The sequence below is a fragment of the Thermomonas flagellata genome (genome assembly GCF_022419185.1).
GTDB lineage: Bacteria > Pseudomonadota > Gammaproteobacteria > Xanthomonadales > Xanthomonadaceae > Thermomonas > Thermomonas flagellata.
The window spans coordinates 168656-225705 of the sequence record NZ_JAJOZK010000003.1; the positions used below are offsets into that span (position 1 = coordinate 168656).

General features: G+C 72.4%; 47 protein-coding genes and 3 tRNA genes (2 of these 50 running past the window's edge). 15 read left to right on the top strand and 35 right to left on the bottom strand.

The genetic code is table 11. The features are described from left to right. From trxA to ML340_RS04330, 3 genes are all read left to right on the top strand, one after another. Positions 1–223 carry the end of a thioredoxin gene (gene trxA, locus ML340_RS04320; protein WP_240097017.1) on the top strand. Its footprint begins 641 nt before the window's first position, so 223 of the gene's 864 nt are visible here — the last part of the coding sequence; the start codon falls outside the window, past its left edge; it ends in the stop codon at positions 221–223. Positions 224–334: 111 nt separating this feature from the next. Next, positions 335–2320, top strand: coding sequence for a bifunctional serine/threonine-protein kinase/formylglycine-generating enzyme family protein (locus tag ML340_RS04325; protein ID WP_240097019.1), 1986 nt, complete (start codon positions 335–337; stop codon positions 2318–2320). Positions 2321–2372: 52 nt separating this feature from the next. Then, entirely contained in the window at positions 2373–3053 is a 681-nt protein-coding gene (locus ML340_RS04330; protein ID WP_240097021.1) for a DUF502 domain-containing protein, read from the top strand. Between the two features lie 12 nt (positions 3054–3065). On the opposite strand, the gene ML340_RS04335 is transcribed toward ML340_RS04330, so the two are convergent. After that, the gene (locus tag ML340_RS04335; RefSeq protein WP_240097022.1) at positions 3066–4376 is read right to left on the bottom strand and encodes a DEAD/DEAH box helicase; all 1311 of its coding nucleotides are present in this window, start codon (positions 4374–4376) and stop codon (positions 3066–3068) included. A 381-nt stretch (positions 4377–4757) separates the two neighbouring features. On the opposite strand from ML340_RS04335, the gene ML340_RS04340 reads away from it, so the two are divergent. From ML340_RS04340 to ML340_RS04350, 3 genes are read left to right on the top strand one after another with little or no spacing between them, the layout of a single operon-like run. Beyond that, positions 4758–6404 carry a FecR family protein gene (locus ML340_RS04340; RefSeq protein WP_240097023.1) on the top strand — a complete coding sequence of 549 codons (1647 nt, stop codon included), beginning with the start codon at positions 4758–4760 and terminating at the stop codon, positions 6402–6404. A 10-nt stretch (positions 6405–6414) separates the two neighbouring features. Next, positions 6415–8064, top strand: a complete 1650-nt coding sequence (locus ML340_RS04345) for a CHASE2 domain-containing protein (RefSeq protein WP_240097025.1) — start codon at positions 6415–6417, stop codon at positions 8062–8064. 22 nt (positions 8065–8086) lie between these two features. After that, a complete protein-coding gene (locus ML340_RS04350; RefSeq protein WP_240097027.1) occupies positions 8087–8434 on the top strand; it encodes a hypothetical protein in 348 nt (115 codons plus the stop codon). 4 nt (positions 8435–8438) lie between these two features. Here the strand turns inward: ML340_RS04350 and ML340_RS04355 are convergent, their stop codons facing one another. Both ML340_RS04355 and ML340_RS04360 read right to left on the bottom strand, forming a co-directional pair. Continuing rightward, complete coding sequence (locus ML340_RS04355) at positions 8439–9176, bottom strand: sulfite exporter TauE/SafE family protein (RefSeq protein WP_240097029.1); 738 nt, start codon at positions 9174–9176, stop codon at positions 8439–8441. Next, a complete protein-coding gene (locus tag ML340_RS04360) occupies positions 9176–10549 on the bottom strand; it encodes an MBL fold metallo-hydrolase RNA specificity domain-containing protein (RefSeq protein ID WP_240097031.1) in 1374 nt (457 codons plus the stop codon). Before ML340_RS04360 ends, ML340_RS04355 begins: the two co-directional genes overlap by 1 nt. Before the next feature lie 145 nt (positions 10550–10694). Between ML340_RS04360 and ML340_RS04365 the strand changes: the two genes are divergently transcribed. Both ML340_RS04365 and dxs read left to right on the top strand, forming a co-directional pair. After that, positions 10695–12785, top strand: a complete 2091-nt coding sequence (locus ML340_RS04365; RefSeq protein ID WP_240097033.1) for a M13 family metallopeptidase — start codon at positions 10695–10697, stop codon at positions 12783–12785. A 90-nt stretch (positions 12786–12875) separates the two neighbouring features. Beyond that, positions 12876–14786, top strand: a complete 1911-nt coding sequence (dxs, locus tag ML340_RS04370) for a 1-deoxy-D-xylulose-5-phosphate synthase (RefSeq protein ID WP_240097035.1) — start codon at positions 12876–12878, stop codon at positions 14784–14786. Positions 14787–14799: 13 nt separating this feature from the next. Here dxs and ML340_RS04375 read toward each other — a convergent pair whose 3' ends face one another. The 12 genes from ML340_RS04375 to uvrB form a co-directional block, all read right to left on the bottom strand. Continuing rightward, positions 14800–15885 carry a TraB/GumN family protein gene (locus ML340_RS04375; RefSeq protein WP_240097037.1) on the bottom strand — a complete coding sequence of 362 codons (1086 nt, stop codon included), beginning with the start codon at positions 15883–15885 and terminating at the stop codon, positions 14800–14802. Between the two features lie 130 nt (positions 15886–16015). Beyond that, positions 16016–16092, bottom strand: a tRNA-Pro gene (locus ML340_RS04380). A 50-nt stretch (positions 16093–16142) separates the two neighbouring features. After that, a complete protein-coding gene (locus ML340_RS04385; RefSeq protein ID WP_240097039.1) occupies positions 16143–16499 on the bottom strand; it encodes a MerR family transcriptional regulator in 357 nt (118 codons plus the stop codon). Beyond that, on the bottom strand, positions 16492–16794 hold the full coding sequence (locus ML340_RS04390; RefSeq protein ID WP_240097041.1) for an integration host factor subunit alpha: 303 nt from the start codon (positions 16792–16794) through the stop codon (positions 16492–16494). The genes ML340_RS04385 and ML340_RS04390 overlap by 8 nt, the downstream gene beginning before the upstream one ends. A gap of 16 nt (positions 16795–16810) precedes the next feature. Beyond that, positions 16811–19186, bottom strand: a complete 2376-nt coding sequence (gene pheT / locus ML340_RS04395; protein WP_240097043.1) for a phenylalanine--tRNA ligase subunit beta — start codon at positions 19184–19186, stop codon at positions 16811–16813. Positions 19187–19196: 10 nt separating this feature from the next. After that, positions 19197–20207, bottom strand: coding sequence for a phenylalanine--tRNA ligase subunit alpha (locus ML340_RS04400; protein WP_240097045.1), 1011 nt, complete (start codon positions 20205–20207; stop codon positions 19197–19199). 133 nt (positions 20208–20340) lie between these two features. Next, entirely contained in the window at positions 20341–20700 is a 360-nt protein-coding gene (gene rplT / locus ML340_RS04405) for a 50S ribosomal protein L20 (RefSeq protein ID WP_240097047.1), read from the bottom strand. A 13-nt stretch (positions 20701–20713) separates the two neighbouring features. After that, positions 20714–20911 carry a 50S ribosomal protein L35 gene (rpmI, locus tag ML340_RS04410; RefSeq protein WP_027083463.1) on the bottom strand — a complete coding sequence of 66 codons (198 nt, stop codon included), beginning with the start codon at positions 20909–20911 and terminating at the stop codon, positions 20714–20716. 288 nt (positions 20912–21199) lie between these two features. Beyond that, positions 21200–21724, bottom strand: coding sequence for a translation initiation factor IF-3 (gene infC, locus ML340_RS04415; protein ID WP_240097214.1), 525 nt, complete (start codon positions 21722–21724; stop codon positions 21200–21202). Between the two features lie 91 nt (positions 21725–21815). Further along, positions 21816–23720: a threonine--tRNA ligase gene (gene thrS, locus ML340_RS04420; protein WP_240097049.1), complete on the bottom strand. Its 1905-nt coding sequence runs from the start codon at positions 23718–23720 to the stop codon at positions 21816–21818. A 240-nt stretch (positions 23721–23960) separates the two neighbouring features. Further along, positions 23961–24035, bottom strand: a tRNA-Val gene (locus tag ML340_RS04425). A gap of 67 nt (positions 24036–24102) precedes the next feature. Then, the gene (uvrB, locus tag ML340_RS04430) at positions 24103–26154 is read right to left on the bottom strand and encodes an excinuclease ABC subunit UvrB (protein WP_240097051.1); all 2052 of its coding nucleotides are present in this window, start codon (positions 26152–26154) and stop codon (positions 24103–24105) included. Positions 26155–26315: 161 nt separating this feature from the next. On the opposite strand from uvrB, the gene ML340_RS04435 reads away from it, so the two are divergent. Further along, positions 26316–26864: a GspH/FimT family pseudopilin gene (locus tag ML340_RS04435; protein WP_240097053.1), complete on the top strand. Its 549-nt coding sequence runs from the start codon at positions 26316–26318 to the stop codon at positions 26862–26864. 68 nt (positions 26865–26932) lie between these two features. Beyond that, positions 26933–27009, top strand: a tRNA-Asn gene (locus ML340_RS04440). A gap of 73 nt (positions 27010–27082) precedes the next feature. Here the strand turns inward: ML340_RS04440 and recD are convergent. The 9 genes from recD to ML340_RS04485 form a co-directional block, all read right to left on the bottom strand. Continuing rightward, positions 27083–28972 (bottom strand): exodeoxyribonuclease V subunit alpha, encoded by a 1890-nt coding sequence (gene recD, locus ML340_RS04445; RefSeq protein WP_240097055.1) that lies wholly within the window; start codon positions 28970–28972, stop codon positions 27083–27085. Then, complete coding sequence (locus tag ML340_RS04450; RefSeq protein WP_240097057.1) at positions 28969–32568, bottom strand: UvrD-helicase domain-containing protein; 3600 nt, start codon at positions 32566–32568, stop codon at positions 28969–28971. Before ML340_RS04450 ends, recD begins: the two co-directional genes overlap by 4 nt. 17 nt (positions 32569–32585) lie before the next feature. Beyond that, the gene (gene recC / locus ML340_RS04455; protein WP_240097059.1) at positions 32586–36302 is read right to left on the bottom strand and encodes an exodeoxyribonuclease V subunit gamma; all 3717 of its coding nucleotides are present in this window, start codon (positions 36300–36302) and stop codon (positions 32586–32588) included. A 135-nt stretch (positions 36303–36437) separates the two neighbouring features. Then, positions 36438–36854, bottom strand: coding sequence for a type IV pilin protein (locus ML340_RS04460; protein ID WP_275672603.1), 417 nt, complete (start codon positions 36852–36854; stop codon positions 36438–36440). A gap of 2 nt (positions 36855–36856) precedes the next feature. Beyond that, complete coding sequence (locus ML340_RS04465; protein ID WP_240097061.1) at positions 36857–40546, bottom strand: PilC/PilY family type IV pilus protein; 3690 nt, start codon at positions 40544–40546, stop codon at positions 36857–36859. 5 nt (positions 40547–40551) lie between these two features. Next, positions 40552–41106, bottom strand: coding sequence for a pilus assembly PilX family protein (locus ML340_RS04470; RefSeq protein WP_240097071.1), 555 nt, complete (start codon positions 41104–41106; stop codon positions 40552–40554). Next, positions 41103–41987 carry a PilW family protein gene (locus tag ML340_RS04475; protein ID WP_240097073.1) on the bottom strand — a complete coding sequence of 295 codons (885 nt, stop codon included), beginning with the start codon at positions 41985–41987 and terminating at the stop codon, positions 41103–41105. The genes ML340_RS04470 and ML340_RS04475 overlap by 4 nt, the downstream gene beginning before the upstream one ends. Then, entirely contained in the window at positions 41984–42451 is a 468-nt protein-coding gene (pilV, locus tag ML340_RS04480; RefSeq protein WP_240097075.1) for a type IV pilus modification protein PilV, read from the bottom strand. The genes ML340_RS04475 and pilV overlap by 4 nt, the downstream gene beginning before the upstream one ends. Further along, positions 42448–42990, bottom strand: coding sequence for a GspH/FimT family pseudopilin (locus tag ML340_RS04485; protein ID WP_240097077.1), 543 nt, complete (start codon positions 42988–42990; stop codon positions 42448–42450). Before ML340_RS04485 ends, pilV begins: the two co-directional genes overlap by 4 nt. A 129-nt stretch (positions 42991–43119) precedes the next feature. Here ML340_RS04485 and ML340_RS04490 point away from each other — a divergent pair, with 129 nt between their 5' ends. Next, the gene (locus ML340_RS04490; protein ID WP_240097079.1) at positions 43120–44148 is read left to right on the top strand and encodes a sensor histidine kinase; all 1029 of its coding nucleotides are present in this window, start codon (positions 43120–43122) and stop codon (positions 44146–44148) included. A gap of 13 nt (positions 44149–44161) precedes the next feature. On the opposite strand, the gene ppnN is transcribed toward ML340_RS04490, so the two are convergent. The 5 genes from ppnN to grxD all read right to left on the bottom strand — a co-directional run bounded on the left by ppnN (position 44162) and on the right by grxD (position 50785). Continuing rightward, positions 44162–45580 carry a nucleotide 5'-monophosphate nucleosidase PpnN gene (gene ppnN / locus ML340_RS04495; protein ID WP_240097081.1) on the bottom strand — a complete coding sequence of 473 codons (1419 nt, stop codon included), beginning with the start codon at positions 45578–45580 and terminating at the stop codon, positions 44162–44164. A 108-nt stretch (positions 45581–45688) separates the two neighbouring features. Then, positions 45689–48904: a TonB-dependent receptor gene (locus ML340_RS04500; RefSeq protein WP_240097083.1), complete on the bottom strand. Its 3216-nt coding sequence runs from the start codon at positions 48902–48904 to the stop codon at positions 45689–45691. A gap of 221 nt (positions 48905–49125) precedes the next feature. After that, positions 49126–49722: a YhgN family NAAT transporter gene (locus ML340_RS04505; RefSeq protein ID WP_240097085.1), complete on the bottom strand. Its 597-nt coding sequence runs from the start codon at positions 49720–49722 to the stop codon at positions 49126–49128. Then, entirely contained in the window at positions 49719–50432 is a 714-nt protein-coding gene (locus tag ML340_RS04510; protein WP_240097218.1) for an SDR family oxidoreductase, read from the bottom strand. The genes ML340_RS04505 and ML340_RS04510 overlap by 4 nt, the downstream gene beginning before the upstream one ends. Before the next feature lie 23 nt (positions 50433–50455). Next, complete coding sequence (gene grxD, locus ML340_RS04515; protein WP_240097087.1) at positions 50456–50785, bottom strand: Grx4 family monothiol glutaredoxin; 330 nt, start codon at positions 50783–50785, stop codon at positions 50456–50458. 126 nt (positions 50786–50911) lie between these two features. Between grxD and ML340_RS04520 the strand changes: the two genes are divergently transcribed. Continuing rightward, complete coding sequence (locus tag ML340_RS04520) at positions 50912–51490, top strand: superoxide dismutase (RefSeq protein WP_240097089.1); 579 nt, start codon at positions 50912–50914, stop codon at positions 51488–51490. Between the two features lie 54 nt (positions 51491–51544). On the opposite strand, the gene ML340_RS04525 is transcribed toward ML340_RS04520, so the two are convergent. Both ML340_RS04525 and purE read right to left on the bottom strand, forming a co-directional pair. Then, the gene (locus ML340_RS04525; protein ID WP_240097091.1) at positions 51545–52711 is read right to left on the bottom strand and encodes a 5-(carboxyamino)imidazole ribonucleotide synthase; all 1167 of its coding nucleotides are present in this window, start codon (positions 52709–52711) and stop codon (positions 51545–51547) included. After that, positions 52708–53214, bottom strand: coding sequence for a 5-(carboxyamino)imidazole ribonucleotide mutase (gene purE, locus ML340_RS04530; RefSeq protein ID WP_240097220.1), 507 nt, complete (start codon positions 53212–53214; stop codon positions 52708–52710). The genes ML340_RS04525 and purE overlap by 4 nt, the downstream gene beginning before the upstream one ends. A gap of 75 nt (positions 53215–53289) precedes the next feature. Here purE and ML340_RS04535 point away from each other — a divergent pair, with 75 nt between their 5' ends. The 3 genes from ML340_RS04535 to ML340_RS04545 all read left to right on the top strand — a co-directional run bounded on the left by ML340_RS04535 (position 53290) and on the right by ML340_RS04545 (position 54885). Further along, positions 53290–53559 (top strand): Trm112 family protein, encoded by a 270-nt coding sequence (locus tag ML340_RS04535; protein ID WP_240097093.1) that lies wholly within the window; start codon positions 53290–53292, stop codon positions 53557–53559. Beyond that, complete coding sequence (gene nadC / locus ML340_RS04540; protein ID WP_240097095.1) at positions 53556–54425, top strand: carboxylating nicotinate-nucleotide diphosphorylase; 870 nt, start codon at positions 53556–53558, stop codon at positions 54423–54425. The genes ML340_RS04535 and nadC overlap by 4 nt, the downstream gene beginning before the upstream one ends. 112 nt (positions 54426–54537) lie before the next feature. Beyond that, a complete protein-coding gene (locus ML340_RS04545) occupies positions 54538–54885 on the top strand; it encodes a DUF3301 domain-containing protein (RefSeq protein ID WP_240097097.1) in 348 nt (115 codons plus the stop codon). Positions 54886–54903: 18 nt separating this feature from the next. Here ML340_RS04545 and ML340_RS04550 read toward each other — a convergent pair whose 3' ends face one another. The 4 genes from ML340_RS04550 to ML340_RS04565 all read right to left on the bottom strand — a co-directional run. Further along, positions 54904–55398, bottom strand: a complete 495-nt coding sequence (locus tag ML340_RS04550) for a ClpXP protease specificity-enhancing factor (protein ID WP_338064409.1) — start codon at positions 55396–55398, stop codon at positions 54904–54906. 7 nt (positions 55399–55405) lie between these two features. Then, on the bottom strand, positions 55406–56041 hold the full coding sequence (locus ML340_RS04555; protein WP_240097099.1) for a glutathione S-transferase N-terminal domain-containing protein: 636 nt from the start codon (positions 56039–56041) through the stop codon (positions 55406–55408). Between the two features lie 106 nt (positions 56042–56147). After that, on the bottom strand, positions 56148–56912 hold the full coding sequence (locus tag ML340_RS04560; RefSeq protein WP_240097101.1) for a cytochrome c1: 765 nt from the start codon (positions 56910–56912) through the stop codon (positions 56148–56150). After that, a protein-coding gene (locus tag ML340_RS04565) for a cytochrome b (protein WP_240097103.1) crosses the window boundary here: on the bottom strand, positions 56905–57050 show its final stretch. 1126 nt of this gene lie beyond the right edge of the window; only the last 146 of its 1272 coding nucleotides appear in the window; the start codon falls outside the window, past its right edge — the gene reads right to left on this strand; it ends in the stop codon at positions 56905–56907. Before ML340_RS04565 ends, ML340_RS04560 begins: the two co-directional genes overlap by 8 nt.

Sequence of the window (57050 nt, forward strand, 5' to 3'; positions counted from 1 at the left end):
CGACCCCGGCGACCTGCGCGCGCGCCACCTGCTCGGCGTGCGCCGGCTGGTCGAGGGCGATGCCGAGGCCGGCCTCGCGCAGTTCCTGGAGATGCTGCGGCGCGACCGCGCCTACGGCGACGGGCTGGCGCGCAAGTCGCTGCTGGATGCGTTCCGGATCGTGGACGACGAAGACGTGGTCGGCCGCGCCCGCCGCCAGATGTCCGCGCTGCTGCTGGTCTGACCCGCCGCCGGCGGGCGGACCGCGGTCGCAGTTCCGCGCGCGCCCGGCTGCACGCGCCGGCGGGGCCGGCGTATGCTCCGGCCGTCCTGGCTTCCGACGCCGCCGCACCGCATGTCCGCCCCCGATCCTGCCGGTTTCCCCGAGGTCGAAGGCTACCGCCTGCTGCGGGTGATCGGCGCCGGCGGCATGTCCACCGTGTACCTGGCCGAGCAGTTGGCGCTCGGGCGCAAGGTCGCGCTCAAGGTGATGCTGCCGGAGGTGCTGGCCGACGAGGTCAGCCGCGCGCGCTTCGAGCACGAGGCGCGCACGATCGCGCGCCTGCAGCACCCGCACATCGTCGGCATCTTCGAGGTCGGGCGCACCGCCGACGGGCTGCCGTTCTACGCCATGCCCTACCTGCCGCGCGGGCACCTCGGCCAGCGCGACCTGCGCGGCGACCAGCCGAAGGTGGCCGCGATCCTGCGCGCCCTGCTCGACGCGCTCGACCATGCCCACGTGCACAACGTGGTGCACCGCGACGTCAAGGCCGAAAACGTGCTGTTCGACGAGGCCGACCGCCCGCTGCTGGCGGACTTCGGGATCGCGCTGCGGCGCGGCACCAATCCGCGCCTGACCACCGCCGGACTGGCGGTCGGCAGCACCGCCTACATGCCGCCGGAACAGGCGCGCGGGCAGCCGGTGGACCGCCGCGCCGACCTCTACAGCCTCGGCGTGCTGGCCTGGGAGATGCTGACCGGGCGCCTGCCCTACCAGGCCGGGGACGCGCTGGCGATGGCGCTCAAGCACGTGCAGGAGCCGGTGCCGCGGCTGCCGCCCCCGCTGCGCCACTGGCAGGACTTCTTCGACGCGGCGCTGGCCAAGCAGCCGCAGGACCGCCCGCCCAGCGCGCGCGCGATGCGCGAACAGCTGGACGCCCTCGCGCAGCGCGCCGGGCCCCGCTTCACCCCGGTGCCGCTGCCACCGCCTGCGGCCGAGGCCACCAGCGCGGCCCCGCGCTGGCGGCGACGCGCACCGTGGCTGGCCCTCGCCGCGGCGGCCGTGCTCGCGCTCGGCTATGCCGGCTGGCGCATCGGGCCGGGGCGGACGCCCGCGGCGCCCTCGGCTCCCGCGCCGGCTCCCGCGCAGCCTGCCACCGCGCAGGCGCCGACGCTGCCGACGCCGACCGCGCCGCCCGGCGGCGCCGTGCTCGGGCTGGCGGATCCGCCGCCGCTCGGCGAGGGCGCCGCGTTCGTCGCCAATGCCGAGCAGCAGATCGCGCAGGGCCGCCTGCTGGCCCCTGCCAACGGCAATGCCTGGGACAGCTGGGACGCGGCCTGGCGGGTGGCCGCCACCCATCCGCAGGTGCAGGTGTTGACCGCGCGCCTGTTCGACGCCCTGGCCGCCGCCGCGACTGCCGCCCTGCGCGAGGGCGACCCCGCGCAGGCGCGCCCGCTGTTCGAGCGCGCGCGCCAGCTCGATGCCCGCCGCGGCGGTGACGGCAGCGCCCTGGCACTGCTGCGCCAGCGCCTGCGCGCCGCGTTCGACCAGCGCTGGCAGGCCACCGCCGCGCGCGATCCGGCCGCCGCCGCGCGCCTGCTGGCCGACAGCGCTTGGCTGATCGACGATGCCGCACAGCGGCGCGCGCTGCAGGCGAAATTGGCCGCACTGCCGGCCGTTGCGGCACCTGCGGCGGCCGCTGCTCCAGCGGCGCCCGCCGCCCCCCGCCCGGTCGATCTGGTCACCGTGACCCGCGCCGACTACGCCCGCTTCGCCGAGCAGACCGGGCGCGCGCCCGCGGACTGCGGCCGCGCCGGTCTGTTCGGCGGCCGCCGCACCTGGCAGAACGCCGGCGGCCGCCGCGCGCGCGAGGACGCGCCGGTCACCTGCGTGTCGGCCGCCGACGCGCTGGCCTATCTGGAGTGGCGCAACGCGCAGGGCAACGGCCGCTTCCGCCTGCCCAGCATGGGCGAACTGCGCAGCCAGCCGGACGCGGTGGCCTGGAGCACCCTGTGCGGCGACGCCGCCTGCAGCACCCGCATGGCCAGCGGCCGTCCGCAGCCGCTGGACGCCGCGCGCGGCCAGCCGGAAGTCGGCATCCGCCTGGTGCGGGTGCGCTGAACGCCTGCCGGCACGGCGCGCGGAGGCCGGCCGCACGGCCTACAATCCACGCATGGCTGCCTCCCCCACGCCTCCGCCCGCGCTCGGGCACCGCCTGCAGCGCCTGTTCCTGACCGGACTGCTGACCCTGCTGCCGCTATGGCTGACCTGGGTCGTGCTGCGCTTCGTGTTCACCCTGCTCGGCGATCTCAGCAAACCGGTCGTGAGCCCGGCCCTGCAGGGCCTGGCCGCCGCCAACCCGCGTGCGTTCGGCTGGCTGGTGCAGCCGTGGGTGCTCGGCGCGATCGCGCTGGTGGCGACCGTGCTGCTGATCCTGGCGGTCGGCTGGCTGACCCGGCGCGTGGTCGGCCAGCGCCTGCTCGGCTGGTTCGAGGCCCTGATCGCGCGCATCCCGCTCGCCAGCACCGTCTACGGCAGCGCGCGCAAGCTGCTGGACATCCTGCAGACCAAGCCGGACGGCACCCAGCGGGTGGTGCTGATCGACTTCCCGCATCCGGACATGAAGACCCTGGGCTTCGTCACCCGGGTGATCCGCGAGCAGGGCAGCGGGCGCGAGCTGGCGGCGGTGTACGTGCCGACCACGCCGAACCCGACCTCCGGCTACCTGGAGATCGTGCCGGTGGAGCAGCTGACCCCGACCGACTGGAACGTCGACCAGGCGATGAGCTTCATCATCAGCGGCGGCGCGGTCGCGCCGGACAGCATCCCGTTCGCGCCGCCGCGCCGCGACTGACCCGCGGCCGCCTCAGCCGCGGCGACCGCCGGTTTCCGGCCGACGGCTGCGGCCGTCCCCCCGCGGCGCCGGCTTCGCCCCGGCGTGCGCATGCGCGCTGCGCGGCTTGGCGTGCGGGCGGCGGTTGCGGCCCGGGCGCGGCGCGCGCGCCGCGTCGGCGAACGGCTTGGCGTCGGTGCGGATGGCGCGGCTGGGCTCGAAGCCCGGCACCACCTGTATCGTGATCTCGCGGCCCAGCAGCTTCTGGATCTGGCGCAGCAGCCCGGCTTCGTCCGGCGACACCAGCGAGATCGCCTCGCCGCGGGCGCCGTTGCGGCCGGTGCGGCCGATGCGGTGGACGTAGTCCTCGGCCACCATCGGCAGGTCGTGGTTGATCACCAGCGGCAGCTGCGGGATGTCCAGCCCGCGCGCGGCCACGTCGGTGGCGACCAGGATCCGGGTCTTGCCGCTCTTGAATTCCGACAGCGCCTTCTGGCGCGCGGCCTGGCTCTTGTTGCCGTGGATCGCCAGCGCCGGCAGCCCGGCCTTCTCCAGCTGCTCGGCCAGGCGGTTGCAGCCGTGCTTGGTCTTGCCGAACACCAGCACCTGCTCGGCGTGGCGGCGCGCCAGGATGTCGATCAGCAGCTCGCGCTTCCTCGCTGCGTCCACCGGATGCGCGTGGTGGGCGATGGTCTCGACCACGGTGTTCTGCGCGGCCACCTGCACCTGCTTGGGGTCCTGCATGAACTCCAGCGCCAGCGCCTTGATGCGCGGCTCGAAGGTGGCCGAGAACAGCAGCGTCTGCCGCTGCGCCGGCACGTGCTTCATCACCCGCTTGATCGAGGGCAAAAAGCCCATGTCCAGCATGCGGTCGGCCTCGTCCAGGACCAGCATGCGCACGTCGCCGAGCTTGCAGGTGCCGCGCTCGAGGTGGTCGATCAGGCGCCCGGGGCAGGCCACCAGCACGTCCACGCCGCGCCGGAACGCCTCCACCTGCGGCTGCATGCCCACCCCGCCGAACAGCGCGGTGACGTTGAGGCGCAGGTGCTTGGCGTAGGCGCGCAGGTTGTCGGTGATCTGCACCGCCAGCTCGCGGGTGGGGGTCAGCACCAGCACCCGCGGCCGGCGCAGGCCTTCGGGCTTGGGCAGCTCGGCCAGCATCTGCAGCAGCGGCAGGCCGAACGCGGCGGTCTTGCCGGTCCCGGTCTGGGCACCGCCCAGCACGTCGTGTCCGGCCAGCACCAGCGGGATCGCCTGGGCCTGGATCGGGGTCGGGGTGGCATAGCCCTGTTCGGCCAGCGCGCGCAGCAACGCAGGCGCTAGGCCGAGGGATTCGAACGTCATGCAAAGCTCCTTGGGGACGGTCACGCCAGGGGCGTGCGGGATCCGTGCGCTTCCCTGCTGCCGCGCGGGGGATCGTGGGGGCACGGGCCGGGGCTCCGGACCGTGGCTGCGCGTCGGTGGGCGTCGGGGGTGGTGCGCCGCGGCGAGGCGGCAGGACCGGGAACAACGGTCGCTCGTGCGCAGGCGGCCATCATACGCGAGCGCGGCGCCTACGGCCGGCAGACGCGTCTGACGCATCGCGTCCATTCATGTCGCGATCGGCAGCCAGCCAGACACGCGGTCTGCATCCCCCGCGCCACCGCCCCGGATGCATGCGAACGCCGGGATTGGCACGTAAAATGCGAACTGCGTCAGGAATTTCGCCCCGACCGCCCCGCACGGATGCCGCCCCACGCCCCTGCCCCCTCACGCCCCCGACTGCAGCGCCTGACGGCCCTGCTGCTGGGCCTGGCCCTGCTGCTGGCGATGCTCGCCGCGCCTGCCGCCGACTGGAGCTACCGGGTCCGGCCCGGCGACACCGTGTGGGATCTCGCGCGCCGTTACCTGCGCGCCGACATCCCCTGGCAGCAGCTGCAGGCGCACAACCGGATCGCCGATCCGGCGCGGCTGGCGCCCGGCAGCGTGCTGCGCATCCCGGTCGAATGGCTGAAGCTGCAGCCGGCGCCGGCGACCGTGCTGGGAGTGCGCGGGCAGGCCAGCTTCGAGCGCCCAGGACGACCGCCGCAGCCGGTGGTGGCGGGCATGCAGGTCGGCATGGGCCTGTTGCTGCGCACCGGGGCCGGGGCCAGCCTGACCCTGCGCTTCGCCGACGGCAGCGAGCTGCTGCTGCAGGAGAACAGCGCGCTGGCGCTGGACCGGCTGGGTGCCTATGGCCGCAGCGGAATGGTCGACACCCGCCTGCGCCTGCTGCAGGGACGCGTCTCCAACCAGGTCAACAAGCTGCGCCGTGGATCGAGCTTCTCGATCCAGACTCCGGCCCTGACCTCGAGCGTGCGCGGCACCCGGTTCCGGGTCGCGCAGGACGCCGCCGGCGCACGCACCGAGGTCAGCGAGGGCCTTGTGCAGGCGCAGGATGCGCGCGACCGGGTACAGCTGCAGGCCGGCCAGGGCGTGGCCAGCCGCGGCCCGCGCTCGCCGCTCGCCGCGCAGGCCCTGCTGCCGGCCCCGGCCGGCCTCGCGGTGGACGCCGGCCAGCGCCCGATCCGCCTGCGCTGGCAGGCGGTGCCCGGGGCGGCGCGCTACCGGGTGGAAGTCGGCGGCACTCCGGCGTTCCCGTACCTGTTGCTGGACACCGTGGTGGACGCACCGGAACTGGCGATCGCCGCGCTGCCGGACGGTGCCCAGCGCTTCCGCGTGCGCGCGATCGCCGCCGACGGGCTGGAAGGGCTGGATGCGGAGGCCGAGTTGCCGGTGCAGTTGCCGGCGCCATTCGCCCTCGCCCCGGCGGACGGCGCGGAACTGGATATGGAGCGCCCGCGCCTGCGCTGGAGCTCGGTCGGCACGGACGCCCGCTACCGGCTGCAGCTGGCGGCGGCCGACGATCCCGGTTTCGCCCGCCCGCTGCAGGACGTGCAGGCGCTGCCGGCGACCGACTGGCGACCGGCGCAGGCCCTCGCCCCCGGCGCCTACCTGTGGCGGATCGCCACCCTCGACCAGGAGGGGCGCCAGTCGGCCTGGACCGTGAGCCGCCTGACCCTGCTGCCGCCGGGCGCGCCGCCGCAGCCGGGGGTCGCCGGCCGCGGCGACACGCTGGAACTGCGCTGGCCGGAAGGCCGCCCGGGCCAGCGCTTCCGGGTGCAGGTCGCCGCCGCCCCGGACTTCAGCCAGCCGCGGCTGGACACGGTGGTCGCGCAGAATCGCCTGCCGCTGACGAACCTGCCGAGCGGGCGCTGGCATGCAAGGGTGCAGGTGATCGACGCCGACGGCGAGGCGCGGCCGTTCGGCCCGGCGCAGACGTTCCAGACCGGCTGCCGCGCCTGCCGCTGGTGGCTGCTCGGCGGCGGTGCGCTGCTGGTGTGGGCGCTGTAGGAGACCCGGCATGCCGACCGCCGCCCGTTCCCCCGCCCTGCATCCCTGGCTGCTGGCCCTCGGTGCGGGCTGCGTCCTGCTGCTGGCGCTGACCGGCCTGACCCGACCGCTGGACGGCTGGCTGTATGACCGCCTCTCCGGCCTGCGCGCCCCCGCCGCGGATCGCAAGATCGTGGTGGTCGAGATCGACCAGCACAGCCTTGATGCGCTCGGTGCCTGGCCATGGCCGCGCGCGCTGCATGCGCGCCTGCTCCAGCGGCTGCAGCAGGCGCAGCCCGCGGCCATCGGCTTCGACGTGCTGTTCGCCGAGCCCGACCGCCACGACCCGGCCGGCGACGCCGCGCTGGCCGCCGCGATGCGCGCCAGCGGGCGGGTGGCGCTGGCCGTCACCGCCGAAGCGCCACAGCCCGGGGCGGCGCCGCTGGAGACCCTGCCGGCGCCGCCACTGGCCGCGGCGGCGGCCGCGTTCGGACACACCGCGATCACCCCGGATCCCGATGGCGTCGCGCGCAGCGCCTACCTGCAGGCCGGCGTCGGCGATGCGCGCTGGCCGGCCCTGGGCGCGGCGCTGGTCGCGCTGGCGGGCCCCGCGCCCGCCGCGCCCCTTGGCGAGCGCCGGCCGCCGCAGGAAGCCTCGCCCTACCGCTGGGAACAGGACCGGCGCGTGCTGCTGCCGAACCTGGACCTGACCGGGCTGCGCCGGGTGTCCTACCTCGACCTGCTGCAGGGCCAGGTGCCGGCCGGGCTGCTGCGCGGCGCCCTGGTGCTGGTCGGCGCCACCGCCGAGGGCCTCGGCGAGGAGGTGCTGGTCGAGACCCGCGACGGCCGCCGCTACGTGCCGGGCACCCTGTTCCAGGCCGGCCTGGCCAGCGAACTGCTGGCACGCGCGACGGTGACCCCGCTCACGCCCGCGCAGTGGCTGCCGAGCGCCGCCGCGCTGGCGCTGCTGCCGCTGCTGCTGCTGTGGCGGTTTCCGCGCCTGCCGGCATGGGCGGTGCTGACCGCGGGCGCGCTGCTGACGCTGGCCGTCAGCGCCTGGCTGCTGCTGCAGGCCCGGCTGTGGCTGCCTCCGGTCTCGCCCCTGCTGGCGCTCGCGCTGGCAGGCGCAGTGCTCGCCCTGGTGCACTATCGGCGCGCACACCGGTTGGCCCTGACCGATGGCCTGACCCGGGTCGGCAACCGCCGTCAGTTCGACGCCGCGCTCGCGCGTGAGCACGCCTCGGCGCTGCGCACCGGGCATCCGCTGGCGCTGCTGCTGATCGACATCGACCACTTCAAGCGCTACAACGACCGCCTCGGGCACCGCGCCGGCGACGAGGCCCTGCGCCGGGTCAGCCAGCTGCTGGCCGCGCAGTTGCGGCGCCCGCGCGACCTCTGCGCCCGCTACGGCGGCGACGAGCTGGCCGCGGTGCTGCCGGAGACCGACGGCCCGGCCGCACTGGCCCTGGCCGAGCGCCTGCGCGCCGCGGTGCGCGCACAGCGCATCCCGCACCCGGACAACGAGGAGCGCGGAATCCTCACCCTGAGCATCGGCATCGCGGTCTCCGACCCGCAGGATGCCTCGGTGCACGCGCTACTCGACCGCGCCGACGTGGCCCTGTACCTTGCCAAGTCCGACGGCCGCGACCGTGCGCGGCTGGCGCCGCCCCCCGGCGCCTGACCCCACCCGACCCCGCAACCGCATGAAGCTCGAAACCCGCCTCGCACAATGGCTGCTGGCCGCCGTGTTCATCGTCGCCGGCGGCTTCCGCCTGTGGCAGGCGCTGCACGGCGTGGCGTACTCCAACGGCAGCCTGCTGGTCAGCGCCGGCGAGGTGCTGCTGGGCGTGCTGCTGGCCGCCGGCTGGCAGCTGCGCGCACTGGCGCTGCTGGCGGCCGCCGCCCTGCTGGCCGACGCCGCGCTCACCCACCCGTTCTGGAAGTTCTCCGGCAGCGCGCAGGCCGCGCAGCTGCTGCACTTCATGAAGAACATCGGGCTGGTCGGCGGGCTGCTCCTGCTGTCCGGCGCGGGCGGCGCGCGCCGGCGCTGAGCGCTCAGCCGGCGGCGGCCTGCCACAGGGTCAGCAGGCCGATCGCGAACACCAAGAGCAGCGCGATGCGGCGGAACAGCGCCTGCGGCAGCCGCGCCAGGATGCGCCGGCCCAGCCAGGTGCCGGCCAGCGCCACCACCGCCAGCAGCGGCACCCACACCAGGTCGTGGGCGTGGATGTAGCCATTGCGCGCGTACACCACGCCGCGGCTGAGGTCGATCGCCAGGTCGATCGCCGCCGAAGTCGCCACGAACACCTCCTTGCGCAGGTCGAACGCGGCCAGGGTGATGCCGCGCACCGCGCCGCCGGTGCCCACCAGCCCGGCCATCCCGCCGGACAACACCCCGCCCAGCACCGCGTTGCCGGTGCTCGCGCGCACCGTCCAGCGCGGACGCAGCAGCATCCAGCCGCTGAGCGCGAGCAGGAACACCGCCAGCACGCCGGTCAGCCAGCGGGTGTCGAGCGCGGCCGAGGCCAGCCCGCCCAGCACCGCGCAGACCACCGCAGGCACGCCCAGCCGCAGCAGCAGGCCGCGGTCGATCCCGGCGCGGAACAGCCCGAGCTTGCTCAGGTTGCTGGCCAGGTGGAACAGCGCGGTGATGCCGAGCACCGACTGGAAGTCGAAGTAGAAGTTCGCGACCGGCACGAAGAACACCGACGAGCCGAACCCGGCCACGGTACCAGCGACCTCGGCCAGCAGCGCCAGCAGCAGGAATCCCGCGCCGCGGCCGAGCTCCGGCATCAGACGTCCAGCACCAGCCCCGGGCGCGGCAGCACCGCCTGCACACCGTGGCGGGTCAGGATCTCCCCGGCCAGCGCCTCGCGCGCGCGCTCCTCGCCGTGCACCAGCGCCAGCGGCGGTGGCGGGGCGATGCCCGCGTACCAGTCCAGCAGCCCCTGCTGGTCAGCATGCGCGGACAGCCCGCCGACGGTGTGCCGCTGCGCGTTCACCTGCACGTCGTGGCCGTGGATGCGCACCCAGCGCGCGCCCTCCACCAGCCGCCGCCCGAGCGTGCCCTCGGCCTGGTAGCCGACGAACACGATCCGGGTCTGGCGATGCGGCAGGTGCTGGCGCATGTGGTGGAGGATGCGGCCGCCGTTGGCCATGCCGTTGCCGGCGATGATGATCGCGCCGCCCCCGATGCGGTTGATCGCCATCGACTCCTCCACCGACTCGGTGACGTGCAGGTTCGGCAGCCGGAACGGGTTGGGGGTGCCGCGCCACGCCGCGCGCGCCTCGGCGTCGAACAGTTCGTGGTGGCGGTCGTACACCTGCACCACCTTCGAGGCCATCGGGCTGTCGAGGAAGATCCGCCAACGCGCCATGCCCCAGTCGTCCCAGTGGCGGGCGAACCAGTACAGCAGTTCCTGGGTGCGCCCCACCGCGAACGCCGGGATCAGCACGTTGCCGCCGTCGCGCCAGGCTGCGTGCAGGATCTCGCCCAACTCCTGCACGGTGGCCTCGCGGTCGCGGTGGTTGCGGTCACCGTAGGTGGATTCCAGCAGCAGCAGGTCGGCCGCTGGCACCGGCTCGGGATCGCGCAGGATCGGGGTGCCGCGCATGCCGAGGTCGCCGGAGAACACGAGGATGCGGCCGTCCGCGCGCAGCTCCACGCTGGCCGAGCCGAGGATGTGGCCGGCATCGCGCAGGACCAGGTCGATCCCCGGCAGCAGCGCCGGGTGCACGCCGTAGGGCAGCGGCCGCACCAACTCCAGCGTGCGCTGCACGTCCTGCCGGCTGTACAGCGGCACCGCCGGCGGTTGCCCCGGCCGGCGCCGGCGGTTGGCGCGCTCGGCGTCGCTCTCCTGCAGCGAGGCCGAATCCAGCAGCATGATCGGCAGCAGGTCGGCGGTGGCGGCCTGGGCGTAGATCGGCCCGCGGAAACCGGCCATGACCAGCCGCGGCAGGCGCCCGCAGTGGTCGATGTGGGCATGGCTGAGCACCACGGCGTCCAGCGCGGCGGCATCGAACGGGAACGGCGCGAAGTTCGCCGCCTCGGCCTCCGGGCTGCCCTGCACCATGCCGCAGTCCAGCAGCAGGCGGCGGCCCGCGGCCTCGACCAGGTGCATCGACCCGGTCACCTGCCCGGCCGCTCCGTGGAACTGCACCTGCATGTCGGCTCCTCGTCCCTGCTGCGCGCGCGACAGGGTACGCCAGATGCCGGCTGAACGCGCCCGGCCGGCATGACCATGGGCACCGGCGCGGCGTCCGCCCGGCGCCTAGAATCCGCGCCATCCAGACCCCTCCCGGAACCCCGCCGTGAACGCACCCAAGCTGTTGCTGCTGCCGCTGTCCATCACCCTGGTCCTGGCCGCCTGCCAGAAGCCTGGCGAGCCGGCGAAGCCGGCGGCCTCCGCCGCCCCGGCCGCGACCGCCGCGCTGCCGCCGCTGGCCGCGTTCAAGACCAGCGATCTCGACCCCGGCAAGAACGCGTGCAGCGACTTCGCCGGCTACGTCAACGGCAAGTGGCTGGCCGCCAACCCGGTGCCGGCCGACAAGACCAGCTGGGGCAGCTTCGAGATGCTGGACGAGCGCTCGGTCGCCGCCAGCCGCGCGATCGCCGAGGCCGCGGCCGCCGATGCCAAGGCCACCGGCGTGGCCAAGCTGGTCGGCGACCTGTACGCCACCGGCATGGACACCGCCAAGATCGAGGCGGCCGGCGCCGCCCCGATCCAGCCGATGCTGGCGCGCATCGACGCGCTCAAGACCCCGGCCGACATCGCCGCCTACCTGCGCGACGAGTTCGCCGCCGGCCGCGGCGAGGTGTTCGCGTTCGGCGCCGAGGCCGACTTCAAGGATTCCAGCCGCAAGATCGGCTACGCGTTCCAGTCCGGGCTGTCGCTGCCGGAGCGCGCCTACTACCTGGAGGACGGCCCGGACGGCAAGTACAAGGCGATCCGCGAGGCCTTCGTCAAGCACGTCTCGCGCCAGCTGCAGAACGTCGGCATCGCCCCCGCCGAGGCCGACAAGCAGGCGGCCGACGTGCTCGCGTTCGAGACCCGCCTGGCCCGGGCCTCGCTGTCGCCGGTCGAGCTGCGTGACCCGAACAACCAGTACCACTACGTCACCATGGCCGAGGCGGACAAGCTGACCCCGCACTTCCCGTGGAGCGCCTTCTTCCAGGCCAACGGCGTGCAGGCGGACGGCTTCTCGCTGTCGCAGCCGAAGTTCTTCGCCGAATTCGACAAGATGCTGGCCGAGGTGCCGGCCGCGCAGTGGCAGGCCTACCTGCGCCTGCACCTGATCGACGGCATGGCCCCGTACCTGGCCGACAAGTTCAACGACGAGCGCTTCGACTTCTACGCGCGCACCCTGCGCGGCCAGCAGGAGCAGAAGCCGCGCTGGAAGCGGGTGCTCGACACGGTGGAGAACACCGCCGGCGAGGCGCTCGGTCAGCTGTACGTCAAGCAGTACTTCCCGCCGCAGTCCAAGGCGCAGATGCAGGTGCTGGTGGACAACCTGCGCCAGGCGCTGAAGGCGCGGCTGGAGGCGCTGGACTGGATGAGCCCGGAGACCAAGGCCAAGGCCATGGAGAAGTGGGCCGGCTTCACCCCCAAGATCGGCTACCCCGACAAGTGGCGCAGCTGGGAGGGCCTCACCACCGGGCGCGAGAGCTACGTGCAGAACGTGCTGGCCGCGGCCAAGTTCAACCACGCCTACGACATGGCCAAGATCGGCAAGCCGGTGGATCGCAGCGAGTGGGGCATGTCGCCGCAGACGGTGAACGCCTACTACAACCCGCTGATGAACGAGATCGTGTTCCCGGCCGCGATCCTGCAGCCGCCGTTCTTCGATCCCAAGGCCGACCCCGCCCTCAACTACGGCGGCATCGGCGCGGTGATCGGCCACGAGATGCTGCACGGCTACGACGACCAGGGCAGCCAGTTCGACGCCCGGGGCAACTTCAACAACTGGTGGACCAAGGCCGACCGCGAGGGCTTCCAGCAGCGCACCGCGCGGCTGGTGCAGCAGTTCAACGACTACGTCGCGATCGACGGCCTGCACGTCAACGGCGAGCTGACCCTGGGCGAGAACATCGCCGACCTCGGCGGCCTGAACGTGGCCTGGGACGCCTACCAGAAGGCGCTCAAGGACGCCGGCAAGTCGGGCCAGGACAAGGTGGACGGCCACCCCGAGGACCAGCGCTTCTTCTTCAACTGGGCCACGGTGTGGCGCCGCAACTTCACCCCGGACGAACTGAAGGTGCGCCTGCGCACCGACCCGCACGCGCCGGCCAACTTCCGCGCGATCGGCGCGCCGAGCAACATGCCCGCGTTCGCGCAGGCATTCGGCTGCAAGCCGGGCGATGCCATGGTGCGGCCGGCGGACAAGCGGGTCGTGATCTGGTGAGCCGCCGGCGCCGCGGGCGGGCCCGGCCTGCCCGCGGCGCATCGCGGCGGCGGCGTTGCCCGCGGCGGCAGGCAGGCGGACAATAGCCGGATGATCGATGCCGCCCGTTATCCGCTGCTGTCGCGGATCGACAGCCCCGCCGACCTGCGCCGGCTGCCGGAGAGCTCGCTGCGCGCGGTGGCGGACGAACTGCGCGCCTACCTGATCGAATCGGTGGGCAAGTCGGGCGGCCATTTCGGCGCCGGGCTGGGGGTGGTGGAGCTGACCACCGTCCTGCACTACCTGTACGACACCCCCGACGACCGCCTGGTGTGGGACGTCGGCCACCAGTGCTATCCGCACAAGATCCTCACCGGCCGCCGCGACCGCATCCACACGGTCAAGCAGAAGGACGGCGTGGCGCCGTTCCCCAAGCGCGAGGAATCCGCATACGACGCCTTCGGCGTCGGGCATTCCTCGACCTCGATCTCGGCCGCGCTGGGCATGGCGATCGCCAACGCCCGCGCCGGCGCGCAGCGGCGGGTGGTGGCGGTGATCGGCGACGGCGCGATGACCGCGGGCATGGCCTACGAGGCGCTCGGCCACGCCGGCGGGATGGAGCCGGAGCCGGACCTCTTGGTGATCCTCAACGACAACCGGATGTCGATCAGCGAGGCGGTCGGCGGGCTGACCAAGATGCTCGGCCGGCTGTCCGGCAGCCGTACCCTGAACGCGCTGCGCGAGGGCGGCAAGAAGCTGCTGGGCGACAAGCACAACCCGACCGCGCGCTTCGTCAAGCGTTGGGAGGAACACTGGAAGGGCATGTTCGTGCCCTCCACCCTGTTCGAGGAGATGGGCTTCCACTACACCGGCCCGATCGACGGCCACGACATTCCGGCGCTGCTGGCCACCCTGAAGACCCTCAAGGGCCTGAAGGGCCCGCAACTGCTGCACGTCATCACCACCAAGGGCAAGGGCTACGAGCGCGCCGAGGGCGACCAGATCGGCTACCACGCGGTCGGCCCGTTCGACCCGCAGCAGGGCGTGGTGGCCAAGCCGGGCGCGAAGAAGCCGACCTACACCGACGTGTTCGGCGACTGGCTGTGCGACATGGCCGCGGCCGAGCCGCGCCTGCTGGGGATCACCCCGGCGATGCGCGAGGGCTCCGGGCTGGTGCGCTTCAGCCAGGAATACCCGGAGCGCTACTTCGACGTGGCGATCGCCGAGCAGCACGCGGTCACGCTGGCGGCCGGGATGGCCTGCGAGGGCGCCAAGCCGGTGGTGGCGATTTATTCCACCTTCCTGCAGCGCGGCTACGACCAGCTGGTGCACGACGTGGCGATCCAGAACCTCGACGTGCTGTTCGCGATCGACCGCGGCGGCGTGGTCGGCCCGGACGGCGCCACCCACGCCGGCAACCTCGACCTGTCCTACCTGCGCTGCGTGCCGAACATGCTGGTGATGGCGCCGGCCGACGAGAACGAGTGCCGGCAGATGCTCACCACCGGGTTCCGGCACGTGGGCCCGGCCGCGGTGCGCTACCCGCGCGGCACGGGCCCCGGGGTCGCGGTGCAGCCGACCCTGGAGACGCTGCCCATCGGCCAGGCGCAGTTGCGCCGGCGCGGCGCGCGGATCGCGCTGCTGGCGTTCGGCGCGATCGTGCCCGCGGCGGAACAGGTCGGCGCCGAGCTCGGTCTGACCGTGGTCAACATGCGCTTCGTCAAGCCGCTGGACCGCGCGCTCGTCCTCGAGCTGGCCAGGACCCACGAAGGTTTCGTCACCCTCGAGGACAACGTGGTCGCCGGTGGTGCCGGCAGCGGCGTGGGCGAACTGCTGGCGGCCGAGGGCCTCGCGCTGCCGATCCTGCACCTGGGCCTGCCGGATGCCTTCCAGCCGCATGCCAGCCGCGAGCAGCTGCTGGCCGAGGCCGGGCTGGACGCGGCCGGCATCCGCGCTGCGCTGCTGGCGCGCTGGCCGGCGCTGGCCGTGCCGCCCGCCGCCGCGGCGTCCGCCGGCGGCTGAACGCGGCGCAGGCTCACGGCGCGGCGGCGGGATCCTCCTCCTCCGCGTCCGGGGCGATCACGCTGTAGCCCTTCGCGCGCAGGCGCGCGAGGTAGCCGTCCGGCGCCAGCAGGCGGCCCATGTCCACCATCGCGAAGGTGGTGCGGTTGCGCGCGAGCGCGGACTCCGCCGCCGCCAGCCACTTGGCGTCCAGCTGGTGCTGGGCGTCGCGGAAGCCGAGCTTCTGCCCGACCCCGGCCTCGGAGACCGCGTCCAGGCAGGCCTGGTAGTTGTCCGCCACCGGCAGCGCGCGCAGCGCGGCCAGGTCGCCGGTCGCCCACGCATTGGCGCGTGCCTGCAGCGAGCCGAGCTCGGTCTCGATCCGCGCGATGGTGTTGGCGAAGCAGGTACGGTCGTCGAGCGTGCTGCGGTTGAATTCCTTGATCAGCGCCTTCGGATCGCTGACCGGGATCGCGACCTCGACCAGGGTCACGTTCGGATGATGGGCCTCGATCGCGCGCGCGATGGCGTCCTGCACGCCCTTGCCCTGGTCGAGGCCGGACTTGCGGATCGCCTGGCGGTACAGCTCCCCGGCGGCGAACAGCGGGCGCCACGATTCGATCCCGGCGTCGCTGCCGATGTAGCGCGCCTTCAGCACCTGCCAGCGCGCGTACACCTCCGGCGGCACCTGCTGCTGCAGGGTGCGGCCCTGCGGGTCCTTGCGCGCGGCCAGCAGCGAGGGCAAGAGCAGCAGGTTGCGGAACCAGCCGGTCTTCAGCTCCAGCCGCAGCCGCGGCGGGCGGATCACTTCCTGCGCCTGCGCGATCACCCGCTCGACCTGCCCCGAACGCCACTGCAGCTTCGCCGGCAGCGGGCTCAGGGTGCCGAGGATGTACAGCTCGTGCTCGCCCTTGCGCACCAGCCACAGGCCGGGCCCGGGCTGCTCGCCGACCACCAGCACCGGGGCCTCGGTGCGGATGCCGTCGTCCGCGGCCGGTGCCTGCGCAGCGTCCTGCGCGGCGGGGGCGCGCGCCGCCTCCTGCGCGTGCACGCCCACGGCCACACCGGCGATGAGCAGTGCCATGCCGATCCCGAGGCTCAGCTGGCGGCGGCGTGGCATCGTGCGAACACTCCTTCGGTCATGCGCATGGCGGCAGTGTGCATGCTGGCAGGCAAGGCATACGACCCCAAGCTGAACGCCGGATGCGCGAACGCCCGGCCGGGCCGGGCCGGGCGTTCGCGGGAAAGGATGGTCGGGGTAGCCGGATTTGAACCGACGACCACTTGTCCCCCAGACAAGTGCGCTACCAGGCTGCGCTATACCCCGAGCGGGCGTGCAGTATACCCGCGCGGCCTCGGTGCGGCCAGCCGCGGCCGTCAGCGGCGCAGCAGCTGCAGGATGTCCTCCAGTTCCATGCGCACCTGGCGCACGATCTGCTGGCTCAGCGCCGCCTCCTGGCGTCCCTGCTCGCCCTCCAGCCGCTGGCGCGCGCCGCTGATGGTGTAGCCCTGCTCGTACAGCAGGCTGCGGATCTGGCGCACCATCAGCACGTCGTGGCGCTGGTAGTAGCGGCGGTTGCCGCGGCGCTTGGCCGGCTCCAGGCTCGGGAACTCGGTCTCCCAGTAGCGCAGCACGTGCGGCTTGACGTCGCACAGCTCGCTGACCTCGCCGATGGTGAAGTAGCGCTTGGCCGGGATCGGCGGGAGCTCGCGGTTGCTGCCGGGGTCAAGCATGCGCCGCCCCCGTGTAGGCCTCGACCCGCTCCTTCAGCTTCTGCCCGGGACGGAAGGTGACCACGGTGCGCGCGCTGATCGGGATTTCCTTGCCGGTCTTGGGGTTGCGCCCCGGGCGCTGGTTCTTGCGCCGCAGGTCGAAGTTGCCGAACCCGGACAGCTTGACCTGGCGGCCCTCGTGCAGGGCCTGGCGCAGCGCGTCGAAGAACGCATCCACGAACTCCTTCGCCTCGCGCTTGTTCAGGCCGACGTCCTCGTACAGCCGTTCGGCCATCTCCGCCTTGGTCAGTGCCATCGTCCTGCGTCCCCTGTCAGCGCCGGAGTGCGGCGCCGTGCTGGCGTTCCAGCGCGGCCACCACCGCGGCCATCACCGCGTCCACGTCCGGGTCGGTCAGGGTGCGCGATTCGTCCTGCAAAATCAAGGCCATGGCCAGACTCTTGCAACCGCTTTCGATGCCCTTGCCGGCATAGCGGTCGAACAGCTCGAGCCGGCGCAGCAGCGGCCCGGCGGCGGCCGCGACGGTGGCGCGCACGGCTGCCCACGGCACCGCCTCGGCCACCACCACGGCCAGATCGCGGCGCACCGACGGGAACCGCGACAGCGCGCGCGCACGCGGCAGCGGACGCGCCAGCAGCGGCGCCAGCTCGAGCTCGAAGGCATAGACCTCGGCCTCCAGCCCCAGCGCCTGCGCAAGGCGCGGATGCAGCTGGCCGATCCAGCCGATGCGCTCGCCGTCGCGGTAGACCCCGGCGCTGCGGCCCGGATGCGCGTGCGCCGGCGCCTCCGCGCGATAGTCCAGCACCGCGCCGCACAGCGCGGCGATGCTGTCGAGGTCGCCCTTGAGGTCGTGGAAGTCCAGCGCGCGCGCCGGCACGCCCCACTGCTCGGCGTGCGCATCGCCGCAGGCCACCGCCGCCAGGCAGGCGGTCTCGCGCGGCGCGCCGCCGCCGGCCTCGGCGTGGAAGGTCTTGCCGAGTTCGAACAGCCGCACCCGCGCCTGCTGGCGCGCGCGGTTGCGCGCCAACGCCTGCACCAGCCCGGGCAGCAGCGCGGTGCGCATCACCCCGAGCTCGGCGCTGAGCGGGTTGGCCAGCGCCACCGCGCCGGCCTGCGCCTGCCAGGCGTCCAGCAACGCGGCGTCGACGAAGGCGTAGTTGATCGCCTCCAGGTAGTCGCGGGCGACCAGCTGGCGGCGCAGGTCGTATTCGCCGACGCGCGCCTCGCTCGGCTGCACCAGCCGGGTCGCGCCGCCCGGCAGGGTGGCCGGGAGCGCGTCGTAGCCGTGGATGCGCGCCACTTCCTCGATCAGGTCTTCCTCCAGCGCGAGGTCGAAGCGGCGGCTCGGCGGCGTCACCCGCCAGCCGTCGGCGCAATCCTCCACCGCCAGGCCCAGCGCAGCGAGGATGCGCACCACCTCGGCATCCGCCACCGGCACTCCCAGCACCCGCGCCAGCCGCGCCCGGCGCAGCAGGATCGGCTTCGGCCGCGGCAGGTGCTCGGGCAGCACCGCCTCCACCACCGGGCCGGGACGGCCGCCGGCGGCGGCGAGGATGAGCCGGGTGGCGTATTCCACCGCGATCCGCGGCAGTTCGGGATCGACCCCGCGCTCGAAGCGGTGGGCGGCATCGGTGTGCAGGCCGAGCTTGCGGCTGCGGCCGATGATCGCGGCCGGCGCGAAGTGGGCGGCCTCCAGGAACACGCGGCGGGTGGCCTCGCCGACCTTGGTGTCGTCGCCGCCCATGATCCCGGCCAGGCCGACCGCGCGGTCGGCGTCGGTGATGACCAGGAACTGCGGGTCCAGGCGCGCGTCCTGCCCGTTGAGCAGGCGCAGGGTCTCGCCGTCGCGCGCATGGCGCACGCCGATCGGCCCGCGCAGCAGGTCGCAGTCGTAGGCGTGCATCGGCTGGCCGAGCTCCAGCATCACGTACTGGGTGACATCCACCAGCAGGCTGATCGGGCGGATGCCGCTGCGGCGCAGGCGCTCGGCCATCCACACCGGGGTGGGCGCGCGCGCGTCCACGTCCTCGATCACGCGGCCGACGAAGCGCGGGGCGTCCGCGCCGGCCTGCAGCGCCAGCGCCAGCATGGCCTCGCCCTGCGCCGGCACCGGATCGGCCGCCAGCGGCGCCACCGTGCTGCCGGTGGCGGCGGCCACGTCGAACGCGATCCCGCGCACGCCGAAGCAGTCGGCGCGGTTCGGGGTCAGCTTGAGCTCGAATACCGCATCCGGCAGGCCGAGGTAGTCGGCCAGGGGCGTGCCCACCGGCGCATCGGCCGGCAGTTCGAGCAGGCCCGACGCGTCCGCATCGAGGCCAAGTTCCTTGGCCGAGCACAGCATGCCGTTGGAGTCCACGCCGCGCAGCGTGGCGGCCCGGATCGTGAGCTCGCCCATCCGTGCACCGACCAAGGCCAGCGGTGCCAGCAGCCCGGGGCGCGCGTTCGGCGCGCCGCACACGATCTGCAGTCGGCCGTGCGCGCCGGCATCGACCTGGCACACCTGCAGGCGGTCGGCCTGCGGATGCCGCACGCATTCGACGATGCGCGCCACCACCACGCCATCCAGCGCCTCGCCCAGCACCGTCATCGCCTCGACCTCGAGGCCGATGGCGGTCAGGGTCGCCGCCAGTTCATCGCGGGTCGCCGTGGTCTTGACGTGCTGGCGCAGCCAGTTTTCGGAGAACTTCATGGCGGCGACCTCAGGCGAACTGCTGCAGGAACCGGACGTCGTTGTCGAAGAAGCTGCGCAGGTCGTCCACGCCGTAGCGCAGCATCGCGAAGCGCTCCACGCCGAGACCGAAGGCGAAGCCGGTGTAGCGCTCGGGGTCGAGGCCGACCGCGCGTAGCACGTGGGGGTGCACCATGCCGCAGCCGAGCACCTCCAGCCAGCGGGTGCTGCCATCGGCCTGCTGCCAGGCGATGTCGACCTCGGCCGAGGGCTCGGTGAAGGGGAAGTAGCTGGGGCGGAAGCGCATCTGGAAGTCGCGCTCGAAGAAGGCACGCACGAACGCCACCAGCGTGCCCTTGAGGTCGGCGAAGCTGGCGTGCTCGTCCACCAGCAGGCCTTCGACCTGGTGGAACATCGGGGTGTGGGTCTGATCGGAATCGCTGCGGTAGACCTTGCCGGCGGCGATCATCCGCAGCGGCGGGGTGCCGCCGCGCGCCAGCAGGTCCTGCATGTAGCGCACCTGCACGCCCGAGGTATGGGTGCGCAGCAGGCGCCCGTCCGGGAAATAGAAGGTGTCGTGCATCGCGCGCGCCGGGTGGTGCGGCGGGAAGTTCAGGGCCTCGAAGTTGTGCCAGTCGTCCTCGATCTCGGGGCCCTCGGCCAGTTCGTAGCCGAGGCGGCCGAAGATCTCGGCCATGCGCTCCAGCGTGCGGCTCACCGGGTGCACGCCGCCGCGGCCGGGGTCGCGCCCCGGCAGGGTGACGTCGATCGCTTCGCCGGCCAGGCGCGCCTCCAGCACCGCCGCGTCCAGCGCGGCCTTGCGCGCGGCCAGCGCCGCGGCGATCGCGTCGCGGGCGCGGTTGATCGCCTCGCCCGCGGCCTTGCGCTGGTCCGCCGGCAGCGCCCCCAGCGCCTTCAGCTGCGCGGTGATGCGGCCGCTCTTGCCGAGCAGGCCCACGCGCAGGGCCTCCAGCGCGTCCGGGGTGGCGGCGGCGGCGATGTCCGCCAGCGCCTGGGTGGAGAGGGATTCGATTTCGCTCATCTTCGCTTGCGCCCCCTGAAAACACGGCCCGTAAACGAAACGTGGGGAAGGACTTGCGCCCTTCCCCACGTCGTGGCGGCTTGCGCCGCCGGTCTGCACCGCCCGCGGGCGGGTTTGCGTGTGGAGCGACGGCTTACGCCGCCAAAGCGCCCTTGGCCTTCTCGGTCAGGGCCGCAAACCCCGCCGCATCGTGCACGGCGATGTCCGCCAGCACCTTGCGGTCGAGGGTGATGCCGGCCTTCAGCAGGCCGTTCATGAAGCGGCTGTAGCTCATGCCGTTGGCGCGCGCGGCGGCGTTGATGCGCGCGATCCACAGGGTGCGGAACTGGCGCTTCTTCTGCTTGCGGCCGATGTAGGCGTACTGCTGGGCCTTGGTCACCGCCTGCTTGGCGACGCGGAAGACCTTGCGGCGGGCGTTGTAGTAGCCCTTGGCGGCCTTGATGATCTTCTTGTGGCGGCGACGTGCGGTCACGCCACGCTTGACTCGTGCCATGGTCTAGCCCTCCTCAGAGATACGGCAGCATGCGGTCCAAGCGGCCGGCGTCCTCGGCGCGGACGTGGTTCGTCTGCCGCAGGTTGCGCTTCCGCTTAGTCGCCTTCTTGGTGAGGATGTGGCTTTTGTTGGCGTGGCCGCACTTGTACTTGCCGGAAGCGGTCTTCCGGAAGCGCTTGGCCGCCGCCCGATTGGTCTTGATCTTGGGCATCGGGGTGTCCTTGCGAAATCACTGACTGGCCGAGGCGGCGGCAGCGGCCATGCGGCCCTGCCACGCTTTCCGTCCTGCCCGGCCGGCGGGGTGGCCCGGGGTCCGCGGGGGAACCGGGGCGGGTCCTGAGTACAGCGGTGGAGCATTCCCGGCGAACCGGGCCGTGTATTATTGCGGGCGCGCGCCGGGTTTGCAATCCGGGCAGGCGCATGCGCCTGCCGCCACCCCGGCCGCGGCGGCGGGGGGCGGGGCGCAGCGGGGGACGCCGGCGGCCGGCGCCCGCCCTGCCTACTTCTTCTTGGGCGCGATCATCATCACCATCTGCCGCCCCTCCAGGCGCGGCCGGGATTCGATCACGATGTCGTCGCCGAGGTCGGCCTCGATCCGCGCGGCCATCTCGCGGCCGAGCTCCTGGTGGCTCATCTCGCGACCGCGGAAGCGGATGTTGACCTTGACCTTGTCGCCCTCGGCCAGGAACTCGCGCATCTTGCGCAGCTTGATCTGGTAGTCGCCCTCGTCGGTGACCGGGCGGAACTTCAATTCCTTGATCTCGACCTGCTTCTGCTTCTTGCGGGCTTCGCTGGCCTTCTTCTGCTGCTCGAAGCGGAACTTGCCGAAATCCATGATCTTGCAGACCGGCGGATCAGCGTTGGGCTGGATCTCGACCAGATCCAGCTCCTCGTCCTCGGCCATGCGCAGGGCCTCGTCGCGCGACAGCACGCCGATCATCTCGCCGTTGCTGCCGATCACGCGCACGCGCGGGACGCGGATCTCGTGGTTCCTGCGGTTCTGCTTGGTATCGGGGGTGCTGATGTTGCGTTCTCCAAGGGAGGCCCGAGGGGGCCGGGGGCGCGCCGCGCCGGCGGGCGGACGGCGCGCGCTGGCACCGCGCAGGCAGCCCGCCTCAGGCGACCTGCTCCTGGCGCAAACGGGCGGCGAAGTCGGCGACGGTCATGCTGCCGAGGTCTTCCCCTCCCCGCGTGCGCACGGACAGCGTGCCGGCCTCCTTCTCGCGGTCCCCGACCACCAGCAGGTACGGCACGCGCTGCAGCGTGTGCTCGCGAATCTTATAGCCGATCTTTTCGTTGCGCAAATCGGAAACCACCCGGAACCCTTGATCCGCAAGGGTTTTCCGGGCCGCCTCGACGGCTTCGGCCTGGGCGTCGGTGATATTCATCACGACCGCCTGCACCGGCGCCAGCCAGGTCGGCAGGGCACCGGCATGGTGCTCGATCAGGATGCCGATGAAACGCTCCATCGAGCCGACGATGGCCCGGTGCAGCATCACCGGATGCCGGCGCTGGCTGTGCTCGTCCACGTACTCCGCGCCGAGCCGCGCTGGCATCATGAAATCCACCTGCATGGTGCCCAGCTGCCAGGTGCGGCCGATGGCGTCCTTGAGGTGGTATTCGATCTTCGGCCCGTAGAACGCGCCCTCGCCCGGCAGTTCCTGCCATTCCACCCCGGAGGCGCGCAACGCGCCGCGCAGGGCTTCCTCGGCCTTGTCCCAGGTGGCGTCGTCGCCGAGGCGCGCCTCCGGGCGCAGCGCGATCTTGATCTGGATCTCGGAGAAACCGAAGTCGGCGTAGACCTTGAGCGCCTGCTGGTGGAAGGCGCGCACCTCGGATTCCACCTGGTCCTCGGTGCAGAACACGTGGCCGTCGTCCTGGGTGAAGCCGCGCACGCGCAGGATGCCGTGCAGCGCGCCGGAGGGCTCGTTGCGGTGGCAGGCGCCGAACTCGCCGTAGCGGATCGGCAGGTCGCGGTAGCTGTGCAGGCCCTGGTTGAAGATCTGCACGTGGCCCGGGCAGTTCATCGGCTTCACCGCGTAGGTGCGCTTCTCCGACTCGGTGAAGAACATGTTGTCCTTGTAGTTGTCCCAGTGGCCGGACTTCTGCCACAGCGAGACGTCCAGGATCTGCGGGCAGCGCACCTCGCCGTAGCCGGTGTCGCGGTACACGCGGCGCATGTACTGCTCGACCACCTGCCAGATCGCCCAGCCCTTGGGATGCCAGAACACCAGGCCCGGGCCCTCTTCCTGCAGGTGGAACAGGTCCTGCGCCTTGCCGATCTTGCGGTGGTCGCGCTTCTCGGCCTCCTCCATGCGCTGGAGGTAGGCCTTCAGCTGCTTCTCGTCCGCCCAGGCGGTGCCGTAGATGCGCTGCAGCTGCTCGTTCTTCGCATCGCCGCGCCAGTACGCGCCGGACACCCGGGTCAGCTTGCAGGCCTTCAGGAAACGGGTGTTGGGCACGTGCGGGCCGCGGCACATGTCCACGTATTCCTGATGGTAGTACAGGCCCATCGCGGTGACCTCCGGGCCCATGTCCTCGATCAGGCGCAGCTTGTAGTCCTCGCCGCGGCGGCGGAACACCTCGACCACCTCCGCGCGCGGGGTCATCCGCTTGACCACGTCGTAGTCCTGCGCGATCAGCGCGCGCATGCGCTCCTCGATCGCGGCCAGATCCTCGGGGGTGAACGGGCGCGGGTACCAGATGTCGTAGTAGAAGCCGTCCTCGATCACCGGGCCGATCACCATCTTGGCCTCCGGGTACAGCTGCTTGACCGCATGCCCGACCAGGTGCGCGCAGGAATGGCGGATGATCTCCACCCCCTCCGGGTCCTTGGGGGTGAGGATGCGCAGGTGGGCGTCGTGGTCGATCAGGTCGCAGGCATCGACCTGGCGGCCATCGACGATGCCGGCCACGGTCGCCTTGGCCAGGCCGGGGCCGATCGCCTCGGCCACCTGCAGGACCGTGACCGGGGCATCGAAGCGGCGGACGGAGCCGTCGGGCAGGGTGATCTGGATCATGGGCGGGCGTCCTGTCAGGCGCGGATGGGCGCGGGGCGGGAAGGAAGTGGATGGGAGGCGATGCAAGCCGGGGACACGAAAAAAGGCGCCGAAGCGCCTTTCCGGAAGCGCGCAGCGGGCGCGCGGGAATGCGTCGGCAGGCTCAGCGCTGGGCGGTGGTAGTGCTCATGTCGCACGCTCGGCCGGCGTTTCCGCGGGCCACCTGGGTCCGGATCGCATCGGGTTCCACGCGCTGGCGCGTGGTGGGCGGTACAGGGTTCGAACCTGTGACCCCTACCATGTCAAGGTAGTGCTCTACCGCTGAGCTAACCGCCCGTCTCGCCCCTTCGCGGGGCCGCGCATTGTAGCCGGGAACCCCCGCGACGGACAAGCCGCGCCGGCCTCAGCGCAGGCTGGCCTCGCGCAGGCGGCGGATCAGGTCGCGCACGCGCGCCGCCTCCTCGAACTCGAGGTCGCGCGCATGCCGGTGCATGCGCTCCTCCAGTTCGCGCAGGCGGGCCGCCTGCTGGGCCGGCGCCAGCCGCAGGTATTCCTGCTCCGGCTCGGCCACCCGGCGCGCCTTGCCGCGCCCCTTGAGCTCGCCCGGCTCGGGACGCGCCCCCTCCATCACGTCCACCACCGCGCGCTGGACCGAGCGCGGCACGATCCCGTGCGCCGCGTTGTGCTCGAGCTGCTTCTGGCGGCGGCGCGCGGTCTCGTCCAGCGCGGCCTGCATCGAGCGGGTGATGGTGTCGGCGTACAGGATGGCCTTGCCGCGCACGTTGCGGGCGGCGCGCCCGATGGTCTGGATCAGCGAGCCGGTGCTGCGCAGGAAGCCTTCCTTGTCGGCATCGAGGATGGCCACCAGCGACACCTCGGGCATGTCCAGGCCCTCGCGCAGCAGGTTGATGCCGACCAGCACGTCGAACACCCCCAGGCGCAGGTCGCGGATGATCTCCACCCGCTCCACGGTGTCGATGTCCGAATGCAGGTAGCGCACCTTGACCCCGTGCTCGGACAGGTAGTCGGTGAGGTTCTCGGCCATGCGCTTGGTCAGGGTCGTCACCAGCACGCGGTCGCCCAGCGCCACCCGCTCGCGGATCTGCGACAGCAGGTCGTCCACCTGGGTCGCCACCGGGCGGATCTCGACCTCCGGATCGACCAGCCCGGTCGGGCGCACCACCAGCTCCACCACCTCGCCGCCGGCTGCGCGCAGCTCGTACGGGCCCGGGGTGGCGGACACGAACACCGTGCGCGGCGCGCGCGCCTCCCACTCCTCGAACCGCAGCGGCCGGTTGTCCAGCGCCGAGGGCAGGCGGAAGCCGAACTCGACCAGCGTCTCCTTGCGCGAGCGGTCGCCCTTGAACATCGCGCCGATCTGGGGGACGGTCACGTGCGACTCGTCCACCACCAGCAGGGCATCCGCCGGCAGATAGTCGAACAGGGTCGGCGGCGGTTCGCCGGGCGCGCGCCCGGTGAGGTGGCGGCTGTAGTTCTCGATCCCGTTGCAGTAGCCGACCTCGGCCATCATCTCGAGGTCGAACTGGGTGCGCTGCTGCAGGCGCTGCGCCTCGACCAGCTTGTTCTGCGCGTACAGCTGCTCGAGCCGCTCGCGCAGCTCGTGCTTGATCGCCTCCACCGCGCTGAGCACGCGCTCGCGCGGGGTGGCGTAGTGGGTCTTGGGGTACACGGTGTAGCGCGGCAGCCGGCGCAGGATCTGCCCGGTGAGCGGGTCGAACATCGCCAGCTGCTCGATCTCGCCGTCGAACAGCTCGATCCGCAGCGCCTCCAGCTCGGACTCGGCCGGGAACACGTCCACCGTCTCCCCGCGCACGCGGAAGCTGCCGCGCTCCAGGCTGGTCTCGTTGCGGGTGTACTGCAGGGTGGCCAGGTGGCGCAGCAGCTCGCGCTGGTCGATGCGCTCCCCGCGCGAGAGGATCAGCCGCATCGACAGGTAGTCCTCGGGCGCGCCGAGGCCATAGATCGCCGACACCGTCGCCACCACCACCACGTCGCGCCGCGACAGCAGCGCCTTGGTCGCCGCCAGCCGCATCTGCTCGATGTGGTCGTTGATCGCGCTGTCCTTCTCGATGTAGGTGTCGCTGGACGGGACGTAGGCCTCCGGCTGGTAGTAGTCGTAGTAGCTGACGAAGTACTCCACCGCGTTGTGCGGGAAGAACGCCTTGAACTCCCCGTACAACTGCGCCGCCAGGGTCTTGTTGTGCGCCATCACCAGGGTCGGGCGCTGCACCTGCTGGATCAGGTTGGCGATGGTGTAGGTCTTGCCGGAGCCGGTGACGCCCAGCAGCACCTGCCGGGCCAGACCGGCCTGGAAGCCTGCGACCAGCTTTTCGATCGCCTGCGGTTGGTCGCCCGCCGGCGCGTACGGCGCGACCAGCCGGAACGGCTCACTGTCGCCGGCGAGGGCGAGGTCGGACGGCGGGGCGTGGCTCATGCGCAGGGCCGCAGGACGGGACTGCCCAGTGTACGCGCCCGGCGCGCGCCGACGCCGACGGCGCGTACCGGCATTCCCCGACCCGCGCCCCGGCGCGCGCCCGATCCCCGCGGTGTGAGCCCGGGCGCAGGCTGTGCGCACCTCCACCATGGAGCCGACCGATGCCTGTCGCCCCGTCCCTGTCCGCCCGCCAGCGCGGCGTCACCCTGGTCGAACTGGTGCTGGCCGCCAGCGTGCTGATGCTGCTCGCCGGCATCGCCCTGCCCGGCCTGCACGGCTTCGCCGAGCGCCAGCGCGCACGTGCCGCCATGCACGCCCTGCTGGCCGAGATCGGGCATGCGCGGATCGCCGCGATCCGGCACAACCGGCGCAGCGTGCTGTGCCCGAGCATGGACGGCCGCACCTGCAGCGACGGCCGCGAGTGGCAGCACGGACGCCTGCTATTCGTGGACCTGGACGGCAACCACCGCCCGGACCCGGACGACCCGGTGCTGCAGGCCGACCTGGCGCCTGCCGGACGCGGGCTGCGGATCGTGACCAGCCGCGGCCGCGAGCAACTCCGTTTTCTGCCGGACGGACGCAGCGCCGGCAGCAACCTCGGCTTCGCCCTGTGCGACGGCCGCGGGCGGCTGCTGGCGCGGGTGGTGGTCAACAACCTCGGACGCGCGCGCGGCGAGCGGATCGAGGCCGACCTGCCCTGCCCGGGTTGAACCAGGCAGCCGCGGGCTCGGCGCGGGTGTTGCCGCTGCCGGCAGCGGCCACTACAATGCGCGTCTCCGCCCGAATAGCTCAGCCGGTTAGAGCACTTGACTGTTAATCAGGGGGTCGTTGGTTCGAGTCCAACTTCGGGCGCCATCTTCTCGCACACAGGCCCGCTTCGGCGGGCCTGTGCCGTTTCCGGACTGCGTGAACCGCGGCGGTCCATTTCTCAGGCACCCGCCGCGCCGGGGCGGATGCGCTCCGCCAGGCGGCCGCGGCGCCGCAGCGCGGTGGACAGGGCCTTCTCCGCGACCTCCGGCATCGCCCACAGCTCCAGCGAGGCGCGCGCGCGCGACAGGCCGGTATAGAGCATCTGCCGCACCAGCAGCGGCGAGCGCGCATCCGGCGGCAGCAGCAGCGCGACGTGCCGGTACTCCGATCCCTGGCTCTTGTGCACGGTGAGCGCGAAGGCGTCCTCGTGCGGTGGCAGGGTGTGCGGGTCGAACAGGCGCACGCCCGTCCCATTCGCCGCGTCGGGCGCGTCGGAGGCGCGCTCGAATGCCACCTGCAGCAGCGGCCGGCCGTCGTCGCCGGCGACCGCCACGCACAGGCCGATGTCGCCGTTGGACAGGCGCGCGGCGGCATCGTTGCGGGTCACCATCACGCAGCGGCCGGGATACCAGGGGCTGCCGGCCCACGGCGCCAGCGCATCCCACGCGCGCAGGCGCGCGGCGATCTGCGCGGCTGCCGCGGTCGCGCCGAACGGACCTTCGCGCAGCGCGCACAGCAGCTGCTGTCGGCGCAGCACGCCCAGGCGCGCGGCCAACGCCTCGCCATCGTCAGCGGCGACCGCATCCGCGATGCCCACCGCGGCGAACGCATCCTGCAGCCGCCGCGCCCAGGCCGCGAGCCGCCGGCGCAGGGCTGCGGCATCCGGCACGGGATGGCGCGCCGCGGCCGCGCCCGCGGCGGCGAAGGCGCGGGTGAACGCGGCGGCATCGCCGGCACGCACGGCCGTGTTGATCGGCACCAGGGTGGCATCGGCGCGGAAGCAGTGGGCCAGGCGCACCAGGTCCTCGCCGCCGTCGGCCTCCATCGCGCGCACCACGTCCATCATCACCGAGCCGGTACCGACCGAGGTGAGCTGGTCGGCATCGCCCACCAGCACCAGCACCGCGTCCTCGCGCAGGGCGTCCAGCAGCGCGCGCAGCAGGCCGAGGTCGAGCATCGAGGCCTCGTCCACCACCACGATGTCGGCCGGCAGCGGCTCGCCGGCATGGAAGGTGGGCCGGGTGCCGGCGCCGCGGCTGCCGAGCAGGCGGTGCACCGTGGCGGGCTCGGAGGCCAGCACCGCCTGCAGGTGCGGGCGCCATTCCGGCCCCAGCGCCTGCGCGCCGGACGCCAGCTGCGCGGCGCCGGCACGCAGCGACTCGCCCAGCCGCTGCGCGGCCTTGCCGGTGGGCGCGGCGATCCGCAGCTGCGGCGCGCGCGCGTGGCGGGCCGCGTGCTCGCGCGCCAGCCCCAAGAGCATGCGCAGCACGGTGGTGGTCTTGCCGGTGCCCGGCCCGCCGGTCAGCACCATCAGGCGCCGGCCCGGGGCCTGGCGCACCGCGGCGCGCTGGCGCTCCTCGGCGTCCTGCCAGCTGCCGTTGAACAGGGCGCGCAGGTCGTCGTCGGTCAGCGGCCGGCAAGGGGCCTGCGCGGCCGCACGCCGCGCGCGCAGTGCGGCCGCCACCGCCACTTCGGCGCGGTGGTTGCGGCGCAGGTACAGATGCCCGCCCTCCAGCACCAGCGGGCGCGCGCCGTCGGCCGCATCGACTGCGCCGGATGCCCCGCCATCGCGGCATTCCACCAGCGCGCTGCGCGCCAGCGCGTCGCGCTGGGCGGCGTCCAGCAGCGGCAGGCCGTTGGCATCCCGCGCGTCCAACGGCAGCGCGCTATGCCCCTCGCCCTCGGCATGGCTGGCCCAGCCGGCCGCCAGCGCGGTTGCGGGATCGCCGCCGTGCGCCAGCATCCAACGCCAGACCGCGCGATCCAGGTCGCGCCACGCCTCCGGCAGGCCGGCCCGCGCGGCAGGCCAGTGGAAGCCGAACGCCTCGCCCGCGCCGCGGCCGTTCATGCCGCCTCCCCTGGGCGCGCGCCCAGCCCCGCCTGCACGGCATCCAGCAGGGCATCGTCGAAGCGGTGCCGCCACACGCCGCAAGGCGTGCCGTCGGGCAGGCGCAGCCCCACCGCGCGCACGAACAGGTACCAGCAGTCGCCCAGATGCTGCGCGCGCCGGTAGGCACCGCCGAGGCGCTCGCGCAGGTAGCGCTCGAGCGCGACCGTGTACAGCAATGCCTGCAGGCGATAGCCGCTGGCGCGCATCGCCGCCTCCAGCGCCGGCGGGGCGTAGTCCTCGAGAGACGCGCGCGGGCCGCTGCCGAGGCGGTTGCCCTTGTAGTCGAGCACGTGGTAGCGCCCGCCGTGGGCGAACACCAGGTCGATCTTGCCGTTCATCAACCCGGCCAGCGCCTGCTCGCGCGCGGGCACCAGGTCCGGCTCGCCGTGCGCGGCGCAGGCCGCGCGCAGCGCGCGCAGGGATACGCCGTCCAGCAGGTAGTGGAACTCCATCTCGGCGCGCAGGTCGGCCGCGCCCAACGCACCCAGGCGCGGGCCGTGCGCATCGCCCAGCGGCGCGTCCAGCACCGCCTGCAGGCGCTGCGCCAGCGGCACGGCCAGCCGCTCCAGCGTACCCTCGCGCGGGCGCACGCCGTGCTCGCGCAGCGCGGCCAGTACGGCGTCCGGCGTGATCGGCCGGCCCGGCACGCGATGTTCGAACAGCGCATGCACGGCATTGCCGAAATCGGTGCCGGCCACGCCCATCAGCGCGTCCAGCTCCGGATGCCAGGTCGGTTCGATCGTCGCATCGGCCGCCGCGACAGGCGCCGCCTCCGCGCTGGCCTCGACCTGCGCCGGCAGCACCTCGTCCTCGGCGGCTCCCGCTTCCTCGGCGATGCGCTGGCGGCCGCCCCCGGCCAGCGTGCTGAAGCTGTGCCGCAGCGGCAGCGGGCCGGGCGGTGGCGGCGGCAAGGCGCGCGCCACGCGCAAGGCCGTGTCGGCCGGCGCCGGCTCCGCCGCGAGGATCTCCGGCGCGTCCCAGCCCGCGCGACAGGCGATGCCCTCGCCCTCCGCGCCTGCCTCCAGCGCGGACAGATCAAGCGCGTTCAGCGGCACCTCCTGCAGCTTGGCGCGCGCCGGATGTGCAGGGGCCAGCGTGAACACATGGCAGGCGTGGATGGCGCGGGTCAGCGCCACGTACAGCATGCGGAAGCGCTCCTCGTACTCCTCGCGTGCGACCAAGTCCTTCGCCGGCCCTTGCACCAGCACCTTCACCCCGGTCGCGGGGTCGGCCAGCAGGGCCGGGCCGTGCCTGCCGTTGCGTGAGGCGCAATGCTTCCACAGCAGCGGCAGGAACACCACGCCGAACTCCAGGCCCTTGCTCGCATGCAGGGTCATCAGCTGCACCCGCTCGGCATCCGATTCCAGCCGCAGCGCGCGCGCCTCGGCCGCATCGCTGCCATCGCCCTCGCCCTCCATCTGGTCGGCGAACCAGGCCAGCAGCCGCTCGCCGCCGCCATCGAGTTCCCACGCCGCCTGCAGCAGTTCCCCGAGGTGGCGCAGGTCGGTGAGCATGCGTTCGCCCGCCACCGTCTGCAGCAGGCGCGCGGCGTGCTGCTCCAGCAGCGCCGCCACCAGCGCCAGCGGCCCCGTGCGTTCCAGTACCGCGTGCAGGGCATGGAAGCGCGCGGCCAGCACATCCCAACTGCCGGCATCGCGGCGCAGCGCCTGCAGCCCCGGCAACGTGCCGCCCCACAGCCGGGTCGCATAGGCGGCGCGCAGCGCGCGCGGGTCGTCGGCATGCAGCACGGCATGCAGCACCAGCCGCAGCTCGCGCGCGACGTCAGTGTCGAACACGCTGTCCTGGCTGCCGGAGACGCAGGGCACGCCGCGCGCCTTGAGGATCGCCGCCAGCTTCGCCACCTGTTCATTGGTCGGCAGCAGCACGGCGATGTCGCCCGGCGCCAGCCGCTCGGTGCCGATGCGGTAGCCCTGCGCGGACAGCGCCCACGCGATGTGGTCCGCGCAGGCGCGCAGAGCCTGCTGCTCCAGATCGCCGTCAGCGTCTTCCTCCGCCAACCGATGCAGCACCAGCGGCTGCGCGACCGCCATGTCTTCCTCACCCACCCGCAATGGCTCGGCGTCGCGGCGGGCGCTGCCCTGCACCGGCTGGTAGAGGATCGGCGTCTGCGCATCCGCCGGGCCGAGACGGTGGCCGGTGGCGGCATAGAAGCGGTTGAGCGCGGCCACGTAGCCGCGGCTGGAGCGATGGTTGGTATCCAGCACCAGGCGGTCGCCCGGTGCGACGCCCGCGCTGGCGCGGAGATAGGCCTGCACGTCGCCGCCGCGGAAGCGGTAGATCGCCTGCTTGGGGTCGCCGATCATCACCAGCCGCCCGCGCGGCGCATCGTTCCCGTCGCGGTAGATCGCATCGAGGATGCCGAACTGCACCGGGTCGGTGTCCTGGAACTCGTCCACCAGCGCCACCGGCCAGGCCGCGCACAGCGCATCCGCCAGCGCCCGCTGCCCGTCGCGCGGTGCGAGCGCATCGCGCACCGCGACCAGCACGGCATCGAAGCTCATCTGCCCGGCGGCCTCCAGCCGCGCCTGCAGCGCAGCCTGGCACCAGCGCCGCGCGGCGACGAGGAAGCGGCGCAGCGGGACGTGGCTGGCGCGATCGAGCTGGACCGGCGGGAGCGCGGCGGCGAGCGCCACCGAACCGGCCACCAGCCGCTGCACGCGCGGATCGTCCTTGCCCGCCTTGTTCACGCCCTTGAATTCACCGGCCTGCGCCAGCGCCTCGTGATGCGTCCGCAGGACATCGCCCAGCGCATCGTCCGCGCCGGCCAGCGCCTCCACCAACGCCCGCCACGCTTTCTCCAGCCCGCCGCCAGCGCGCAGCAACCCGGGCGTGGCCAGCACCGCCTGTGCCTCGGCCTTCCAGAGCTGCGCGTCGCCGAGCGCGCGCGCCACCGCCGCGCGCACCTCCTCCGCCGGCAGCGGCTCGAGGTCGACCTCCGCCTGCAGCAGCAGCGGCATGTACCGCTTCAGCATGTCGTGCTTGATGCCCACCGCGCGGGCGAGCGCCACCAGCTCGTCCCCGGCATCGCCCTGCGCGATCACCCGCCACAGGTCCGCGGCCAGCGCGGCCTGCAGCGCCTTGCCGTCCACCAGCGCCGGGCTGCGGAACAGCGCGCCGGCGGCGAACGGATGCTCGGCGAGGATGCGCATGCACAGCGCGTGCAGGGTGCAGATCGGGGCGGCGTCGAACTCGGCCAACGCGCCCTGCAGGCGGCGGACGTCGCGCGCGCGCGTGGCGTCGTCATCCCAGCGCGCATGCAGCCAGCGCGCATCGGCGGCCTCGGTGTTGACATCCGCCGCAGGCTTGGCCGCCTCCGCCAGCGCCCACAGCAGCTTGCCGCGCAGGCGCTCGCCCAGCTCGGCCGCGGCGGCATTGGTGAAGGTGCTGACCACGATCTGGCGCGGCGAGCGCCCCTGCTCCAGCAGCAGGCGCAGGTACAGCGCCGCGATGGTCCAGGTCTTGCCGGTGCCGGCGCTGGCCTCCACCAGGCTACGGCCGTCGCCGGCCAGCGGCAGCGCGGTCCAATCGCGCACGGGCATAGCCGGCGCGCTCATGCCGCCTCCCCGTGCGCGCCGGCCGCCCGGGCGTCGTCATCGCCGCCGGCACCTGCCTCCAACGTGATCAGCGCCAGCACCGCACGCGCATCCCGCTGTAGCGCCCGCAGCGCCGCGCGCTCCGGATCGGCCTCGTGGTCGCCGAACACCAGCGCGCCTTCCAGCAGGCGCGCGTAGCCGGGCGCGTGATCGCGCTCGCCGGTGCCGTCGCCATAGGACTTCACCCACACCTTCCGCACGGCCTCGGCGATGGCGTCGAGGTCCGCGTCCTCCCCGGCCTGCGCCGCCGCCCAGCCGGCCTGCGGATAGAACCGCGCTTGCCCGGCCAGCCCGCGCTGCGCTAGCGCGACGAGCCCGCGCAGCCGCCGCCGCAGGTCGGTCTGCAGCACCGCGCGGGTGGCGGCATCGGCGGCGCAGTAGTGCGCATCCCACGCATTGATGGCATCGGCAAACGCGCATGCGTCGGCGGCCAGCAGGGTCAGCCGCACCGGCGCGGGCGCGGCCTCCGGCTCGCCCGCGCGCTGCAGGCGCAGCAGCGCCCAGTGCAGGAAGGCCGGCACGCGCTCCTTGAAGCTCAATGCGTCCGCTTTTTTCAGCGGCCCTTGACGGCTGCCCGGGGCTGTATAGGCGAACACCAGCTGCACGCCGCCGTCCGCGCCGGCCAGCGGGAACACGTTGCGCAGCAGGCCGCTGATGCGCGCCGGCAGGCCGTCGTCGCACGCGCCCTCGCCGGTCGGCCGCAGCGCCACGTCCACCCGCAGCGGCTGCGCACCGGCGGCCGCGCGCGCATCGAAGCGATCGCGGAACTCCGCTTCCACGCGCTGCCACAGTGCCTCCACCGCCGCGGCCTCGGCCTCCCACGCCTGCGCCCCGGCCTCCCCCGGCGGCAGCAGGCCGCCGAGTGCCACCCACGGCGGCGGCTGGCGGTCCCAAGCCCATGCAGGATCGCCGCATTTGCGCGGCAGCACCTGCTGCAGGAACACCTTGCGCGCCACCGTGTGCAGGCGGGCGATCCCGTCCAGCGGCTCGTCCTCCGGCAGCCGCGCGTCGGCGTCGAACGCGGCCAGCGACAGCTGCAGATGGTCCTTCAGCAAGGCCTTCGCAGGATCCTTGAAATAGCCTTCGAGCAGGCCGAGCGGCAGCGGATCGGGCAGGGGCTCGGGTGGCGCGGCGGGGGCCGCGACCTCGCCGTCGCGCAGGCCGGGCAGCGGCGCGCGGCCGGCCCCGCGCATGCCGGCGAAGGCCTGCGAATACGAGAACAGGGCCGGATGGGCGCCGTCGAAATAGCGCGCGTCGAACGGCTGCAGCGGATGCCGTACCCGCCACGGCCGGGGCGCTTTTTCGTCATCGGGTGCATTGCCGCAACGGGCATCGAGCTCGGCCAGCAGCTCGGCCAGCGGCGCGGCCGGGTTGCGCGGCTTGCCGTCGCGTACGCCCTGGCCGATGTAGGACAGGTGCAGGCGCTTGCGCGCGGACATCACGGTTTCGAGGAACAGGTAGCGGTCGTCGCCGGCCACGTCGCGGTCGCCGATCCGCGGCAGGCACGCCATCAGGTCGAGGCCGCCGTCGGCCACCCGCCGAGGGAACGCGCCTTCGTCCAGCCCCAGCACGCACACCACGTCGAACGGGATCGCGCGCTGCGGCACCATGCCGCAGAAGGTGATCCCGCCCAGCAGGAAGCGCTGGCGCTCGGGCGCGGCGGCCAGCGCGTCCTGCAGCACCTCGCGCACCACCGCCAGCCGCAGCGGCGGATCCTCGCCGTTGCGCGCCGGCTCCGCCGCGAGCTGGGCGATGGCGCGATGCAGGACCGACAGCGCGGCGCGCGCGTCGGCGTCGTCGGGGTCGATCCGCACCAGCGCGTCGAGGCGCTCGCGCAGCCACGCGGCCCAGCGGCTGGCGGGCTGCTCGACCTCGGCCAGCGCGCGCCAGGCCTGCAGTTCGCACAGCAGGCGGTCGAGGCTGCCGAGCGCGGCGGCGGATGGGCCGTCGATGCCGACCTGCGGCAGCAGGCGGGTGCCGTCCGCCAGCTGCACTGCCTCCGGATCCGCGCTGCCCGCGGCATCCGCCAGCAGGTAGCCGGCGAGCAGGCGGTCCAGCGCCCAGGCGAAGCTGTGCTCGGCCCGCGGCGGCAGCGCCAGCGCCTGCTTGTGCGCGCCGTCCAGCGCCCACGCCACCCGGCTCTCGCGCAGCCACTCGACCAGGGTATCGGCATCGCCCGCGTCCAGCCGCAGCGCCGCCTGCACCTCGGGCACGCCCAGCAGGTCCACCACCTCCGGCGCGGCCAGGCGCGAGGCGCCCAGCCCGAGCAGGCCCTGGAACAGGGTGAACAGGCGATGGCTGCGCGCCACCGGCACGTCCGCCAGGTGGTAGGGCAGCCATGGCTCGCGCGCGGAGCCGGGCTCGCCGAACACCGCCGGGATCAGCGGCAGGTAGGCGCGGATGTCGGGCGCCATCACCACGATGCCGTCGGGGCGCACGCCCTCCTTTTCGATCGCATCCAGCAGCGCGTCGCGCAGCACTTCGAGCTCGCGCAGGCGGGTGTGGCAGGCGTGCACGCGCAGGCTGGCGTCGGCGGTTGCCGCGGGATCGGCGGCATCCTCCGACAGCAGCTCCGGCTGCAGCCGGCGGATGCTTTCCTGCAGGCGTTCGAGGCGGTTGCCCGGTGTGTCGCTGGCGTCGTCCTGCCAGTGGCGGATGTCCTCGCGCAGCGCCTCGTCCACCAATGCGGCGAAGAAGTGCTGGCCCAGGCGTCCCCAGCGTGCCAGCAGCGGGTGGCCCTGCTCGCGCCAGTCGAGCGCCTCGGGAGCGTCGAGGCGCGCCTGCTCGTCCTCGCGAAAGGCGTGCCAACCGGACGCATCGGGCGTGCGCCAGTCGCCCTGCCCGCTGGCCCTGTGCAGGCCGCCCCAGTACTCGCGGCAGGGATCGGGCACGTACAGGAACACCGGCGCGCGCCGGGCGTAGGCGCGCAGCACCGCCAGCTCCGCCGGCGGCAGGTGCGCCAGCCCGAACACGTGCAGCGGCGCGTGCGGCGCGCCCTGCGCCTGCAGCGCGGCGATGAGCGCCTGCACCAGGCGCGCGCGGTGCTCGCCGAGCGCCGCGGCCACGGCCTGCCACAGCGGTGCCAGGCACTGCGCCTCCAGCGCGCGCAGCGCGGGGTCGGTGCGTTGCGCGGTGGCGAAGGCGTGCTTGCCCGCCTCCCAGGCCAGCAGCCAGTCGCTGCGGTACACGAGGTATTGCGAATACACCCGCGCCAGCCGGTCGGCCAGCTGGAAGCGGCGCAGCGCGCGCTCGTCGTCGCTGGCCGCGCCCGCGAGGTAGTCGCGCAGGCGCGGGTCGCTGACGCCGTGCGCGGAGGGGTCGCCCAGCAGCGCGTGCAGGGTCCAGCGCAGGTGCCCGCGGCGGTAGTGCGGCAGCGCCACCGCGCGTTCGCCCAGCAGCCGGGCCGAGAGCCCGTCCAGCCAGGTGCTGGGCAGCTGCACCTCGAGGTTGGCTACGATCCCGCCCGCGCCGCGCCTGCGCGCCAGCGCGCCCGACAGCCACTGCTGCATGCCCGGATGCGCGGCGATCACCTGCTGCGGCGCCAATGGATGCGCCGGACGGGTCTGGGCGAGCAGGGTCTCCAGCGGCCCGAGCAGCGCCTCCAGCCGGCTGGCGCGTAGCAGGACCAGGCCGGAGGCCTCCTCAATGGCGGTCGCGTGGGAATCCGTGGGCATGCCCTTGCATTGCAGCGGCGGTCCGTCTCAGTGGCTGCGACTGTACTTGCAACTGCGGCCATCCTGCCGAATTGGCCACAAAAAACCCGCCTTGCGGCGGGTTTTCCGTGACTCGCGCGGGATGCGCGACGAGCACTACCAGCAACCCGGTGTGGTCGGGGTCTTGGTGCCCGCCTGGTTCAGTGTCAGCGTGCCGCAGCTGTCGCCGGCCTGCTTGCCCGTCGGGGTCGCCGACAAGGTGAAGGTCTTCTGGGTCGGCGCACTGCTGAACGCAATGGTGTAGTAACTGAGCACGTCCGGGTCGCAGATACTGGTATCGACCGGCGCGCCGACATAGGTCAAGCCGGTCGTATAGAACCGCTCGACTCGCTGCGCCACCGCGCTCAGACAGGCGGTGCCCGCGGCGCGCCGGGTCTTGCGCTGGTGCTCGTTGTAGCTCGGCAGGCCAATCGCGGCCAGAATGCCGATGATCGCCACCACCACCATCAGCTCGATCAGGCTGAAGCCCCGGGCCTTGCGTCCACTGCGCTGCATCTGCGTGCTCCCGTTCATGCTCAGTCACCCCGGATTTCGCGCCAGGACACGCGGCTCCACTGCTTGCGCAGGATACCGCCGGCACCCGGCTTCTCCGAGCCGATGCTGCCGCCGGTGCCGCCGACCACCAGCTTGCCGTCGAGGAAGATCGGCAGGGTGGGCATGCCGACGCCGAAGTTCACCGACCCGACCGGCACGCCGCCGACCACGGTGTCGGAAGTCTTGCCGTCGTTGTTGAGGTCGAAGAACGAGGAGCCGGCACTGGTCCCGGTGAAGGCATCCAGGGCATTGATGTAGCCGGTGCCGCCGGATTCGCAGGCATCGCCCTCCGGGATCATGCTGGCGGTGACCAGGATGTTGCCCACCACCTGCGCATCCTGGACGATGCGCTCGCCGTTGCCCGGCAGGTTGACGAACCAGCCCTTCTTGCCGACCGGCAGGTCGGCCTTGGCGTCGAAGGTGCGCACCGGGTAGCCGTCCACCACGGCGCCGGTGTTGCCGATGTTGCGCTTGACCAGGTCGGTGTAGGCCAGCGGCAGGCCGCTGTCGTCGTCGATGAAGCCGTACAGGCTCTGGGTCAGCGGGGTCTTGTCCTCGGCCTCGGCAGTGGTCAGGAAGCTACCGGTGCCGACGAACACCCAGCGCTTGAAGGTCTTCGGATCGGTGGCCACTGCCACCCCGCCGGTGATCGGCTGGACCGCGCCGCTGCCGTCGTTGGAGCGCGCGGTGAACAGCTTGGTCGCCGTCCAGGCGCCCGGGGTGGCGCTGGTGAGGTCGAACTTCCAGACGTTGCCGAGGCGGTCGCCGGCGTAGGCATAGGCCACGGTCTTGCCGTCCGGGCCGAGCACCACGCTGGGCGCGGCCAGGCCGTTCGGGTTGGACGCATTGCCGGCGCCGGTGTCGATCTCGCGCAGGACTGCGCCGGTGTTGAGGTCAAGCACGATCAGCACGGCCTTGTCGTTATTGCTGTTGACGCCGTTGCCGAGGATCACCGCCTTCTGCCCGCTCTTGACCCGCGCCAGCACCGGCCGGCCCATCACCAGGCCCATGTTGCCGCTGGCGGTGTCGGCGCGCTCCCACAGGGCATTGGAGGCCCCGAAGCTGCCGGGGTTGGTCACGTCGAGCGCGAACAGGCCCTTGCCGCCCTTGCCGAGCGCGCCGACCAGGATGTTCTGGCCGGGCGTCAGCTTGCGGTCGGACACCACCACCGGGCCGTCCACGAAGAACTTGTGGGTGTAGTCGCCGCGGCTGAGGTCGCGCAGGTTGCCGATGTTGACCAGTCCCGGGATATAGGCGAACAGCTCGTTGCCGGTGTTGCCGTCGAAGGCGTGCAGCATGCCGTCGTTGGCGCCCACGTACAGGGTGTTGGTGTCGTCCACGTAGGCCGGCGAGGAGCCGATGATGTCGCCCAGCACCGAGGTGCGGTTGCGCAGCAGGCCGCCGTTCTTCTCCTCCTTGCTGGCATCGCCCTTGAGGTAGTTGGCGTTGTCGATCCCGGTCACCGGGTAGTCCACCGGGCCGCCGACGCGGGTCAGCGCGACCAACTGGGTGGTGGTCGGGAAGGTCGCCCCCATCGCCCCGTTCCAGGTGAACACCTTGCGCGTGGTGTAGCTCGGGATGCTGGCCTGCCACAGCAGCGTGGTTGGATTATTGTTGGCATCCAGGGTCCACGCCTTGACCTGGCCGGTCCACAGCCCGGACACATAGCTGGCGTTGAACACCTTGCCGCCAGTCTTGATCGAGGCGGCGTTGGTGGCCACGTTCGAGAACGAGCTGGTGCGCTGCACCACCGCGGCCAGCGCCTTGGCCAGGCCGGCGGAGAATTCGCTGGGGTTGGTCGCCGCGGTGAACTCGCCGTGCCCGTTGACCGCCGCGTGCAGCAGGTCGTCCAGGCGCTTGGCATTGTCGTTGGTCGGGTTGCTGGTATCCGGGTCGGGCCAGCTGTCGCCGCCGTTGATCGCGGTGGTCGCCTCCGCCACGCTGCCCCAGCCCTTGGTGGTCTTGAGGCCGATCGAGATGGTGAAGGTCACCATGTGCTGCCAGAATGCCGGATCGGCGGTCGTGCTCGGCACGTTGTTGGTCATGTCCGTGCGCAGGTCGTTCTTCCAGTAGCGCATGGCCACGTCGGCCAGGGTATTGCTGTAGCTGTCCGCGAACGGCGCGCTCGGCGTGTAGGTATAGGGCGGTTGGCCGGGCCCGGTGATGGTGCTGCCAGCGGTGCCATCCTGGTTGCCGGAAGCCACCACGGAATTGTTCCAGTAGCCGTCGGTGGTCAGGATGGTGAAGTTCTGGCGGCAGGTGAACTGCGCGGCGCCGGACTGCGGGCCGTAGGGGCCGTTGGCATCGGTCCGCGAGTAGTATGTGCCGGCATTGTTCAGCGCGGCCTGCAGCGGAGTGCTGCCGCTGGCGATGGCACCGAACAGGCGGTTGTACCAAGTGCTGCGGCTGGTGGTGACGGGGTTGCCGTTGCTGCCGTCGTTATCGACGAAGCGGCCGTCGTTGCCATCCCCGACCGGGATGTCGAAATTGCTGCGGTCCCAGATCGTGCGGTAGCCGACGCGGACGCGGTTGCCGAGGGTGCGGAAGGCTTCCGCCGCCGCGGCCTTGGCCGACTTGGTGCGGGTGCGGTGGTAGGAGTACCAGGTGGCGAAATTGGTCAGCTCGTCCGCCAAGCTGCGGCCGGACGGCAGCACCGAGGTGCAGCCGACCCAACCGGTGCTCGCCGTGCCGTCGTCGCAACGCGACCCAGAGCTGAGCCGCACCGCGAGGGTGACGTTGCTGAAGTTGGAAGCGGCATACACGCCGATCTGGTACACACCCGGGGTCGGGCGGTAGACCATGCAGGTCTCGGTGTTGCCGCCGCCGTTCGAACGGCACTGGTAGGCCGACAGGGTCGGATTGATCAGCGGCCGCACGTACAGGTCGGCGTTGCCGCTGCCGCCGGAAGTCTTGACCGACAGCACGGTGGTGCCGGCCGGCACGGTGACCGTGTAGTACTGCCAGTTGCCGCTGCTGCCGCTCAGCGAGGTCTTGGGGAATCCGCTCGGCACCGTGCTGGCCGCCCCGGGGTTGCCCCAGGTGCTACGCACGATGTCGCTGCCGCCGTAGGTGATGATGTAGCGATAGTAGTTGGCGATGTTGGACAGGTAGGCCGGGCTGGTGTTGGTCGGGTCCTGCGGGACGAAGAAGGTCTTGTTGTTGGCGCCGAGGTCGACCGTGCCGCTGGTGGTGCCGGCCGGGGTGTAGGTGACGTACTGGTTGTTGTTGTAGGCGGCGTAATAGCTGGTGCCGCCGGTCAGGCGGTTGCCGTCCGGCCCCATCCACGGCTGGTAGGTCACCGCCGGGTTGTAGTACAGCCCGTTGGTGGCATAGCTCTGCATGTACATCGCGTTGTTGCTGGTCGAGTCCGGCGTGATGCCGGTGCCGTTGCTCACGCCGTTCGCATCGGGATTGCTGGTGAAGCCGGTGCCGGTGACCGAAGACACCAGCTGGTTGTTGATGTTCGCCCACTGCATCGACCCCGAGTCGTCGAGGATGAACAGGATGTTCGGGGCGACCCGGAACGCGGTGCTGAGCGGTTCCTCCGGGATGCTGATGCCGGCGTGCACCGGCAGCGCCAGCGCGGTGGCGAGGGCGACGGCGGCGGGCAGGCCCCAGGCGCGCGGGCGGAGGGCGGACGGCAGGCGCGGGCGGAAGCGGATGGCGTTCATGGCGGTCACAGCCGGGGGAAGCGGTAGATGACGTCGGACTGCAGCACCGCCGAGGCGCGCCCGGGCGCCTGGCTGCGCGCGGTGATGCGGAACATCGGGCCGATGTTGGCGGTGGCGGAGGCCGGGATGGTGCCGCCGGTCTCCATGTAGGCCTGGTTCTCGCCGAGATATTCGATCCAGTACTCGGCCGGGGTATCCGGGACATTGGGATTGCCGGCGCCGAAATCGGGCGCGACCGGGCGCCAGGTGGCGGCCGCCTGCGCGGTGCCGGTCGGGCAGATCGACTGGGACGCGCACAGGCTCGCGTTGATCGCGGCCGGGTTCATGGTGGCCGCGCCGGAGTCGGCCAGTTGCTGGCGGCCGACGGCCAGCGCCCGCTCGGCGGCCTGCAGGGCCAGGTTGCGGTCGTACAGGTTGGCGCTCATGCGCTCCTGCAGGGCGGAGCTGCGCAGCACCGCGATGCCGAGCACCGACATCACGATCAGCAGCAGCAGCACCACCAGCAGCGAGATGCCCTGCTGGCGGCGGCGGGAAGCGGACGGGACGAAATGCACACTCATGGCAGGCGGTTCCGCAGGCTGGCGCCGGTGGCGACGGTGCGATCAACGTTGCGGACCTCGCCCGGGATCTGGCTGGGCATGACCGCACGCATCGGCATCACCACGCGGATGGCATCGACGTACTGGAAGTTGCTGGGATTGGTCACGTAGGCGGTCGGGTTGCCGTTGGCGGACTGGCGGTAGGTCACGCGCAGGCCCTGCACGCCGTCGGCCACTTCCTGCGCGGCGCCGCCGAAGCTCGACACCCACAGCGAGCTGCCGCTCTCGCGCCCGTTGGGCTGCACGAACCAGCGGTTGCTGCGCAGGCGGGAGATCGACACGCTGCCGGGATCGGCGTTGGTGGTGTCCTGCGGATCGAACGGCAGCGGAGTAGTGAAGGTCACGGTCTGCCCGGAGGTGGCGGCCACGGTGGTGAAGCCGGTCAGCGCCGCGTTGCAGACCATCACCACGTCGCCCGGCTTGAAGATGTCGCTGGCCGCCGGGGTCGGCTCGAGCAGGGTCACGCTGTTGGTACTGGCCGTTCCTGGCTTCACCCGATAGGACAGATCGTCGGCGGAGGTGGTGGTGAACTCGGTTGGCGTGCCGCTCAGCGCCGTGCGGAAAAGCACGCTGTTGGCATCGCTGCCCAGCACGCGCGCCTCGCTGGAGCAGGCCGAGCCGCCGGTGGCGCGGATGTCGCGCACCATCATCTCGTACGCGGCGCGGGCGTTCTCCTGGACCCGGTTCTGGCCCTCGTTGGCGCTGTAGGTGCGCTGGTTGGACTGGAACACCGCGACCGCGGCGCCGAGCACGATCAGGCCCAGCACCATCGCGATCATCAGCTCGACCAGGCCGAAGCCGGCCGGCCGCGACGGGAGGATCCTCGGCTTCTCAGGCTTCACAGCTCGGCCTCCGTGAGCAGTTGCCGGGTACCGCCGCCGGCGCGCTGGTCGTTCCATTCGATGGTGACCGTGCAGGCGGCAGGGCAGCCGGCGATGATGCCGCGCGCGTTGGCCTCCAGCGCCGGCTGCGGCGGGGTGTAGCCCTGCCAGTTGGCCACCCCGCGCATCGCCGCGACCCATTCGTTGAGGTCGTGCTGGGCCAGGGTGCCGCCCGCCGGCGGCGCGGCCCAGGTGCCGTTGTAGTCGGCGGCGTTGGCGCGGTTCAGGCGCATGGCCTCGATGATCTGGTTGGTCAGCATCACCGCCTGGCTGCTCTCCAGCGAGCTCTGCCCGCCGCGCAGGGCGTAGGCCTGCATGGCACCGATGCCGAGCAGGCCGATGCCGAGCACCAGCACCGAGACCAGCACCTCGATCAGGCTGATGCCGCGCTGCCGCTGCGGTACACGGGGGACAGCATGGCTCACGGGCAGTTCCCTCCGCCGTTGTTGGATGCATAGCTGGTGATGCCGCTGACCATGATGGTCACGATCCTCTGGTTGTCGGCCGGGTTGGTGGTGGGCAGGCAGGCGGTGATCTGGGCCTGGGCGTCGATGCGGCCGGACGGCCGGAACACGATGCCGGCGGGCGGGCCGGAGATCTGCACGCCGCCGGTCGGGGCATCGCTGCGGATCACGTCCACATCGCTGGGTGTGGCGGGATCGCGGCCACGGATCACCCAGCGCGTCCAGTTGCCGGTGCTGGCGCAGGTGCTGCCGTCGCTGCTGCCGCACAGGGTGACCGGCACGTTGCGCCGCACTGCCTCGGTCTTGGCGATCTGGATCGCCGCCTGCAGCTCGCCGGTGGCGGCGCGCAGGCGGTTGCCGTTGACCAGCCCCTGCATCGCCGGCACCGCGACCACCGCCAGCACACCGAGCACGGCCACGGTCACCATCAGTTCGACCAGAGTGAAGCCGGCGATGCGGCTACGCCTGCGAGCCTCGATCCGGTTGCGTGCGTCTGGCATGGCACCCCCACGTTCTTCCATCGCGCAGGCTAGGGATGGCCCGTCAGGGATGCCAGCAGCGCCCGATGGATGGCCGTCCGGGCGGCATGGACGGCAGGCGCAGGGCGGGCCCGCGGCTATGATCGGCGCATGCCGACCCCTGCCCCGCCCGCCTCGCGGCCGCTGCTGGAGGCCCTGTTCCGCCCGCAGGCGCTGATCGCGGTACTGCTGGCCGGCGAGGCGTTGGCGGTGCTGCTGGCGCTGGCGCCGGGGCCGCAGCCGGACCGGCTGGTGACCTTCGGGCTGGTGTCGCTGGCGGCGCAGTGGATCGCGCTCGGCACCCTTGCGCTGGTCCACCTGCTGCGCGCGCCGCTGGCGCGCCTGGGGCCGATGCGGCTGGCCTGGGCCTGCCTCGGCCTGTACCTGGCGGTGGCGCTGCTGGTGCTGTACGGCGCCGCCCAGCTGCAGGCGCTGGCGGTGCCGGAGGGCGCGCAGCGCACCGGCTGGCTGCTGCGCCAGGCCGGGATCGTCGGCGTGGTCGGGCTGCTCGGGCTGCTCGCCTTCCGCCAGTACTGGCATGCGCGCCAGCTGGCGGTGCGCGCCAAGCAGCTGGAACTGCAGGCGCTGCAGGCGCGGGTGCGCCCGCACTTCCTGTTCAACGCACTCAATACCGGCGCGGCGCTGGTGCACGCGCAGCCGGACGCCGCCGAACGCGTGCTGCTGGATCTGGCCGACCTGTTCCGCGCCGCGCTGCGCGGCCCGCAGCGGGTGCCGCTGGCGGAGGAACTGGCGCTGGCGCGGCGCTACCTCGACATCGAGGCGCTGCGGCTGGGCGCGCGCCTGCGGCTCGACTGGCGGGTGCCGGACCCGCCGCCGCCGGTGGAGGTGCCGGTGCTGTCGGTGCAGCCGCTGGTGGAGAACGCGATCCGGCACGGGATCGAGCCGCGCCGCGGCGGCGGGCGGCTGGAGGTGGAGGTGCGCGCCGCCGGTCCCGCGGTCGAAGTGCTGGTGCGCAACGACCTGCCCGACGCGGCGGCAGGCACCGGCGGGCACGCGATCGGACTGGCCGCCGCGCGCCAGCGGGTGGAGGCGCTGGCCGGCGCGCGCGGGGAGTTGCAGGCCGGGATCGAGGACGGCCGTTACGTGGCGCGCCTGCGCATCGCCCCCGACGCGGGGTGAGCGTGGCCCCGGCTCAGGCCACCACCCGGTAGCACGGGCGGTAGTCGCCGGAAATCTTCATCCGCCGCTGCTCGACGAACGCGCGCAGCAGCGCGTCCAGCGCCTGCATGATGTCGGCATCGCCGTGGATCTCGAACGGCCCGTGCGCCTCGATCCGGCGCATACCGTCCTCCTTCACGTTGCCGGCCACGATCCCGGAGAACGCGCGGCGCAGGTCGGCCGCCAGTTCGTGCGGCTTGCGCCCGTGGTGCAGCGCGAGCGCGGCCATCGCCTCGTGGGTCGGCACGAACGGCTGCTGGAAGTCCAGCGGCACCGCCAGCGCCCAGTTGAAGAAGAACGAATCCTCCTGGGCGATGCGCTGCTCGCGCACCTTGCGGATGCCCTCGTGCATCCGCCGCGCGACCTGCGCCGGGTCGGCGATCACGATCTCGTACAGCGCCGCCGCGGCCTCGCCCAGGGTCAGGCGGATGAACGTGTCGATCTGCTCGAAGTACGGGGCCGCCCCGGTCGGCCCGGTCAGGATCAGCGGGAAGCGCAGGCGCGCGTTCTCCTCGCGCAGCAGGATGCCGAGCAGGTACAGGATCTCCTCGGCGGTGCCGACCCCGCCGGGGAACACGATGATGCCGTGGGCCATGCGCACGAAGGCCTCCAGGCGCTTCTCGATGTCCGGCATGATCACCAGGTGGTTGACGATCGGGTTCGGCGACTCGGCGGCGATGATCCCCGGCTCGGTGATGCCGATGTAGCGCGGGCGCCGGCGGCGCTGCTTGGCATGCGCGATGGTGGCGCCCTTCATCGGCCCCTTCATCGCGCCCGGGCCGCAGCCGGTGCAGATGTCCAGCCCGCGCAGGCCCAGCTCATAGCCGACCTGCTTGGTGTACTCGTACTCCTCGCGCCCGATCGAGTGCCCGCCCCAGCACACCACCAGGTTCGGGTCGCCCGGCTGCAGCACGCGCGCGTTGCGCAGCAGGCGGAACACCACGTCGGTGATGCCGGCCGAGCCCTCCGGTACGCCCTCGCGCGGCCCCAGCTCGATCGCGGTCCAGGCCAGGTCGCGCACCACCGCGAACAGCAGTTCGGCCACGCCGCGGATGATCTGCCCGTCCACGAACGCCATCGCCGGGGCATTGCGCAGCTCGATGCGCACGCCGCGGTCCTGCTGCAGCACCTGGATGTCGAAATCGGGGTACAGCTCCTGCGCCGCACGCGGGTCGTCGGAGGCGCTGCCGGAGGTCAGCACCGCCAGTGCACAGCGGCGCAGCAGGTCGTGCATGCCGCCGGAGGCATCGCGCAGGCGCGCAACTTCCTCGCGGGACAGCACGTCCAGCCCACCCTTGGGGTAGAGGTGGGCATCGACGGTCGGCAGGGTGGAGGAACGGGGGTGGGGATCGGCCGCGGCCTGCGGCGCGTGCGGGGTCTTGTATGCGTCCATAGGCCGCGCACTTTAACCCGGATGCCGGCGCGCGGCGCGTACGTCCGCAAAAGGAAACGCCCGGGAAGTCCCGGGCGTTTCGCGGTACGGCAACAGCGGTCGGTGGGATCAGAAGGTGTAGCGCAGGGTGACCCGCACCTGCCAGCGCGAGATCGCATTGGTGTCGTACAGCCCGAGCGCGGTCGGGGTGTACTGGCCATTCACGACCGGCAGGCTGTAGATGTACTTGCCGTCGGCACCCACGCCCGCGTAGTTGGCCAGGGTGCGGCCGAACGGGAAGCTGATGCGCTCCTCCTGGCCCCACTTCTTGTTGAGGGCGTTCAGGAAGTTGTACACGTCCAGCCGGATCTCGCCCTTGTGCCCGGCCATCAGGCCCGGCAGTTCCTGCCGCAGGCTGACGTCGAGGCGGTTGACCCACGGCGAGTTGGCGCGGTTGCGCTCGGCGATCTGGCCCTGGTGGGTGCGCAGATACGGATCGCTGGCGATGAAGTCCCAGAACTGCTGGATCACGGTCGGCGAGGTGCCGGCCGCGAAGTTCACGTCGCCCATGCGCGGGATGTAGACCAGGTCGCGCGCATAGGAGTCGCCGTTGGCGTCGTTGCCGAACACCCAGCTGTACGGCTGGCCGGTGTGGCCATCGTAGAACGCCGAGACGCTGGTGACGTAGTTGCCGAAGAAGCGGTGCTGCCAGGTGAACGAGGCGGTCACGCGGTCGCGGATCGAGTAGTTGGAGATCCCCGCCACGTCCTCGTTCGGGTTGACCCACCAGTTGTTGCTGAAGTTCGAGCTGGCCTGCGAGGAGGTGCCCGGGTTGACTTCGGTGGCGTAGCCGTGGGTGTAGGCCAGCGACCACGACCAGTCGTCCTTGAACGGGCGCTTCAGGCTGAAGGTCAGGTAGTTGGCCTCGCCCTTCTTGGTGTTGTCCAGCACCGTGACCGCCTGCGCGAACGCCGAGTTGGCGTTGCAGCGGTTGCGGCTGGCCGGGGTGCCGATGGTGCCGCCGGTGCCCAGGCAGTAGTAACTGAAGCGGCCGTCCGGCAGGGTCGCGGTCGGGGCGCCGATGTTGAGGTTGCGGTAGAAGATGCCGTCCTTGACCTTCAGGCCCTCCCACTCGGCGGTGGCGACGATGCCGTCCCACGGCAGCTCGACGTCCAGGCCCAGGCTACCCTTCCACACGCTCGGCTGCTTGAAGCCGGGCGCCAGGGTGTCGACCGCCATCTGCGCGCTGGCCGGCGGTGGCACGACCTGGTTGTACGGGTCGCCGCTGAACGGATACTGCGCCGAAATCGCCGGGTTGTTGGCCGAGTTGCGGATCGAGTAGGTTTTGACCGTGATGCCGTTGTTCTGGTACGGGTTGGTCAGCCACACGCCCAGCGCCTGGCCCTGGAACAGGCCCAGGCCGCCGCGCAGCTGCGCCAGGCGCTCGCTGTCGAACTGGTAGTTGAACGAGACGCGCGGCTGCAGCAGGCTCTTGCCATCCACCGTGTTGTCGTTGCGGAAGCCGAACGCGGTGAAGAACGCCTGGTTGTAAATCGGCTTGTCGCCGGTCTTGGCCAGGTCGTAGCGCAGGCCGTACTGCACCGACAGGCGGTCGGTCACCTGCCAGTCGTCCTGGATGAACAGGCCCCACTGGTCGAGCTTCCAGCGCGCGGCGACGTCGGCAATGGTGTAGCCCGGCGCCGGGCGGTACAGGTCGTACTGGTAGTAGTTGCCGCTCTGGAAGTTGGCGATGCCGTTGAAGATGTAGGCGCCGAACTGGGTGCGGCCGAACAGGTTGTAGATCTTGTCGGAGTTGTAGTCGAAGCCGAACTTGACGCTGTGGCTGCCGGTGAACCAGGTGCCGGCGAAGAACCCGCGCCAGGTCTTCACGCCCAGCTCGTTGATGTGCGAGAACTGCTCCTCGCCGAGGTTGACGGTCGGCGCGGTGCCGGCGCCGGTGCCGCCGCCGAGGTTGATCACCACCTGCGGCATGTCGCCGAGCAGGCCGTTGCGCAGCACGAAGTAGTCGGTGTAGGAGATCGAGGCCTCGGTGGAGAAGCTGTCGCTCCAGTCGTCGTACAGGTTCAGCACGTAGTTGTCGTTCTTGCGGTGGCGCTGGTACCAGTAGCTCGACAGCGCGACGCTGGTATTGCTGAAGCCGTTGATGACCGGCTCGGTCTCGTCCACCCGGTTGTAGCGCAGGCTGGCGCGGTGGGCGTCGTTGATGTTCCAGTCGAACTTGATCACCGCGCGCTTGCTGTCGGTGTTCACCGAGGATGCGCCGAGGTCGCCCGGGACCAGCCCCTTGCTCTGCGCGATCTGGATGATCTGGTTGATCTGGGCGGTGGTCAGGCCCGGGATCTTGGTGCTGGCGTTGGAGTCGGACGGGCCGATGATCGGGCCGGGGCCGATGATCTCGCTCTTCTCGTAGCCGGCGAAGAAGAACAGCTTGTCCTTGACGATCGGGCCGCCGAGGGTGAAGCCGCCGTCCCACTTGCGCTTGTAGCCGCCGAACAGGGCCGGCTTATCGCTGGTCAGGTTCTTGGCGTCGGTGTAGCTGTAGTAGACCGAGCCCTTGAAGTCATTGGTGCCGGACTTGGTCACCGCGTTGATGTTGGCGCCGATCGCGCGACGAGTGGTCACGTCGTAGTTGGCGGTGGCGACGTTGTATTCCTGGATGGTGTCGATCGAGATCGGGGTGCCGACGTACGGCAGGCCGTTCGCCTCCAGGCCGAACGGGTCGTTCACGCCGACCGCGTCCACGCTGATGTTGTTGAAGCGGCTGTTCTGGCCCATGGCCGAGATCTCGCCGCGGGCCTGGTCGGTCACCACCACGCGCGGATCGAGGCGCGCCACGTCCTGGATCGAGCGCCCCGGCATCGGGGTGTTGTCCAGGTCCTTGCGCGACAGGTTGGTGCCCATGCCCTTGTTGCTGCTGTCGAACGCGACCGGGCCGGCGGAGCCGACCGCGACCACGGTGGCGACGGTGGTGACGTCGTTCTTCAGCTGGGCATTGACGGTGTTGATCTGGTCGAGGCCGAGGTAGACGTTGTCCTCGGTGTCGCTGCCGGCGCCGGCCTTGTTGATGGTGATGGTGTACGGACCACCCACGCGCAGGCCGCGCGCCAGGTAGCGGCCATTGGCGTCGGTCACGGCGCGGCTGACGGTGCCCGACTCGACGTGGGTGATGGTCACCTCGGCGCCGGCGACCGGCTTGCCGTCGGCGGACGTCACCAGGCCGGTGATGCCGGCGGAGGTGCTCTGCGCGAACACGGGGGCCGCGGCGAGCGCCGCCATCAGGCCGAGCGACAGCCGGGACAGCCGTACGCGGTTCGGGTGGTTCATGGTGTTGACCTCGGGAGTTGACGGTTGGTGGTGGAACGATCGGCGTTGCGACACGCAGGCGACCCACCCGCCCGCATGGGCATGGTCGGATCGTCAGGACTTCTGGCCCGGCGGCAGAACCGCTGGTTCACCAAATATTAACACGATAGGCCGCGCACATGACGAAACCATGACAGCCGCGCGGCAAGCGTCATGCGCGCCGGGACGCGGCGCGCGGCGGGTCAGGCGGCGGCGCCGCGCAGGTAGCCGGCCAGGCCGTCCAGCAGCATCTGCACCGAGATGGCCACGATCACCATCCCCATCAGGCGTTCGATCGCGGTCAGGGCGCGGGTGCCGAGCAGGCGCTTGAGGTAGGTGGCCGAGAACAGGATCGCCGCGGTCGCGGCCCAGGCCAGCACCAGCGCCAGCATCCAGTCGCCCATCCGGTGCGGCTCCTGACTGCCCAGCAGCATCACTGCGGCCATCCCGGAGGGGCCGGCGATCAGCGGGATCGCCATCGGCACGATGAACGGCTCGCCGCCCGGGACCTCCCCCATCACCCCCTCCGGGGTCGGGAAGATCATGCGCAGGCCGATCAGGAACAGCACGATGCCGCCGGCGATCGAGACCGACTCCTGGCGCAGGTGCATCAGTTCCAGGGCGTACTGGCCACCCCACAGGAACAGCATCAGCACCGCCAGCGCGATCAGCAGCTCGCGCACCAGAATCCGGCGCTGGCGCGCCGGCGGCAGGCCCTTGAGCAGGCTCAGGAAGACCGGGATGTTGCCCAGCGGGTCGAGGATGAAGAACAGCAGGACGGCGGCGGAGACGACGGTCATGCCGGCCGCGGCTCCGGCGTGGCGTCCACCACCTGCCCGCGCAGGGCGGCGGCCGCGGGCGAGAGCAGGTGCACGCAGGCGGCGGCGTAGTCCGACGGCGGCCGCGCCTGGGTGTCGGTGTTGGGCTGGAAGGCGCGCGCGCGCAGGGCGGTGCGCATCGGCCCCGGGCGCAGGCCGCTGACGCGCGGCCCGGCCGCGCCCAACTCGGCCTGCAGCATCGGCACCAGCGCCGCCAGCGCGGCCTGGGCCAGCCCGTAGCCGCCCCAGAACGCGCCCTCGCCGCCGCAGCGGGCGGGCGCGTCCAGCGCGAACACCACTGCGCCGTCGGGTGCGCCCGCCAGCAGCGGCAGGCAGGCCTGGGTCAGCCACCAGCGCGCGGTGAGATCGACATGGAGGGCGCGCGCGAAGTCGGCCGGATCGGTGTGCTGCAACGGGGTCAGGCCGCGGAACTCGGCGGCGCAGTGCAGCACCCCGTCCAGCCGCCCGCAGCCCGCGGCGATGCGGTCGGCCATCTCCAGGTAGTCGTCCGGGCCGGCGCCCTCGAGGTCGAGCGGGTACAGCGCCGGCGCCGGCCCCTGCGCCGCGATCGCATCGTGCAGGCGCTCCAGCGCCGGCACCCGGCGTCCGAGCAGCACCAGCTCCGCCCCGGCGCGCGCGCAGGCGGCGGCGGCGGCCGCGCCCAGCCCGCCGGTCGCGCCGGTCACCAGGATCACCCGCCCGGCCAGCACCCGGCTCAGCCCTTGGCCTGCTGGGCGTCCGCGACCAGGCGCGCCAGTTCGCCGGACTCGGCCAGTTCCACGGTGATGTCGCAGCCGCCGATCAGCTCGCCGTTGATGAACAGCTGCGGGAAGGTCGGCCAGTCGGAATAGCGCGGCAGGTTGGCGCGGATCTCCGGCTCCGCCAGCACGTTCACGGTGTGCAGCTGGGTGGCGCCGGCGGCCTTGAGCGCCTGCACCGCGCGGCTGGAGAACCCGCACATCGGGAACTGCGGGGTGCCCTTCATGAACAGGACGATCGGATGGCCTTCGATTTCGGCGCGGATGCGCTCTTCGATGGTGGACATGGGGTGGGCTCCGGCAGGCATGGCCCGCCGCTGCACGCGGCGGCGACGGGCGCGGCGATAGAATGGATAGTGTAAATCCTCGCGCGGCCCCGCCCGCACCCGCCCGCCAACGACAGGAGCCAGACCGTGGCCATCGAACTGCCCCCCCTGCCCTACGACCGCACCGCCCTGGAGCCGCACATCTCCGCGGAGACCCTCGACTACCACTACGGCAAGCACCACAAGGCCTACGTGGACAACCTCAACAAGCTGATCGAAGGCACCGAGTACGCCGACACCCCGCTGGAGGAGATCGTGCGCACCTCGCAGGGCGCGGTGTTCAACAACGCCGCCCAGGTGTGGAACCACACCTTCTACTGGCATTGCCTCTCGCCCAGCGGCGGCGGCCGCCCGGGCGGGCGCCTGGCCGAGGCGATCGACGCCGCGTTCGGCAGCTTCGAGAAGTTCCAGGAGGACTTCACCAAGACCGCGATCGGCACCTTCGGCTCCGGCTGGGGCTGGCTGGTGCAGCGCCCGGACGGCCGCCTGGCGCTGGCCAGCACCTCCAACGCCGGCACCCCGCTGACCGGCGAGGACACCCCGCTGCTGACCTGCGACGTGTGGGAACACGCCTACTACATCGACTACCGCAACCTGCGCCCGAAGTACCTGGAGGCGTTCTGGAAGCTGGTGAACTGGGACTTCGTGGCCGCGCAGATGCGCTGACCTGCGCACCTGCGGATGCCTGCCGACGGCCGGGACCTCCCGGCCGTCGCCGTGTCAGGCCGCACGCTCGCCGGAATCCGCGTCGGTCAGCCGCGCCAGCACCGGCGCCACCTGCGCCTGCCGGCCCAGCGCGTCGCCGATGCGCCGCAGCGCCGCCGCCAGTTCCTGCGGGCTGTCGGCGCGCACGGTGGCATGGCCGACCTTGCGCCCCGCACGCGGCGGCTTGCCATAGTCGTGCCAGTGCCCGCCGGGCTCGGCCAGCACCGGCCGCGGATCCGGCAGCGTGCCGACCCAGTTGAGCATGCAGGCGTGGCCGCGCATGCGGGTGTCGCCCAGCGGCAGGCCCAGCACCGCGCGCAGGTGGTTCTGGAACTGGCTGGTCTCGCTGCCTTCGATCGTCCAGTGCCCGGAGTTGTGCACGCGCGGGGCCATCTCGTTGGCCAGCAGCGCGCCGTCGCGGCAGAACAGCTCCAGCGCGAACACGCCGACGTAGCCCAGCGCCTCGGCCAGCGTGCGCGCATGCGCCAGCGCGGCTGCCTCCAGCGCCGCGTCCACCGGCGCGGGCGCCAGGCTGGCCGAGAGCACGCCCTCGACGTGCCAGTTCTCGGTCAGCGGCCAGGCGCGGAACTGCCCGTCGCGGCCGCGCACGGCCAGCACCGACAGCTCGCGCTGGAAGGCGACGAAGCCCTCGAGGATCAGCCCCACCGTCGCCGCCTGCGCGCCCAGGGCATCCCAAGCAGCGTCTACGTCGGCCGGGGTCTTGATCCGGAACTGGCCCTTGCCGTCGTAGCCCAGCCGGCGCGTCTTGAGGATGCAGGGCGTGCCGAGCGCGGCCACCGCGGCATCCAGCGCGGCACGGTCGGGCACGTCCGCGAACGGCGGCACCGGGATGCCCAGTTCGCGGAACAGGGTCTTCTCGGCCAGCCGGTCCTGGGCCACGGCGAGCGCACGCGGATTCGGGAACACCGGCACCTGGCCGGTGAGCCATTGCGCCGATTCCGCCGGCACATTCTCGAAATCGAAGGTCGCCACGTCGATCCGCGCGGCGAAGTCGGCGAGCGCGGCCGGATCGGTGTAGTCGCCGACCACCATCGGCGCGAACTGGCCAGCGCAGGCGTCGGCGGCGCTGTCGAGCACCAAAAACCGCAGCCCGAGCGGCGCCCCCGCCAGCGCCAGCATCCGCGCCAGCTGCCCGCCGCCGAGGATGCCGACCGTGGTCATGCGCGCGGGTCGGCGTGCGCCAGCACGTCCTCGGTCTGGCGCGCGCGGAACGCGGCCAGGCGCGCGGCGAGCGCCGGGTCGGTGGTGGCCAGCAGCGCCGCCGCGAACAGCGCCGCGTTGGCGGCGCCGGCCTGGCCGATGGCGAAGGTGGCCACGGGGATCCCGGCCGGCATCTGCACGATCGACAGCAGCGAGTCCAGGCCGTTGAGGGCTTTGCTCTGCACCGGCACGCCGAGCACCGGCAGCGCGGTCTTGGCCGCCAGCATCCCCGGCAGGTGGGCAGCGCCGCCGGCGCCCGCGATGATCGCGCGCAGCCCGCGCGCGGCGGCCTGCTCGGCATAGGCGAACATCGCGTCCGGGGTGCGGTGCGCGGACACCACCTGTACCTCGTGCGCCACGCCCAGGGCCTCCAGCCGCGCCGCGGCGTGCTGCATGGTCTCCCAGTCGGAGCGCGAGCCCATCACGATGCCGACCTGCGGCGCGCCGTCCTGCCCGATCGCCATCGCCGCCTCCACGCGCAAGCTGCCAGCCAAGGAGGCGCTATTCTAGCCGCCCCGCTCCACTGCCCGGCATCCCGAATGGACCGCACCCTGCTCGACCTGCTGGTCTGCCCCGCCACCCACCAGCCGCTGGCGCTGCTGGAGGCGGACGCACTGGCCGCGCTCAACCGCGCGATCGCCGCCGGCCGGGTGCAGCGCGCGGACGGCAGCGCGCAGGCGGCGCCGCTGGCCGCGGCGCTGGTCACCCGCGACCGCCGCACGGTCTACCGGATCGACGACGGCATCCCGGTGCTGCTGGTGGAGGAGGCGATCGCCACCGCGCAGGTGGACGGCTTCCCCGGCGCATGAACGCCCCGCTGCCCGCGCCGGCCGCGGACGCGGTCGCCGCCGACGCCGCGCGCGCGCTGGCCGAGGACCTCGGCACCGGCGACGTCACCGCGGCGCTGCTGCCGGATCGCCCCGAGCAGGCCTACCTGCTGTGCAAGGAGCCGTGCGTGCTGGCCGGCCAAGCCTGGTTCGAAGCCTGCCACCGCGCGCTCGACCCGCAGGTACGGATCGCGTGGCGGCATGCCGACGGCGACCGGGTGGCAGCCGGCACGGTGGTGGCCGTCCTGCACGGCCGCGCGCGCGCGCTGGTCAGCGCCGAGCGCGCCGCGCTCAACTTCGTGCAGACCCTGAGCGGCACCGCCACCACCACCGCGCGCTACGTGCAGGCGGTGCGCGGCACCGGCGCGCGCATCCTCGACACCCGCAAGACCCTGCCCGGCCTGCGCCTGGCGCAAAAGTACGCGGTCCGCGCCGGCGGCGGCGAGAACCACCGGATCGGCCTGTACGACGCGGTGATGCTCAAGGAGAACCACATCCGTGCGTTCGGCGCGGTGGCGCAGGCCATCGCCGCCGCGCGCGCGGCCCAGCCCGGCCTGCCGCTGATCGTCGAGGTGGAGACTTTGGACGAACTGCGGCAGGCGCTGGACGCCGGCTGCACGCGGGTGCTGGTGGACGACTTCGACCCGGCCATGCGCCGCGAGGCCGTGCGGATCGCCAAGGGCGCGCCCTACCACGGCCGCATCCCGCTGGAGGTGTCCGGCGGGGTCGACCTGGCCGGCGTGCGCGCGATCGCCGAGGACGGGGTGGACTGCATCTCCATCGGCGCCCTGACCAAGCACGTGCACGCGATCGACTTCTCGATGAAGCTGGGCCCGGCGCCGGGCTGAGCGCGCCGCCCCCCGCGCGCGAACGCCATCCGGCGCATCCGGCCCACCCGCGCGCGCCGCGCGGACGCCGCGCGGCTTGCACCAGGGGGCGGCGCTGGCGACCATAGCCGCGATGGAAACCTTCTTGCTGCTGATGCTGCTCGGCGCCGCCGGGTTCTTCTTTTTCACCGCGGCGCGCGCGGCCGCCGAACGCGCCGCGCAGATCGGCCGCGATGCCTGCGCCGCGGCCGGGGTGCAGTGGCTGGACCAATCCGTGCACGCCACCGGCATGCGCCTGCGCCGGCGCGCGGACGGCTGGCTCGGGATCGAGCGCACCTTCCGCTTCGAGTACTCCGAGGACGGCCAGGACCGCCACGTCGGGCGGATGGTGCTGCTCGGCGACACCCTGGTCGGGTTCTCCGGGCCGACCCGCGCGGCGCAGGCGGTGGTGCGGCGGTTCCCGGCCGCGGCGGAGCCCTGAGCGGCGCGCGCCCGCGCCTTACTTCACCACCCGCAGGTGGCCGCGCCGCGGCGGCGGGCGGTCGTCGTCGCCGGGACCGCTGTCGGCGTCGGTGTCCTCCGTACCGTAATCCGCACGCAGCGCCCCGAGCCCCTCGGGTTCCGGCGCCGGTTCCGGATCCACGTCCACCGGCGGTACCCGCGGATCCTCCGGCAAGGCCATGCCCTGCCCGGTCTCGCGCGCGTAGATCGCGACCACCGCCGCGACCGGCACCACCACCGCCTGGCTGACCCCGCCGAAGCGGGCGGTGAAGCGCAGCGCGTCGTCCTCCATCTGCAGGTGGGCGACCGCGCGCTCGGCGATGTTGAGCACGATCCGCCCGTCCTGCACCGCATGCGCCGGCACCCGCACGCCGGGGCGGGTGGCGTCCACCAGCACGTACGGGGTCATGCCGTTGTCCACGATCCACTCGTACAGCGCGCGCAGCAGGTACGGGCGCTGGCTGGTCATCGGCGGCGGCACGGCGGCGGTCATGCGCGGCTCAGGCCGGGATCTCGCGCAGCTGCTTCTCCTGCTCGGTCAGGCTGCGGGTGAAGCCGGGGTTGCGGAAGATGCGGTTGCCGTAGTCCTCGATCGCCTTGCCGTCCTTCGGCAGGCCGACCCCGAGCGCGTCCAGCCGCCAGATGATCGGCGCCATCGCGCAGTCGGCCAGGCTCATCTCCGGGTTGAGGAAGAACTTGCTGGCCTTGAACAGCGGCAGCGCGGCGGTCAACAGCTCCTTCAGGCGCTTGCGCCCGGCCTCGGCCTGCTGCTTGTTGCCGAGCTGGATCGCCTGCACCTGCGGCACCCAGTCGTGCTCGATGCGCAGCATCGCCAGGCGCAGGCGCGCGCGCGAGAGCGGGTCGACCGGCATCAGCGGCGGATGCGGGTAACGCTCGTCGAGGTATTCGCTGACCACGCTGGCCGCGTACAGCACCAGGTCGCGCTCGACCAGGGTCGGCACCGAGTGGTACGGGTTCAGATCCATCAGATCCTCGGGCGGGTTCTGCGGGTCCACCGGGATCATGTCGTAGGTCACGCCCTTGGCCGCCAGCACCAGGCGGACGCGGTGGCACAGCACGTCGTCGACCGCGGAAAACAGCGTCAGTGCATTGCGCATGCGCGTACTCACAGCCATCATCTGCAGCACTCCCGCATCCGGCGCGCGCCGGATGCACCCGCGCCGCCCGCCCCATGCGGGCGGCTGATTCGCATCGTTCCCGGCGCCGCGCAGATGGGCATCGTCAATGCACGTCGCGCCAGTATTCGCGCTTGAGCAGCCACGCCAGGAACGTGAAGAAGGCGAGGAACAGCACCACCCACACCCCGATCCCGGGCCGCTTGAGCGCCGCCGGCTCGCCCGCGTATTCCAGGAACGCGGTGATGTCGCGCACCGTGCGGTCGAACTGCTGCGGCGTCTGGCTGCCCTTCTGGCTGATGCTGAAGCCCTCGACCAGGCGCTCGCCGGTGGCGTCGGCGGCGCCGTAGACCGGCTGCTGCACGCCCTGCAGCGTCCACAGCGGGTTCGGCATCGAGGCGTTCGGGAACAGCCGGTTGTTCCAGCCGACCGGGCGGCTGGCATCGAGGTAGAACGACTTCAGGTAGGTGTAGATCCAGTCGCCGCCGCGCACCCGCGCGATCAGTGACAGGTCCGGCGGCGCCTTGCCGAACGCGGCCTGGCCGAGTTCGGGGGGCATCGGCGAGAGGATGTGGTCGCCGAACTTGGCGCCGGTGAAGTCGAGGTTGGCCTTGACCTCCGCCTCGGTCAGGCCGAGGTCCTGGGCCATGCGCGCGTAACGCAGGTACTTCAGCGAGTGGCAGCCGCTGCAGTAGTTCATGAACAGCGCGGCGCCGCGCTGCAGCGAGGCGCGGTCGCCAAGGTCGGTACCGGCATGCTGCAACCCGCCCTCGCCACCGGAGGCGAGCGCGGCGGTGGACAGCAGCAGCCCGGCGAGCAGGGCGGCGGCGCGGGACAGCCAGGCCCGCGGAGTCGGAGGCAGCTCAGTCATGCAGCGTCACCCGTTCCGGCACCGGCCTGGCCCGATCCAGCTTGGTCCACACCGGCATGGTGATGAAGAAGGCGAAGTACAGGAAGGTCAGCACGCGGCCGATGATGGTCTCCACCGGGTCGGTGCCGGGGCCGGCGC

Coding starts and splice junctions, on each gene's coding strand:
- ML340_RS04490 (WP_240097079.1), top strand. CDS start 43,120: ATGCCGACCCCTGCCCCGCCCGCCTCGCGGCCGCTGCTGGAGGCCCTG.
- ML340_RS04325 (WP_240097019.1), top strand. CDS start 335: ATGTCCGCCCCCGATCCTGCCGGTTTCCCCGAGGTCGAAGGCTACCGC.
- ML340_RS04335 (WP_240097022.1), bottom strand. CDS start 4,376: ATGACGTTCGAATCCCTCGGCCTAGCGCCTGCGTTGCTGCGCGCGCTG.
- ML340_RS04390 (WP_240097041.1), bottom strand. CDS start 16,794: ATGGCACTGACCAAGGCGGAGATGGCCGAACGGCTGTACGAGGACGTC.
- ML340_RS04350 (WP_240097027.1), top strand. CDS start 8,087: ATGAAGCTCGAAACCCGCCTCGCACAATGGCTGCTGGCCGCCGTGTTC.
- recD (WP_240097055.1), bottom strand. CDS start 28,972: ATGAACGGCCGCGGCGCGGGCGAGGCGTTCGGCTTCCACTGGCCTGCC.
- ML340_RS04550 (WP_338064409.1), bottom strand. CDS start 55,398: ATGACCGCCGCCGTGCCGCCGCCGATGACCAGCCAGCGCCCGTACCTG.
- ML340_RS04470 (WP_240097071.1), bottom strand. CDS start 41,106: ATGAGTGTGCATTTCGTCCCGTCCGCTTCCCGCCGCCGCCAGCAGGGC.
- ML340_RS04435 (WP_240097053.1), top strand. CDS start 26,316: ATGCCTGTCGCCCCGTCCCTGTCCGCCCGCCAGCGCGGCGTCACCCTG.
- ML340_RS04545 (WP_240097097.1), top strand. CDS start 54,538: ATGGAAACCTTCTTGCTGCTGATGCTGCTCGGCGCCGCCGGGTTCTTC.
- thrS (WP_240097049.1), bottom strand. CDS start 23,720: ATGATCCAGATCACCCTGCCCGACGGCTCCGTCCGCCGCTTCGATGCC.
- ML340_RS04465 (WP_240097061.1), bottom strand. CDS start 40,546: ATGAACGCCATCCGCTTCCGCCCGCGCCTGCCGTCCGCCCTCCGCCCG.
- ML340_RS04340 (WP_240097023.1), top strand. CDS start 4,758: ATGCCGCCCCACGCCCCTGCCCCCTCACGCCCCCGACTGCAGCGCCTG.
- ML340_RS04375 (WP_240097037.1), bottom strand. CDS start 15,885: ATGCCACGCCGCCGCCAGCTGAGCCTCGGGATCGGCATGGCACTGCTC.
- pheT (WP_240097043.1), bottom strand. CDS start 19,186: ATGAAGTTCTCCGAAAACTGGCTGCGCCAGCACGTCAAGACCACGGCG.
- ppnN (WP_240097081.1), bottom strand. CDS start 45,580: ATGGACGCATACAAGACCCCGCACGCGCCGCAGGCCGCGGCCGATCCC.
- ML340_RS04460 (WP_275672603.1), bottom strand. CDS start 36,854: ATGAACGGGAGCACGCAGATGCAGCGCAGTGGACGCAAGGCCCGGGGC.
- recC (WP_240097059.1), bottom strand. CDS start 36,302: ATGCCCACGGATTCCCACGCGACCGCCATTGAGGAGGCCTCCGGCCTG.
- ML340_RS04535 (WP_240097093.1), top strand. CDS start 53,290: ATGGACCGCACCCTGCTCGACCTGCTGGTCTGCCCCGCCACCCACCAG.
- rpmI (WP_027083463.1), bottom strand. CDS start 20,911: ATGCCCAAGATCAAGACCAATCGGGCGGCGGCCAAGCGCTTCCGGAAG.
- dxs (WP_240097035.1), top strand. CDS start 12,876: ATGATCGATGCCGCCCGTTATCCGCTGCTGTCGCGGATCGACAGCCCC.
- grxD (WP_240097087.1), bottom strand. CDS start 50,785: ATGTCCACCATCGAAGAGCGCATCCGCGCCGAAATCGAAGGCCATCCG.
- purE (WP_240097220.1), bottom strand. CDS start 53,214: ATGGCGATCGGGCAGGACGGCGCGCCGCAGGTCGGCATCGTGATGGGC.
- ML340_RS04385 (WP_240097039.1), bottom strand. CDS start 16,499: ATGCTTGACCCCGGCAGCAACCGCGAGCTCCCGCCGATCCCGGCCAAG.
- ML340_RS04505 (WP_240097085.1), bottom strand. CDS start 49,722: ATGACCGTCGTCTCCGCCGCCGTCCTGCTGTTCTTCATCCTCGACCCG.
- ML340_RS04355 (WP_240097029.1), bottom strand. CDS start 9,176: ATGCCGGAGCTCGGCCGCGGCGCGGGATTCCTGCTGCTGGCGCTGCTG.
- ML340_RS04485 (WP_240097077.1), bottom strand. CDS start 42,990: ATGCCAGACGCACGCAACCGGATCGAGGCTCGCAGGCGTAGCCGCATC.
- ML340_RS04345 (WP_240097025.1), top strand. CDS start 6,415: ATGCCGACCGCCGCCCGTTCCCCCGCCCTGCATCCCTGGCTGCTGGCC.
- ML340_RS04360 (WP_240097031.1), bottom strand. CDS start 10,549: ATGCAGGTGCAGTTCCACGGAGCGGCCGGGCAGGTGACCGGGTCGATG.
- ML340_RS04500 (WP_240097083.1), bottom strand. CDS start 48,904: ATGAACCACCCGAACCGCGTACGGCTGTCCCGGCTGTCGCTCGGCCTG.
- ML340_RS04525 (WP_240097091.1), bottom strand. CDS start 52,711: ATGACCACGGTCGGCATCCTCGGCGGCGGGCAGCTGGCGCGGATGCTG.
- ML340_RS04555 (WP_240097099.1), bottom strand. CDS start 56,041: ATGGCTGTGAGTACGCGCATGCGCAATGCACTGACGCTGTTTTCCGCG.
- rplT (WP_240097047.1), bottom strand. CDS start 20,700: ATGGCACGAGTCAAGCGTGGCGTGACCGCACGTCGCCGCCACAAGAAG.
- nadC (WP_240097095.1), top strand. CDS start 53,556: ATGAACGCCCCGCTGCCCGCGCCGGCCGCGGACGCGGTCGCCGCCGAC.
- ML340_RS04330 (WP_240097021.1), top strand. CDS start 2,373: ATGGCTGCCTCCCCCACGCCTCCGCCCGCGCTCGGGCACCGCCTGCAG.
- ML340_RS04560 (WP_240097101.1), bottom strand. CDS start 56,912: ATGACTGAGCTGCCTCCGACTCCGCGGGCCTGGCTGTCCCGCGCCGCC.
- ML340_RS04400 (WP_240097045.1), bottom strand. CDS start 20,207: ATGAGCGAAATCGAATCCCTCTCCACCCAGGCGCTGGCGGACATCGCC.
- uvrB (WP_240097051.1), bottom strand. CDS start 26,154: ATGAGCCACGCCCCGCCGTCCGACCTCGCCCTCGCCGGCGACAGTGAG.